Raw genomic sequence first — 56,690 nt, forward strand, 5'->3', positions numbered from 1 at the left:
CAGGCGCCGAATTCAAGCGGGCAGAGAACCGGTTGGCGGAAATCGGGACAGCTTTGGCTGGTTGGTTGCCTGATCAGCTGTCCCGGGTGTCGGGAAAATAATTCGCCGTCAGGCGATCTGGTCGCAGATCGCCAGCACCCGATCCTTGACCAGCGGCGTGGAGAATTCCCGGAAATCGGCCATGAAATCGGCCGCCTTGTGTTCCTCGAACGCCGCCATATCGGTGTAGGTTTCCCAGAGCTGGAAAGCCCCCGGGTTTTCCTGGTCGCGGGCGACCAGAAAGCCCTTGCAGCCTTCCTGGGTCAGGCTGTTGGCGGCGTGCTGCTTCAGACGCGCTTCAAAAACTGCGGCGTCACTCTCGGCAACAACCAGTTTCACGGCGATCACAATCATTTCTGTTTCCTCCTCTGTAGATTTTCAGCCATGCGGCCATGACCGCCGGCTGTGTTCAGGGCTGTCGCCCGGCGCCTGGGCATTGGCAGCAATTGTCGGATTTTCACCGCCCGCCCTTTCGGCCGGGCATAGATCTGTTTCGTTGCCTCGATCAGTACCACGCCGGAGAACCGGTTGAACCAGCGCTCACCCAATTTTTCCACGGCGGAGGCGGAACGCAGCAGCAGTGGCGAATTCGAGGGCGGCATGTAGAGCGCATGCGCGGTCAGCGAGGGCGCGAACATATTGTCTTTCAGCAGCCGGGAGAGCTGCGAGGGGGAATAGGGATGGCCGTGCCCGAAAGGGGTGCGGTCGAGCCGAGCCCAGATGCCGCGCCGGTTCGGCACCACAACCAGCAGCCTGCCGTTCCCGGCCAGCACCCGCCAGATCTCCTGCAGCATGGGGCGGAGTTGCTCGGTGCATTCCAGCGCATGGACCAGCAGCACCCGGTCGACGGAAACGTCCTGCAGTGGCAGTTCGGCCTCGTCGGAAAGGCAGACCAGCCCCTTGCCCTCACGCGGCCAGTGCAGCACGCCCTGCTGGGAGGGCATGATCGCGATCACCCGCTCCGCCTCGTCCCGGAACGGACGCAGGAACGGCGTCGCGTAGCCGAGTCCGAGCACGGTTTCGCCCTTGGTACTCGGCCATAGCTCGCGGACACGGCGACGGATCATCCGCCGGGCGACTTGCCCGACGCGCGTGCCATAAAAATCCCAGAGATCGACTGCATCGTTGAACATGTTCCATACCGGCAGTTCACATGTCGCGGAGGGATCATAGTCGTCCGCTTGGCCGCGTCAAAAGGTTGATGCTACGGTCCCGCCTGCGTTTCCAAGATGCCCTCACCGATTCCAAGGAGCGAAGCAATGGCCCGTCTCGAAGTGGTGCTGGTCCCCGCCAGATCCGACAATTACGTCTATCTGCTGCATGACGCGGACAGTGGCGCGACCGCCGTGGTCGATCCCGGCGAAGCGGCCCCGGTGATCGCGGCGCTTGAGGCACGCGGCTGGAAGCCAAGTCACATCATCAACACCCACCATCATGGCGACCATATCGAGGGCAACGAGGCCGTGCGGGCCAAATACGGTTGCACCCTGGTCGGGCCGAAATCGGAGACCGCACGAATCTCTGGTATGGACGTCACCCTGGCCGAGGGCGACAGTTTCGAGTTTGCCGGGCACAAGGCGGAAATCTTCGAGACGCCAGGCCACACGCTGGGCCATATCGCCTTCTTCTTTCCGGATTCGGATATCCTGCTGTCCGGCGACACGCTCTTCGTGCTCGGCTGCGGCCGGGTCTTCGAAGGGACGATGGAGCAGATGTGGGACTCGCTGAAAAAACTGCGCGCCCTGCCGGCCTCGACCCGGATCTATTGCGGCCATGAATATACCCAGTCGAACGCCCGCTTCGCGGTCTCGATAGACGGCGGCAATGCCAAGCTGAAAGCCCAGGCCGCGGAGATCGACCGGCTACGGGCAGACGGCAAACCCACCGTGCCGTCCACACTTGGCGACGAGCTGGAGACGAACCCGTTCCTGCGCGCGGACGATCCGGCGCTAGCCGCCGCCATCGGCATGGCGGGTGCGGATCCGGTCGCGGTCTTCACAGAAGTGCGGCATCGCAAGGACACTTTTTAAGCCCATATTCAGGGCAACCGGCTCACCGAGCCGGGCATCCAAGGGAGCGAACATCAATGAAACTGTTTTATGCACCGGCATCCCCCTTCGTCCGGAAGGTCGTCGTCTTCATCAAGGAACTCGGGCTTGAGGACAAGGTTGAGCTGGTCAAGATCTCCACCACAGTGGTTGACCAGAACGCGGAACTCGCCGCCAGCAACCCAGTCACCAAGATCCCGACCCTGGTGATGGATAACGGCAAGGGCCTGTTCGATTCCCGTGTCATCACCGCCTATCTCGATTCTCTCGTCTCCTCGCAATCCTTCTATCCCGCCGAAGGCGAGGCACGCTGGGACGTGCTGTGCATGGAAGCCCTGGCGGACGGCCTGATGGATGCCGCCGTGAACAACCGCTACGAGCGCGGCATGCGCCCGGCCGACAAGCAGTGGGACGCCTGGAGCGACGGTCAGGTGAAGAAGGTCCATGGCGCCCTTAAGGCGCTAAACGACGCGGCCGGATCTTTTGGCGACAGGATCGATGCGGGCATCGTGGGCGCCGCCTGTTCCTGCGGCTATCTCGATTTCCGCTATCCGGATATCGGCTGGCGCGAAAGCTACCCGGCTCTGGCCGCCTGGTACGCCAAGTTCTCCGAGCGCAAGTCGATGCAGGAAACCCAGCCGCCATCCTGATCAGACATGAGCACATCCGACTGGAAAGCCATCGTCGCGAAGCTCGGGATGCAGCCGCATCCCGAGGGCGGCTATTACGCCGAAACCTGGCGCGATGCGCCGGGCGACGGCAGCCGGGGCACGGTGACCCAGATCTATTATCTGCTGCCGGCGGGGGAGGTCTCCGCCTGGCACCGGGTCACGGACGCCACCGAGATCTGGCACCATTACGCGGGCGCACCACTTGCGCTGACCCTCTCGCCGGACGGGCATGACGCGGAAGCGCATCATCTCGGCCCCGACGTTCTGGCCGGTCAGAAACCGCAGGTCGTTGTGCCGGAAGGCTGGTGGCAAGCGGCGGAAAGTCTCGGGGAATGGACGCTGGTCGGCTGCACCGTGGCGCCAGCCTTCGATTTTTCCGGCTTCGAAATGGCCCCGCCCGACTGGCGGCCAACGCCGCGCCGCAGCTAAACCCGCTCGACCACGCCCATCTTCAACAGCCAGGCCAGTGCCCGGAAGGTACGTGCCGCTTCGGAAACGGCGGCCTCGGGCAGATCTTCCTGCATTTCCATGACGCCCTGCTGACGCATGGCGGCAACCAGCGCCCTGCCGTCTTCGAGCGAGCGCCGGTCCATGGCGCTGATCGGGCTTTGCGCCAATTGATCGAGCAAGGCTTCGGCATCGCTGACAGGCTGAACCTTGAAAGCCCGGCCAATGGCCTCACTGGCGAAGCCCGCGAATGTGCGGAACGGATCCGTAATCTGCGGACTGGGCTTCGGCTCTTCTTCAAAATGGAAAGCCCGGCGCTCTTCCAGCTCCTGCCAGAGCGCCTCATAGGCGCGCACGATCACCGGCCAGTCATAGGTCTGAAGAGCACGGCTCCGGGCCGCCTCCCCCATGCGCCCCGCCACCTCCGGGTCGATCGCAAGAGCGGCAAGAGCCTCGACCGTCTTTGGAATATCCACCGCCACATGCTGGGCCACGACACCGACATGAACGTCGTAATCGTCCTGCTCGGCTGCCAGACGCCAAGCATATTCGTAGCCCGCACCGGACGGCGGCATCAGGGTCGGGATCAGGAAGCCGGTCTCGCCATGCACCACCGTATCGCGATAGCCGTCCCAGTCGCTGACCACCGTCGGCAGGCCCGCCGCCATCGCTTCGACCGGGGTCAGCCCAAAACTCTCCTGCACATTATCCACGAGCGAAACAAACACGTCAGACGCGGCCAGCACGGCGGCTTTCACTGCCGGGTCGCGGGCATCCGCCTTTATCACCTGCACATTCGGCGCGAAGCTTTTCGCCGCCGCATCGAAGGCCGCTTCGGTTTCCGGATTGTAGTACCAACCCGCCTCGATCAGCGTGACCGGTCGGCCGATCCTCGCCGCCAGCATTTCCAGCGCCCGATAGAAGGGTGTCGGATGCGCTTTCGTGTGATAGCTGAGCCGACCGAGGAACAGCACGACAAAACTGTCCTCGGCGATCCCCTGCACCATGCGAAAGGCTTTGCCTGCTGCTGGATCGATGGCGGAGAAGCTGCCAACATCGACCCCGAGCGGGATCACCGGCAATTGCGGCAGGAAAGTCGGCTTTCGCCCGACAATATCCCCAAGCGCGTCCGCATAGCCGTCAGCCAGCGAACGGACCAGCCCCCGGATCGGCTCCGACGCACAGATCAGCGCATCCCAGGACGCCATCGGCGCTACCAGCATTTCACGCACCGCGTCCTGCGCCCGTGCCGAGGCCATCGCGTGTGTTACACCGCTGAGCGAATAACGCCCACGCCCGATCAGGCGGCGATGCCAGGCACGCTTCGCCAGCGCCGGTCCCGGCATGAAAAGCCCACCTTGATCTGCCAGTTTCCTCGGCTGGTGAGCCGGGACATGGATCAGGGCACGGTCCGTCGGAAAATCCGCCTTGAAGCGTTCGAAATCGGCCGGCATCGCATGTATCGGGACCGCGCCTTCTTTGCCGTGGTCGAGATAGGCAGAGATAAAACCGGCATTGGCAACCTGGCGTCCGACAAGCCGGGATGGATCACCCGCCTCCGTGACAAAGTGAAGAGCGGTACGTCCGATCATTCTTCTTCCTTCGTGTTCGACTGCGGCGTCTTCCGCCGGAAGATCATGTCCTTCGAGGCGAGCACGGCACCGCCGACGATCAGCAGACAGGCCAGCGCGACCACTCCAGTAAAGGGAGCCAGTCCGACCGCGATAAGCAGGATTGTCGACAACAGCGGCGCCGCATAGGACGACGCGCCGAGCGCCTGGATATCGCCGCGCTTCACACCGTAATCCCAGGTGAAGAAAGCGCCGCCCACCGGCCCGAGCCCGAGCAGGGCGACCGCGCCCCATTCCAGCATGCCGTCCGGCCAGACCGTCTCTTCGAATGCCAGATGACAGATCATACCGAGCAGGGCCGCTACGGCGCAAAAGCCGCCGACAGCCTCGGTCGGAACGGAACCGAAACGGCGCGACAGCACCGAGTATCCGGACCAGGTAACGGCGCAGACGCATGCCGCGCCATAGCCGAAGCTGTAACGCGGATCGAGTTCCAGGCTCTGACCGCGCGTCACCAGCAGGGCCGCACCGCCCAGCCCGAGCAACGCACCCGCGACATGAAACCAGCGCAGCCGCTCTCCCGGCAGCAGGGCCGAGAAAATAACGATCAGCAGCGGCCAGAGATAGGCGATCAGGCTGGCCTCGACGGTCGGCGCGTTGTCGATCGCGACGAAATAGAAGAAATGATAGCCGAACAGGCCGCCAACCCCGAGCAGCCAGACCATCGGTTTCTGCCGCATATAGGTGAGCGGGTTTTGCCCCCGGATCAGCCAGAAGATACAGGCGATCAGGGTGGCGATCCCGAAACACATGGCGAGAAGCTGGAACGGCGGCACCTTGCCGGTGAGCGCGGTGAACAGCGCCAGCGCCGCCCACATGAGCACGGCTGTAAAGCCGATAGCGGTCGCCTTCAGGCGAACTGCACGCTGGTCCATATCCTAAAGAGCCCGGCGGGCCTTAAGGGCCTGGGTCAGGGTTCCGTCATCCAGGAAATCAAGCTCGCCACCGACCGGAACGCCGCGCGCCAGACGGGTGATGGAGAGATCGAGCCCGGCAAGCCGATCGGAGATGTAATGCGCGGTCGTTTGTCCGTCGACAGTCGCATCCATGGCCAGGATCACTTCCTTTACCTCAGGCGAACCGGAACGGGCGATCAGAGCATCGAGATTAAGATCGTCCGGCCCGACACCGTCGAGCGCCGAGAGCAGGCCGCCGAGCACATGATAGCGGCCCTTGAAGGCGCCGGCCCGTTCCAGCGCCCAGACATCGCCGACATCCTCGACAACGCAGATCACCGAGCCGTCGCGGCTCTCGTCCTTGCAGATGTGGCAGGGATCGCTGGCATCGAGATTGCCACAGACCGAACAGTCCCGCACCGCTTCCGCCGCCGCACCGAGCGCATCGGCCAGCGGACGCATAAGCGTTTCCCGCTTGCGCAGCAAATGCAGCACCGCCCGGCGGGCCGAGCGCGGGCCGAGGCCCGGCAGCTTCGCCAGATAGTGCATGACGCGATCGAGCTCATCCATAGCTTGGGCTGTCCTGCCGGCCGCTATCGGATCAGAACGGCAGTTTGAAGCCCGGCGGCAAAGGCAGCCCGCCGGTCAGCTTCTGCATTTCGTCCTGCATCTTTTCGTCCGCCTTCGCCTTGGCGTCGTTGGCGGCGGCGATGATCAGGTCTTCCAGCACTTCGGTATCGGCCGGGTCGACAATCGCGGGATCGATCTTGATCCCCTTCATCTCGCCCTTGCCGGTCATCTTCACGGTGACCATGCCGGCCCCGCTGGTGCCCTCGACCTCCAGCTCCTGCATCTGCGCCTGCATTTCCTGCATGCGCTCCTGCATCTGCTGAACCTGCTTCATCATGTTGCCGAGATTTTTCATCGGGTCATGCCTCGTTCGCTTGACTGTCTTCGTCACTGTAAGGGGCGGCCTCCGCGGCAGCCTCCTCGGGGATTTCCCTGACCAGCGGTCGAATGGCTTCTATCGTGCTTTCGGGGAAGGCTTCAAGCACCGCCGCGACCACCGGGTGTTCGGAGATCGATTTCCTCTTGGCCGCCTCGGCATTCGCCTTGCGCTCCGCCAGGGTGTGAATGTCCTCGTCGCCCGGCATTGCATCGTTCGACTCGACGGTCCACGGAATGCCCGTCCACAGCTTCAGCTTGGCTGCGACCTGACCCGGCAAACTGTCCGGCGCACCGGAATCGAGAACGATTTCCAGCCGGCCCGCCTCGGCGGAAATCGGCCGGACCGAGCGGCTGAGTTGTGCATGCAGCAATGCCTCTCGATGTTCCTCGAACAGCGCAACCACGGCCTCGAAGGTTTCCGGAATGGCCGGAGCTGCCGGCTCGTCCAGAACCGGCGGCGCGACTGGCGACGCGACAGACTCTGGGGCAGAGACCGGAGATGGCACTATCGCGACCGGTGCCGGCGTTCGTTCCGTCTGCGCTGCCGTCTGATTTTGCGCGGCCGCCGGTTGGCGCCCCGGAGCCGCGTCAGGCTTTCCCGCCTTGATAGCCTTTACCAGATCTCCCGGCGGCGGCAGATCCGCCGTGTAGGCCAGCCGGATCAGCACCATCTCGAGCGCGGCCAGCGTCGAGGGCGCACTCTGCACCTCGCCGAGGCCCTTCAGAAGCATCTGCCAGGTCCGCGCCAATACCGGCAGCGTCAACTGGTCCGCAAAAGTAACGCCGCGCGTCCGTTCCAGCTCGGAAGCACCTTCCAGTGCCGAGTCGCGGGCTGTTTTCAGCCGGGTGATCAGGTGTGTCAGATCCAGCAGATCCTGCAGCACGACCACCGGATCGGCGCCGGACGCATACATGGAACGAACATCGCCCAGTGCCTCGGCGATCTTGCCACCCATCACCTTCTCGAACAGATCGAAGACCAGCGCCCGGTCGGCCAGACCGAGCATCTCCTGCACCTGGGCCGCCGTGATCCGGCCATCCGCAAGTGCCATCGCCTGATCGAGAATCGAAAGACCGTCACGGGCCGAGCCGTCGGCGGCGCGGGAAATCAGCGCCAGCGCCTCTTCGTCCGCCTCGACGCCTTCCTTGCCGCAAATGGTGCCGAACAGCTCCATCAGCTCGGAGACGTCGAATCGGCGCAGATCGAATCGCTGGCAACGCGACAGCACGGTGATCGGCACCTTGCGGATCTCGGTGGTCGCGAAGATGAATTTCACATGCTCCGGCGGCTCTTCCAGCGTTTTCAGCAACGCGTTGAAGGCGTTGCGCGAGAGCATGTGCACTTCATCAATGATGTAGACTTTGTAACGGGCGGAAACCGGCTTGTAGCGCACCCCGTCGATGATCTCGCGGATATCGTCCACGCCGGTGCGCGAGGCCGCATCCATCTCCATCACGTCGACATGCCGGTCCTCGGTGATCGACCGGCAGGGATCGCACACACCGCAGGGCGTCACGGTCGGACCGCCTGTGCCGTCCGGACCGATGCAGTTGAGACCCTTGGCGATGATCCGCGCCGTCGTCGTCTTGCCGACCCCGCGTACGCCGGTCAGCACAAAGGCATGAGCAAGACGGCCTGACGCGAGCGCGTTGCGCAACGTGCGGACAAGCGCGTCTTGACCTTTCAGGTCATCAAGCGTCTGCGGCCGGTATTTCCGCGCGAGCACACGGTATTCGGCCTTCGGCGCAGCAACGTCGCCTGCGGGGCCATCAATGATCTCGGAAGGTGTCTGATCGTCCATGCGGGGGATCATAGGGGAGAGGTGGAAGACTGGGAAGCGACCCGAGCCAAATCTCGTTACGGCTGCTTCCTTCCGGACCTGACCGGATTGGCGAGGAGCTCGTCCGTCCCAGCCTTCCGAGGGTTCTATATCGGGGGAACGGTGCGGAATGCAAGAAGAGTCCATTCAGAGAGCGCGGCGCCTATTCCCCCGGGTTCCCGCTTTCGCGGAGACCCGGGGAGGACGGCGGACGGCCAAAGGCCATGGGTCACCCCTGTTTCGTCGGCTCCAGCGTCTCCCCGTTCCGCTCTTCCCAGTACTGGATGGCGGCGGAATGGTCGCTGCCCGGATGGGCTTCGTTGAACTCACGCCAGATGCCGGTCAGCAAATTCAGGATCGGCATGTCCTGACCCTGCGATTCCGCGAGACCTGCCGCGATGCCAACATCCTTGGTCATCAGGGCGGTGGCAAACCCGGCGTCGAACTTGCGGGTCAGCACCGAGGGCTTGAACTTGGTTTCACTGTTGTTGCTACGGCCCGTCGAGACATTGATGACGTCGATCATCACGCTCGGGTCGAGGCCGAACTTGGCGCCGACCAGAATGGCCTCGTTGGTGGCGCTGAGGGCAATGGCCGAAAGATAGTTGTTCAGGCACTTCATGGCATGACCGGAGCCAAGCGGGCCGGTGCGGATGACCACCCGGCTCATCGGCTCCATGATCGCTTCCGCCGCATCCAGTGCCGCTGCGTCCGCGCCGCCAAGCATGATAGCGAGCGAGCCTTCCTCGGCCCGCCAGGTGCCGCCGGAGACCGGTGCATCGCACAGCATGATGCCCTTTTCCTTCAACGCCGCGCCAAGTTCGACCGTACCGGTCGGCTCGGACGAGCTCATGTCGATGGCGACGGCGCCCTTCTTCATACCCTTGGACGCATTGTCCGCACCGTCAACCAATGCCATGCGGGCGGCCTTGCCGTCCGGCACCATGGTAACGACGATATCAGAGGTCGCGCCAAGCGCTTCCAGCGTGGGCGCGACCTCGCCGCCGATCTCACCCGCGAATCGCTGGGAAACCTCGGGTCTGAGATCGAACACACGCACGTCATAGCCCGCCTCGACCATGTGACGGGCCATCGGCCAGCCCATCATGCCGAGGCCGATCCAGCCGACGATTGGTTTAGTGTCGGAAGCCATGGCTCAGACTCCCTGTTCTTTGAAGACTTCGCGAGCGATCTTGAAAGCGCTGACGGCAGCCGGGAAACCGGCATAGGTCGCCGATTGCAGGAAGATTTCTGCAATCTCCGTCTTGGTGACGCCGTTGTTCAACGCTCCCAGCAGATGCAGGCGCAGTTCGTGCTCGCGGCCCATCGCGGACAGCATGGCGAGGTTCAGCATGGAGCGGGTTTTCAAATCGAGTCCATCCCGTCCCCAGCATGCTCCCCATGCGTGGGTGGTGACGAACTTCTGCAGGATCATCGAGAACTCGTCCGCATTATTGAAGCTGTTCTCGACATATTCGTCGCCAAGCACCTTCTTGCGGGTCGCCAAGCCCTGTTCGAAAAGCTGATCCAGATCCATTGGGGTCTCCTCCCTTGATGTTCGTAATTGTATACGAAGGTACCGAGACCGGCCGTGGCTGACCAGAGAGTGGTCGGGAACGAGCCGCAGCCTCAATCGGCAAGAAAGCGGGGTTTATTTCTTCCCGGCGGCGGCACGGATCAGTGCCTTGTAAAGGCGTTGTTGCGGCCGGTTGAAAACCAGAAACTCAGGATGCCACTGCACCCCGAAAAAAAGCTGGTCACCGGTACTCTCGATCCCCTGCACCATGCCCCGCCGATCATGTGCCGACACCCGGAGGCCCTCGCCTATTCTATCGACCGACTGATGGTGAATACTATTCACCTGGCACCAGCTCACCCCGAGCATTTCTCGCAGGCGCGATCCCTCGTCGATTTCGATCCGTTTAACCGGCAACGGCGTCCGCCGGGCCCGGGTGCCGGGATAAGCCACGGAGATTTCATTGTGCAGATCGCCGCCGAAAAACACGTTCAGGATCTGGGCACCGCGGCAGATACCAAGGACAGGGCGCTTTCCGTCCTTGAATTGCTCGAGCAGCGCGAGCTCGAAGTCGTCCCGCTCCGGGTCAATACCCTCCTCTATGGCCACCTCGCCGCCATAGAGCGTCGGTCCGAGATCGCTGCCGCCGCCGATGATCACCCCATCCAGCGCATCGGCATCAAGCGGCCGGCCCGGCCCGAGCCGCACACTCCGCCCGCCGGCACGCCAGATCGCAAGACGGTGAAAGGCTAGCGGGATAAGACCGGATTTGCTCGAGGTGGAGATCCCGATCAACGGGCGTGAGCTGTTACTCATTCCACACCGAACAAGCGGCGCAAACGCGTGGGAAATCCGACCTCTCTCGCCGCACGGAAACTGGCGATGGCCGCGCCAAGCCGCTCCGGGTCCGCCGCCAGTTCTTCCACCGCGACCCAGCGGTTCCATTCGGTCACCGCGGACCAGTCCGGATCGCCGAGATCGGCGTTCGGCAGACGGTAGTGATAGGTCGGGCGCGGTTTGATCAGGACATCCTTGATCTGGCTGTGCACCCGTTCCGGCGCCAGATGGGTGAAGAGCGGCAGCATGTCGAGTTCACGATTCCGGGTCGGATTCATATGGAGGTAATCGTCAATCATTGTCTCAAGGACCGCCGGATAGTCGGGAGAGAGAACCTTTCGCGCGTAGCTCTCCGGAAAAGCGGCGGTGTGCGGCAGAATGCGGCGGGTGATATCGACAGCCACCGCGTCTCTGAGGTGTTCGGACAGCAAAAGATAGGCCTGCAGGACATGCAGGATTTCCTCCGGCGCACCGGTTGCGACCTCCACATTGAGATGCAGCCCGAAGGCATAAAACGCGCTTTCCCGGGTGCCAAGGGCTCCATGCCGGCGCAGCAGCGCGAACACCTTGTCCAGCTCACCCAGCCTGGACCAGGGGATCGGGGGAAACACGATTTCCACCGGCACCAGCCCGGTCAGGGCATCGCCCAGCGGACCGCGCCAGTCGTCCGGTAGCTCGAAGTCCTTGAACAGAGAGTTGGACCCGTCCGCCCCGTCTTCCTCGCTGGAATTCCCATGCACATACTGGAGATCAAGTTCGACGGTGACCTCGCCCCATTCTTCATGGCGCAGGATGGTGCGATGCGCGTCAACTTTCTCCGCCTCACCGCCGAACGCATCCAGCATGAGATCCACCGTCTGTTCCACCGACAGGCCGGCAAACTCCAGCTCGACACCGACTTTGCGGTCTTCTCCTTCTGCAGTCTTTGCAACCGGAGGCGTTTTGGGAGAGACAGGCATCGGCGTTCCAACTATCTGGTTTCGTATGAAATTTCTATTACCTCGACCGACTGCGGACCGCGCGGGGTGCGCACCTCGACCACGTCTCCGACCTCCGCCCTCAACAGCGCCCGGGCAATCGGCGAGACCCAACTGACATCGCCCCGGTCCAGATCCGCCTCGTCGATACCGACAATGCGGAAAGTCCGCTCTTTATCCTCTTCGTCCACATAGGTAACCGTGGCGCCGAAAAACACCCGGTCCTTGTTCGGCTGTTCAGCCGGATCGACGATTTCAGCGGCTTCCATACGCTTCAGCAGAAAGCGCATGCGGCGATCAATCTCGCGCAGGCGTTTCTTGCCGTAGATGTAATCCCCGTTCTCCGACCGGTCTCCGTTCCCGGCTGCCCAGGAGACAATTTCGACGATCTTCGGGCGCTCGACCCGGCGCAGCTGCTTCAACTCATCCTGCAACGCCTTGAAGCCCGGGGGCGTGATGTAATTCTTCACGCCTTTCGGAGAGGGATCGGGGATCTCGTCCTCTTCTTCGAAGTCACTGTCATTTTCTTTGACGAAGGCTTTGCTCATCTCTGCTTTCTGACCGTCAGTCCACACGTGGGCCGATCCCCAGAGTGCAGACATCGCTGCCCCTGTTCAAGCAGACCTGTTGCCTGGCCCGCCATCGTCATGCGCTACTGATCGGGAAATAGCGCAGAAGCGGAAAAGTTCCATGAGAAGCATGAAACAGGTGCATGTGGTCGGCTGCCACGCCGCGGGCGAAGTCGGCGATGTCATTGTCGGCGGCGTGGCACCACCACCAGGCGACACGATCTGGGAACAGGCCCGCTGGATCGCCGCGGACGGCACGCTCCGGGATTTCATGCTGAATGAGCCGCGCGGCGGCGTCTTCCGGCATGTGAACCTGCTGGTACCGCCGACGGATCCTCGCGCGGCCATGGGCTGGATTATCATGGAGCCGGTGCACACCCCGCCCATGTCCGGCTCGAACTCCATCTGCGTTTCCACCGTCCTGCTGGAGACCGGCATCGTGCCAATGGAAGAGCCCGTGACCCGCTTCATGCTGGAGGCGCCCGGCGGTCTGGTGGCAATCGAGGCGCACTGCCGGGACGGCAAGGCCGAAAGCATCACGGTGTGCAACCATCCATCCTTCGCCGCCGCTATCGACGCGCCGTTGGAAGTCGAAGGACACGGCACCCTGACGGTATCGACAGCCTATGGCGGGGACAGTTTCGTTATCGTCGACGCGGATGCCCTCGGCTTCACCATCCAGCCGGACGAAGGCCGCGCTCTCGCGGATCTGGGAGCCCGGATTACCCGAGCGGCGACCGAGCAGCTCGGCTTCAGCCATCCAACGAACCCGGACTGGCGGCACGTCTCCTTTTGCCTCTTCGCAGGCGGCCTGACAGAGGGCAAAGAGGGGCTGGAGACGCGGCATGCCGTCGCCATTGAGCCCGGCAAGATCGATCGTTCCCCAACCGGAACGGCTCTTTCCGCCCGCATGGCTTTGCTTCGCACCACCGGTCGCATGAAGGTCGGAGACCGGCTCACTGCCCGGTCGATCATCGACTCGATCTTTACCGGCCGGATCGAGGAAGAGACCAAGATCGGCGGTCTTGCCGCGATCATCCCCTCGATCACAGGCAGTGCATGGATTACCGGGAATTTCCAGTATCTGCTCGACCCGACTGACCCCTGGCCCGGCGGCTACCGGGTCGGCGATACCTGGCCTGGCGGCACAACCTGAAGACATGCTGCTGTGTGGTAAAACTCAGCGCGACCGGGCTTTGTCGCGACTTATTCTCCACTCTCTCTGGTTGCGCATTTGGGAAACTGTGTTGAACATATGAGAAATGTAAGAAGCGAAACTGCATCACGTGCCGGACGCAGTGCGCCCATAATCCCAAGCAAAGGAAAAGACATGAGGAAACTCAGTGCATTCGCCGGCATGGCAGCGCTGCTTGCCGTTTCCGGCGTAAACGGCCCGGCCAATGCGGCTGATATCTGCACAGGCTACGGCCCGCAGACACCACGCGATATCTCTCAGCAGGACGGAACCAACGCACGGCTCTTCTCCCTCGCGCCTGCCTCGGACAAGCTCAATCTCTGCAACATCCACACGCATACGAATGCCGAGCATAAGGGGCCGGGCTTTTCGGTCTTTGCCGGTGGCGGCGACTATGGCGGATACAAGTGCAACAATTCCGGCGCTCTCTCGGCTGCGGAGCTTGCCGAACCCGCTGGCGGTTCCGGCGCCTTTGGCCATGTCAAACCGGGTGACACGATTGAAGTCCACTGGGTCTTCAGCTCCTGTGCTGTTGCACCCGGCCCGGGGCTGGGCTCCTGCCTCAGCGAGGCCTGCGCCAATCCGGAACTGCGTGTCGAAGCTCAGGCATTCCTGGTGGTGAACGACCCGAACGCCATCGACTTCACCACGCTGTCCTATGACGGACACATGGCGAACGGCCTGCATCAGCCCAAGGCGCTGCCGACCGGCACAGGCAATCCGGTCGTGTTTGCCGGCTCGACGACAGGACCCAGCTACACCGAAGCGAAATGCTCTCCGCTTCAGGTCACCTGGAGCGTCCGGCCGAACTGCGCGAGGGTCGATATCAACTCTCTCAATCGCTGGGCCGAAGCGGGCAATGTCTTCAAAGAGAAAAAGTCACACGGCGTGCGCCAGCTGGTGACCGCACCGGAACTGCTGTCGAAAATCAAATGATGTCATGATCCGGGAGGGGGCCAGCCTCTCCCGGTCAGCCCTCTGCCGGTCAGCCTTCCGTGGCCGGTTTCGTTGCCGACTCCATGCTGTGGCGGAGCCTCTGCAGACGGCTGTCCGACAGGCGATAGGCCCAGCGCGAGAGCCTCTCCGCATTGGCGGCGGCAAAGGACTTGGCTTCTTCCGTCGCGTCGGGGGCGACATTCACCGAGAAATGCGTCCAGGTTTCAACAACGCCGTCCGTGCCCGGAACTTCCGCGAAATCGACGATCACGGTGAGGCCGCCCCGGGTCTGATAGATCGCGTTGCCGAGGGACGGCTCGAAGGTCATGCCGTTCATCGACCGGACATCCTCGAAGGTCAGTTTCGTCAGCCCATCGGTGATTTCGTTCAGCGTGTAGAATGTCGCGAATTTCCGGTCTTCCGGCATATTCATCAACGCGAACGGCGTCTCGCCCTCGCCCGTGCGGCGCACTTCCAGCACCTTGCCGTTCGGGGCCGTCAGATGGATCTCCTGGATCCGGTCGGCGCCGATATCGACCACCGCCTCATCCGTCCACGAGGCGATGCGTTGCACATCATCGACCTGTCCGTGCGCAAGCCAGGACCGGGCATCGCCGCTCTGCCGCAAATAGAGCATCGCACCGCCGGTACCGCTGGTCCGGTCGATTCCGATCAGGGCATCAACGAGCGCGCCGCCGTCCCGGCCGAGCAACCGTACCCGTGTCGCCTCCGAGCTGGCCTCCGCCACATCAGAGACACCAAGCCGGGCATAGCGCGCCGGATCGGCTGTTTTCGCCTCGACCAGCTTCAGCTCAGACAACGAGAGAATAAAACCCCGGACCTTTCCGGTGTCCGCCGGATATCCGTTCTGTTCCGCAATGCGCCAGGTTCCGTCCTCGCGGACGACACTCACCTGCTCAACCGCACCATCTTTATTCCAGGACATCTCGATCCGGGCGATATCGGGGATCTGCTCTTCCAGTCCCGGAAAGGCCGGCACGTTGTCCACCACGGAGATCGTCGTGTCATGACGCCAGAGGACGGCAAGCACCGCCGCCAGGAGCATCGCTCCGGTCACGGCGGCCAGAATTCCAAGCGAACGCAAAGTCAGCATCGGTCTCTCCCTAGCCAGCGGCCGCGGACGCGTGACGGCGTCGACGGCGCAGGCTGCGCCAGAAGGCAAGGATGAGCGCCAGGACCGTGATCAGGATCGGCACCAGGGCGATATTGTAGAACCAGAGCGACGTCTCCAGCCGGTCGACATCCTCGCGGACAGAGCGCTGCACGGCACGAAGCTCACTGCGTATCTTCAGGATCTCCTGCCGGTACGCCTCGATCTCGGCCTGTTCTTTCTCCGTCACGATAGCCGCCGATCCGTCCGGCATCCTGCGCCGCAGCTCGTCAAACCGCTGTTGCGTTTCCGCAAGGGTCTTTTGCAGCTGCTCTTCGCGGGCCGCGTACTGTTTCTCCGCCTCGCGCTCGATCTGCTCCAGCACCTCGAACGGACGGGCAGTAGAGCCACGGCCGCGCAAGCCGAGAAGCGTGCTGCTGCCGGACAGGGCATCGAGGCTGTTCAACACGAAATCGCCATTGCCAGAGACCGGCACCGGCACACGGCGTCCGAAGAACTGCTGCACCCGGACCCAGAACCGGTCCGCCAGCACATCGCTGTCGGTGACGACGATCACATCGAGCGGCGCCGTGGATTCCGTCAAAACCTGCGGGAACTTCGCCTTGTAAGCGGCTTCCTCTTCCGCGCCCGGCGCCTCATCGCCTTCCTTCAGCACCTTCTCCGGCGGGCCGTCGGGGAAGGCGGTGGTCATCTTGTCTGCGGTCAGACGCGCGGCAATAACCAGCGGCGTCGGACCCGGCTCGTAGCTCCGCAACAGGGCTTCCGGCGAGCGCATTCCTTTAACCTGCTCGACATTTAGCTCTGCCGAGCCGAGTGAGGTCGAGACCAGAGGCGTCATCGTCACCGCCGCATCGTCAGCCAGCGCGATATGACCGGCGCTGGCAACAGCCAACGTGCCGACATTCGTGGTGATCGGCGAGGATTGGTCGATATTGCCGCCCTTGAGTTCCAGCCAGACCACGTAATCCACCGGCCGCCGGCCCTCGCCGGGCTGCACCTTGCGCGCGGTCAGCCGGTCGGCCGCGATCTTGGTCGGATCGTAGAGCACGCCCCAATGGTCGAACAGAGTCGCGAGATTGCTGCGTTCCGGCGCCAGCTGCCCGAAGAACTGCGCCTGACCGCCTTCGGTCTCTGAATAGGGGTCGATGACTACCAGCGCTTTTCCGCCACCAAGCAGGAACTGGTCAATCGCGAACTGGGCGCGCGGGCCAAGCTCGGCCGTATGGGCCAGCATCAACACGGTGACATCGTCGGGGATCTTGTCGAATTCCGCATCGAGATAGCGGGTCTCGTAGGTCGCACCGATCTGGTCCGCGATGATGTAGGGCGCCACCGGGGTCTGCTGCCCCATGGCGTTCATCCGCACCGTGCCTTGCATCGGCAGGCTGGTGACGATCCCGAGGACGGTTCGTTTCGGTTTCGCAAGAGAATAGATCAGGCGCGAGATATCGTATTCGAGGAAGGTTTCCCGCTCCGGCTGCAGGAACGGAATGACCTCGAGATCGTCGGTCAGGTTGGTCCCGGAGATGCCGAAGAACACCTGCTCTCCACCCTCCTGCAGCGGTATCTGCTGCAGACCGTCCGCGACGGCGCGATCCTCAAGCTCGGTAAAGGGTTCCGGATCGTAGACCTCGACACGGACCTTGCCGTCCGAGCGGGCCGCGTATTCGTCGAGCAGATCCCGCACCCGGCCGGCATAGATGCCGTAAAACGGAACCTCCCGGCCCAGTGCCTCTGAATAGTAGAACTTCAGAGTGACCGGCTCCTCGATGCTCTCGAGCAGCGCTTCGGTCCCGTCCGAGAGCGAAAAGAGCCCTTCCTCGGTCAGGTCGAGTCTGGTCGAGGTGAACAGAGCCGTGGACAGCACGTTCAGCGCCAGGAAAAGCGTCAGCAGCAGGAACAGGGCTGCGACAGCCAGGCGGCCTTGCGTGAAGAAACTGCTGCGGGCGCGGGCCGAAGCAACGGGGAGAGGCGCAGAGGGAGTGCTCATCCTATTCCGCCTTCTTCCAGTCGATGACATAGGCATTCGCGGTCAACGCAATGACAATCGCGGAGCCGAAGAAGATCAGGTCGCGCAAATCGATCACACCGCGCTGGATAGCCTGAAAGTGCGTCATGAAGCCAAAGCTGGCGATGGTCTGGACCAGCTCGCCCGGCGCCCAGTTCTCGAAATAGCTCAGCAGGATCGGCGAGCCCGCCACGGTGAAGAGGAAGCAGACCGCCGCTGCCACGACAAAGGCGATCACCTGATTCTTGGTCATCGCCGAGATCAGCGAGCCGATGGCCATATAGGCGCCCGCCATCAGGTAGCTGCCGAGATAGGAGGCGACAATGACGCCATTATCCGGATTTCCGAGATAATTGACACTGATCCAGAGCGGAAAAGTCAGGGCCAGCGCGACACCCGTAAAGGCCCAGGCCGCCAGGAACTTGCCGATCACGGCCTCGACCATGGTGATCGGCAGGGTCAGCAAAAGCTCGATGGTGCCGAGCCTGCGATCCTCGGCCCAGAGCCGCATGGAAAGGGCCGGCACCAGGAACAGATAGAGCCACGGGTGAAAGCCGAAGAAGGGCTGCAGGTCGGCCTGGTCGCGGGCGAGGAACCCACCGACGAAAAACGTCATGGTTCCGGCCATGACCAGGAAGATGACAATGAAGATGTACGCCAGCGGCGTGGCGAAATAGGCGGCGAACTCGCGCCGGAAGATCAGCCCGATGTTACGCATGACCGGTGACCTCGCGGAAATAATCATCAAGGCTTGCAGCGCCGGACCGGGCTTTCAGGTCGGCGGGTATGCCGTCCGCCAGCACGCGGCCCCGGGCGATGATCATGGCCCGGGTACAGACCGCATCAACCTCTTCCAGAATGTGGGTGGAGACGACGATGCATTTCTCCGCGGCCATGCTCTGGATCAGGCCGCGTACTTCGTGCTTCTGGTTCGGATCGAGACCGTCCGTCGGCTCGTCCAGGATCAGAACTTCCGGATCGTGAACCAGCGCCTGCGCCAGACCGACCCGGCGCTTGAAGCCCTTGGACAGGGTCTCGATCGGCTGCATCACCACATCGGACAGACGGGTCTGCGCGATCACCCGCTCAACGGCGTCCGCCACATCTTTTTCGGCGATGCCGCGAATGCGCGCGACGAAGCGCAGAAAGGACAGCGGGGTCATGTCCGGATAGGCCGGAGCGCCCTCGGGCAGGTAGCCGATAGCCGCCTTCACGGCCTGCGGCGCCCGCCGCACATCATGCCCGGCGACAATCGCGGTTCCGGCTGTCGGCGCCAGGAAACCGGAGATCATTTTCATGGTGGTGGATTTGCCGGCCCCGTTCGGACCGAGGAAGCCGAGCACTTCGCCGCGCCCGACCTCGAACTCCAGACCGTCGACGGCTGTAATCGCGCCGAAACGCTTTGTCAGCTTCTGAATAGATAGTAGCGCACTCATGATCTTGCGAACCCGGCCCCTATCGGCATCTGCTGTGTGCCTTCCCGCTCGTGTACCCGATCTCACAGAAAATTCAAAGGATTGGGTTTTTACCAGGATCGATTATCTAATATCCTTTTGACCAAATTAAACAGACGCGGATAGCCGGAGCAAAATGCTTGTCTGACGATTTAGCGAAACCGCGTGGCCTGAACAGCCCGCTTTGGCGGCGGCTGAACACTCTCTCCGGTTTGGTTCTCTTTACCTATGTCGCCTCCCATCTGCTGAACCATGCCGTCGGCATCTTCTCCATTGACGCCCTGGTGACGAGCGGCAAGTGGTTCTTGAGTTTCTGGCACCAGGCGCTCCCGACCGCAGCCCTCTATTCCGCCCTGACCGTCCACCTGGTAATCGCGCTTGTCGCCATCTATCGGCGAGACTCCCTTCGGGACACGAGCCGGGCGGAGCTCGCCCAACTCACGCTCGGCCTTTCCATCCCGGTGTTCCTGATTGCCCACCTCATGGGAACGCGCGTTCTGGATGAGTTTTTCGATACCGACCCATCCTATCTCTATGTCCAACTGGTGGTCTGGAAGTTCGCGCCGCATTACATCGCCAACCAGACCGTACTGCTGCTGGCATCATGGATTCACGGCTGTATCGGCCTGCATCTCTGGCTTCGGTTCAAGCTCGGATATCGCCGCCTGCAGCCGCTCTGGCTCACACTCGCCGTCATGATCCCGACGCTTTCCCTCGCGGGGTTTGTCGCCTCCGGGATGGAAGTGCTGCGCATGGCGGAAGACAGCGCGTGGCTCGGCTTTGTCCTGGAGTCTTTCAAGTTACCGCGCGGTGAGGAGCAGCAGACGTTTCAGGCCTGGGTGCAAAACGTCGAATACAGCTATTACGGCCTGGTACTTCTGGCTTTTGCCGCCCGGTCCGTGCGCCTGCATCTGCTGAAGCAAGCCGTGCCGGATGTCACCTTGACCTACCATACCGGCCAGCAGGTCGGACTGCGTCCCGGCGCCACCATCCTTGAGACCAGCCGGAGCGCCGGCATTCCTCATGCCTCCGTCTGCGGCGGCCGCGGACGCTGCTCCACCTGCCGGGTGCGGATCGGCATCGGACTGAATGCCCTGCCGCCACCGTCCGAGCTCGAGGCCAAGGTCCTCAGCCGGGTCGGTGCGCCGGACAATGTGCGGCTCGCCTGCCAGACCGTCCCCACTGTCGACATAGAAGTGACCCCCCTGCTGCCGCCGGCGCAGGCAAGTGTCGAGGATACGGGGGCGCGGCCGGACTATCTCGCCGGCCAAGAGCGCGACATCGTCGTGCTGTTTGCCGATATCAGGGGCTTCACCAAGCTGACCGAACAGCGTCTTCCCTACGATACGGTGTTCATCCTGAACCGTTACTTTTCCGAAATGGGCCACGCCATCGAAAGCGCGGGCGGCCGTATCGACAAGTTCATCGGGGACGGCATCATGGCCCTGTTCGGCATTGACCGGGGCATCGAGGTTGGCGCCCGCAACGCCATCACGGCGGCCTGTCTCATGGGCGAAAACCTTGAACGGCTGAACGAGTCACTGGCCGCGGACCTCGACGAGCCGCTGCGCATCGGCATCGGCATCCATGGCGGGCCGGCCATTGTCGGAGAGCTCGGCTATCGGGAAACGAGGGGCCTGACGGCAGTCGGCGACACGGTGAACATCGCCAGCCGCCTGGAAGCCCTGACCAAGGATCACGGCGTCCAGCTCATCCTCTCGGAATCCGTGATCTCGGCGGCGGGCATGTCGTTGGAGATTGGCGAGCGGGCGGAAGTTACCGCCCGCGGGCGGGAGCAGAGCATCAGCGTCCGTCTTGTCGAAGACGCTACTGCTCTGCCGTCCGCAGTTACCGGGAGCGGCGGTCTTCCTTGACCGGAATCGACCTCTCCCGCCGTTCAACCTCGGGAGTCGCCGTGCGGACAACCCGGATGACGGTATTCTTGAGCTGTTCGACTTCATCGCCGAGCTGCTTCGTGGCGGTGGAAACTTCACCTGACAACGAACCCACGCCCTGAGCGTCACGGGAAACGACCGTGATCCGCTCCGTGACCTCACGCGCGCCTGCGGCCGCTTCCGTCACGTTGCTGGCGATTTCACGGGTCGCCTGATCCTGGCTTTCGACCGCGGCCGTGATTTCCTCGCTCTTCTCGTTGATGCTGGCAATCGTGTCGATAATGTTGGTGATTGCCTTGACCGCGTCTGACGTCACCTCCTGCATCCGGTTGACTTCACCGGAGATCGAGGCAGTCGAATTCTGCGTCTGGGTCGCCAGATTCTTGACTTCCGATGCGACCACCGCGAAGCCCTTGCCGGCCTCTCCGGCCCGGGCTGCCTCGATCGTCGCATTCAGTGCCAGCAGGTTTGTCTGCTCGGCAATATCGTTGATGAGACCAACAACCTCGCCAACTTTCCCGGCAGCTTCGGACAGGCTCTCCACAACACTGCGGGACTGTTCCGCCTGGGCTGCTGCCGACTGTGCGATGTCACCGCTCTGGGCAACATGGTTCGAGATCTCTGCGATGGACGCCGCAAGTTCCTCTGCGGCGGACGCAACCGCTTCCGCATTGACGAGAGATTCTTCCGACGCGGCGCTCACGGCCGTGGCGTTCTCACCCAGGTTGTGGGCTGACCCGGCCATCTGGTCTGCAATGCCGTTAAGGTGCTCGGACTCTTTCTGGACACGAGTCCATACGGTATTCGTTTCCGCCTCGACAGTGTTTGCCATTTCGTTCAGCGACCGCTTCCGCTCCTCGGCCGCCGACTTCTCAGCTGCTTCCTGGGCAGCGCGCGCGCTGGCGACTTCCGCAATAGAGTCACGCAACTTCGCGACCGCATCCATCAGGCTGCCCATTTCCGCACGGTATCCATCCGGGACGGAGACGTCCGTGTTCCCGCCGATAACAGTGCCGATAAGCTCAACCACCTTTTTCATCGGATTCAGGATGGAATTGGCGATCAGGATGCTGATGAGAGCGCTGAAGATAACCGCTACTGCTGTGACGTAGATCAGCATCGTCTCGACGGCATGCTCATGCTCTTCGGCACGCATCGCAGTCGCTTCGGTGAACGCGATCACCTTGGTTGTGGTCGCCTCCAGGTCCTTGATGAAAGCTTCCTCTTCCCTCTCGATCGCCGCGATCATCGCGAAGACCCCGTCCTTGTCGCCGGACCGGAGTTTCTCCATGAGCTCCACGACATGCTTGTCATAAGTTTTATGAGCTTTGAGGATCTCAACAATACTCTTATCGACGCTGTCGTAATGCGCGAGCGCCTCGGCATTCAGCGCGCGCTCCACCGCAATGTCATGCATGGCATGGACCGCTTCGGCTTCCTCGACCACGAGTTTGGAGTACTTGTGGAACGCCTTGATCTCTTTCTCGAAAAGCTTGGTTGCCTTCGCGCGCACGTCGGCAGGTACACTGGGATAATTCATCTCTTCCCCGTACCGGACTGCGCGCTCGTAATGGATAGCCTGTTCGAGCTGGTGGGTCGTGACTTGCGTCAACAGCGCGGAAATCGGAACGTCCAGCTCCGCAATCTCTTCGATCTCATCCCCGATAGACCGGAGCTGTGCACTCGTAAAAATCGCGAGGCCAACAAGAAAGGCGATATTGATGGCGAGCAGCGCGAACATCCGCGTGCGGATCGAAAAGGCATTCAGCATTTCAAGAAACCCCAAAAAAAATCGGCAAACACGGCAGACCATGATGTAAATCAATTAAAATTTCGTTTAAATTTTGATTTCCGTCAGTTAGCAGGATGCGATGCGATCCTGTAATGCCTCGGCGACAGGCCAAACATCCTGGTAAAGGCCGCGGAAAACGCGCTCGGACTCCGATAGCCGGCATCAAGGGCAATTGCAGTGATGGACGTGCCCGCAGAGAGCATTTCGAGCGCCGCGAAGAGCCTGCAGCGCTGCCGCCATTCCGAAAAGGATAACCCCGTCTCGGCAATAAAATACCGAGTCAGAGTGCGACCGCTGGCACCAGCCTCACGGCCCCAGGCGGCAAGGTCCCGGTCATCGGACGGATCCTCGATCATCGCCAACGCAACCCGGGCCGCTCGCCTGTCCGACGGGATCGGAAGATGCAGATCGGCGGTGACCGGCTCTGTCAGCTCATCGGCAATGACGGCGGCCAACCGGTTCTGGCGGTCCCCCTCCGGTCCTGCGGAAAGCTCTTTCAGATGGACGATCAAATGTTTGAGCAAGGGGGATACGGTGACGACACCGCAGCGGGACGGGACCGGGATATCCGGCTCGCCGCCACGCGGAGCACGGATATAGAGCGAAACAAAATCGGCATCGCTGATCGCCCTGACCCGGTGCGGCACCTGGGCCGGGACCCAGACAGCCATGCCCGGCGGCACCGACCATTGCCCCTCCTCGGTCCAGACCTGAAGCAGACCGCGCTCGGCGTGAACAAACTGAGCCCGGTCATGGTGATGTATGCCGGTATCGTGTCCCTGCGCGAAGAAAGCGCCGAACGCCGTGATCTGCGGCGCGGTATCGGAAAGTGCCGCGACCGCGTCCCTGATCGGCGAACTTTGTCCGTTGGACGATATTTTTTGACTTTTCATCGTGAGACAGACGATACGGCGCATGCCATCCTGTGGCCAGAACTTCAGGAGGGTTTCCATGAATCCGCGCCGTCTGCTGCTGCTCAATCTGGGCCACGCGCTCGATCATCTCTTCATGCTGCTGTTTCCGGCCGTGGCCGCCCTTGCCGCCGCCGACATCGCGGACAGCTATGGCTCGGTTCTGGTGCTTGCCACCGGCAGCTTCATCGCCTTCGGCGTTTGCTCGCTGCCCGCGGGCTGGCTCGGGGACCGCTGGGGCCGGGAGCGGATGATGCTGATTTTCTTCACGGGGATCGGTGGCGCCAGCATCCTGACCGGGTTCGCCACCTCGTACTGGCATCTGGCCGCCAGCCTCACACTGATCGGCGTGTTCGCTGCGATCTATCATCCTGTCGGCATCGCAATGGTCGCCAAAGGCGGCGGCAATCTGGGACGCCGGCTCGGCGTCAATGGGGTCTGGGGCAATATGGGCGTCGCGGCATCCGCGCTGGCCATCGGCGCCTTTGTCGATTTCGCCGGCTGGCGTGCCGCCTTTTTCCTGCTTGGCGGACTTTCCATTCTGGCCGGGTTCTTCTGGACGCGGCTGCAACCCGATGCTCCCACGGAGACCGTGCAGTCACGTGGCGCCGATCATGGCGCTCCGGTAATAGGCTGGCAGCGGGTCCTGCTGGTCATCGGCATCTCGGCAGCAATCGGCGGATTCATCTTCAATTCCATGACCGTTGCGCTACCGAAAGTACTGGATGACCGGCTCGCCTCCTTGTCCTATTCGGCAACCGAGGTCGGCGCCATCGCAAGCGCGGTTTACGCACTTGCCGCCTTCTCCCAGATCGTCGTCGGCCGCGCTATCGACAAACATGCGATCAAACCGATCTTCCTCGCCGTCACCGCCGGTCAGGCCGTCGCGCTGTTCGTTGCAGTCAATCTCGATGGCTGGGCCATGGTCGCCGCATCCGTTGCCGTCATGGTGCTGGTCTTCGGCCAGATCCCGATCAACGACACGCTGGTGGCGCGCTATACCCCGGACCGCTGGCGCGGCCGGGTCTATGCGGTGAAATATGTGCTGACCTTCACGGTCTCCGCCGCTGTGGTGCCGGGCCTCTCCTGGCTCTATGACACGGGTGGAGGGTTCCCTACCATGTTCCTCGGTGCGGCCATTGCGGCAGCAATCATCACCGCGGCGGTGCTGCTGCTGCCCCGCCCCCCATCCGCCGCCATCGCGGCGGCGGAATAAGGGAACGGTAAGCGGGTTAAACCTGGCGCATTTCGGCCAGGAACCGCTGCACCACCTGGCTCAGGTCTCCGGATTTCGCGGAGACCTGCTCCGAAGCACTCAACACCTCGCCCGAGATCGTCGTGGTCTCCCGCGTCGCGTCGCTGACCCCGCTGATATTTTCATTCGCGGAACCGGTACTGGCTGCGGCATCGCTCACATTGCGGGCGATCTCCTGAGTTGCAGCGCTTTGCTCCTCGACGGCGGTCGCCACCCCGGCCGAGATCCGGTTGATCTCCTCGATCCGTTCGGCGATGTGCTGGATGGACGAGACGGTATGCTTTGTATCGTCCTGGATGGTCTGGATCTGGGTCGAGATTTCCTCTGTCGCCTGGGCCGTCTGTGTGGCCAGATTTTTCACTTCGGAAGCGACCACGGCAAACCCTTTGCCTGCCTCGCCCGCGCGCGCCGCCTCGATGGTGGCGTTGAGGGCAAGAAGGTTCGTCTGCTCGGCAATATCGGTGATGAGTTTCACCACTTCACCGATCTTGGCTGAGTTGTCGGCGAGGCGGTGAACCAGTACGCGGCTCTGTTCCGCATCCTCCACCGCCTGATCGGCCACCTGGGTCGACCGCGAGACCTGCTGGGAAATCTCCGTGATCGACGCGGAAAGCTCTTCGGCGGCACTGGCCACGGTCTGCACATTCTCCGTCGCCTGGTTCGAGGCAGACGACGCCATTCCGGCCATGTTGCTGGACCGGTCCGCCGTCTGGGTCAGGCTGTTGGCCGAGCCACGCAGATTTTCAGCCGCTTCGGAGACGGACGTCAGCGTCTCCGTCGCCGTGCTGTCGAAGTTTTTGGTCAGCTCCTCGATCCGCCGGGTCCGCTTCTCGCGCCGCTCCTGATCTGCCCGCGAGGCTTCCTGAAGCTCTTCGGCCTTCAGCATGCTCTCACGGAACACCAGAACCGCCTTGGCCATCTCTCCCATTTCGTCGCCGCGCTCGGTCATCGGCACTTCGGTGCTCGATTCACCGGCAGCAAGACGCGCCATTACCCCGGTCAACGCCTTGATGGGCCGCGAAATACCACGGGCAATCAGGAAGGCCGCTGCCAGACCGATCACGACACAGACCAGCGTCGCCACGACCGAGAGGATTTCCGTCTGCTCGGTTCTGTCCCGGGCTTCCGTTCCGATCGTGGTCTGCTCGTCACGGATGATCTCATAGGCACCGGCAGCATCGGCAAGAATGCCGGCAGCCGCAGGTTCCAGCTCTTCATCGAGAATGCCGTTGAGGGAAACGACGAGATCGCGGACCGACTGCAATCCTTGCTGATAAGCGGCGACACTGGTCTTGAGCGCCTCGGTCAGCTCATCGTCCTGGCCGAACTGGAGGTTCCCGACCAAATCGTCAAAGCTGGTTTCCAGCGGTGTCCGCTCGGCTTCGACCAGGGCATAGGTCTCCGCCTTTTGATCCAGCAGATAGCGGTTCAGTTCGGCGCGCTGAATCAGCAGGCTGCGCAGCACCTGACCGGCCTTGTACGCCAACTCGGCATCATAGGCTTCGTTTGCTTCCGCCATGACCGCCGTCAGCTTCTTCTCCAGATCGGAGCCCAGCTGATTGATTTCGGCAATCGCCACGTCACGTCTCTCGCGGCTCGCGACAACGGTCTCGAAAACCGCACCGTAGCCGGAAAGTTTATCCTGAATATTGGCAAGGCGAGCGCGCGCCTCATCCGTCGTCGCGCCATTCTCGGCAATCTCGAGATCCTCGCGCACGGCTGAAATGCCGGCTTGCGCCTTTGCAGCAGATTCGGCGCTGCCGTCGATCAGGAACTGCTGCACTTCGGCGGCGGCCTGCAGCAGATCCGATCGTGCCGCGGTCATCTGCGCAGCCTGGTTCGTCAGCTGCTGATAGCGAGTCAGCGCGCCGCCAGCCTGCAACAAGCCAAAAAATGAAGCTCCACTATTGATCACCAGCAGGACGAGAATCCCGCCAATCCCGATCAGCAGTTTAACCCCAAATTTCATATCGTTAAACTTCGAGAACATTTGCTCTCGTCCTCCTTTTGTTTCCCTTGCCCTGCGCCCGCCATCTTGTTGTGGCAGCGTCGCCAGACTTTTATTAAAGCTCAGCTCAAATTTTGCGCCAATTGTCTAAATCTATGATTTCACAACACAAAAGGGACTTGTTCCATATTTTTTCCCGGCTGGCAATGCTATGCCATAATAGGTTTGTTAAAATAATTCGGCTCAGAAACGAATTCCAGGGGAGGAACAATATGAGCGGCGAGCAGACTTATGAAGTGTACGCAGTGCGCTATGCCCATAACGCCAAGCGCATGCGAAACGAGAACTTTGTCTTTCCGGATGCCCATGACGTTCCGATGCCGCTCGATTATTTCGTCTGGGTCATCCGGAACGAGGAGCGTACTTTTGTCGTCGATACCGGCTTCGGCGAAGTTGCCTCCCTGAAACGGGGCTCACCGCTGTTGCGTTCAACGACCGAAGGACTGGCGCTGCTCGGGATTGACGCCGCCAAGGTCAAGGACGTGATTCTTACCCATATGCATTACGACCATGCAGGCGGGATCGGAGAGTTTCCGGAGGCCACGTTCCATATCCAGGATTCCGAGATGTCCTACGCCACCGGCCGGTGCATGTGCTTCGAGGCCATGCAACGCCCCTTCGAGGTCGAGGACGTGGTCGCCATGGTGCGCAAGGTCTATGGTGGACAGGCAAAGTTCCACGACGGCGATACGGAACTCGCGCCCGGCGTCAGCATTCACAAGATCGGCGGCCATTCTGCCGGATTGATGTGCGTACGGGTCAGGACCGCACGCGGCTGGATCGTGCTGGCCTCCGATTGCGCCCATTTCTATGAGAATATCCGCGATCGCAAACCGTTCGTGATCTGTTACGACCTCGGGGCCATGATGAACGGCTTCAACACGCTGGAACTGCTGGCGGACAGCCCGGATCACATCGTGCCCGGACATGACCCGCTGGTGATGGATTACTATCCGGCCCCGTCGCCGGATCTTGAAGGCGCCGTGGTACGGCTCGACGTGATGCCGAAAAAGACCTGAGACGTTTCTAGGCTCAGACCTCTTTCAGGAATTCGTCGACCTCGACCTGATAGCCCTCGATCAGCTTGTTGGTCTGGTTGAACATGCCGATCACGGCCATCAGCTCGCCGTACATTTCCTCGGTCATGCCGTGGCCACGGGCCTGCCGCGTGTGCGAACGGGTGCAGTATTCGCATCCGTTCGTCGCCGAGACAGCGACCGCGATCATTTCCTTCGTCCGGGCATCGAGGGCTCCGGGCGCCATGACCTCTTTCAGTCCATACCAGATCCGGGCCAGGGTCGGCGGATGGGACGCCAGGGTGCGCCACACATTCGGTATGAAATCGATGTTTCGGGACGACATGATGTCGTCATAGACCGCGCGGACTTCATCCGACGCGTCTTCGTAGGCAACCGGCGTGACCGTCGCGCTCATGAACGTCTCCCCTGTCTCGGCTGACGAAAGATGGATGCGGGCCGGGATCCGGCCCGCGCCCGATCAGTACATGTGCTGTCCGCCATTGATCGACATGGTCGATCCGGTAACGAAGCCGGCATCGTCGGCGCAGAGGAACACCACACCGCGGGCAATCTCGTCCGCATGGCCAAGACGGCCGACCGGGACCCGGGCGACAATCTTCTCCAGCACGTTTGCCGGCACGGCAGCGACCATATCGGTGTCGATATAACCCGGCGCGATGGCGTTCACCGTGATGTTGGAGCGGGCGCCTTCCTGGGCCAGCGCCTTGGTGAAGCCGTGGATGCCGGATTTGGCAGCGGCATAGTTCACCTGACCGTACTGCCCGGCCTGACCGTTGATCGAGCCGATATTCACAATCCGGCCGAACTTCCGCGCCCGCATGCCCTCGATCACATTCCGGCACATGTTGAAGCAACCGCCCAGGTTGGTATCGATCACGTCCTGCCACATTTTATGATCCATCTTGTGGATCGTGCCGTCCCGGGTGATGCCGGCGTTATTGACCACGATATCGACCGGTCCGAGATCGGCCTCGACCTGCTTCACACCCGCCGCGCAGGCTTCAAAATCAGAGACGTCCCATTTGTAGGAGGCAATCCCAGTGCGTTCCGTGAAGGCATTCGCCCGCTCCACGTTCCCCGCATAATTCGCTGCCACCGTGCAACCGGCGTCCCTGAGAGCGAGACTGATCGCCTCCCCGATGCCGCGGGTTCCACCCGTTACGATTGCGACACGTCCCATTTTGCCCTCCAGTTTTTTTGATTTAGCCGATACATATTGAGAGAAATCCGGAACCGGCCCCTCCGGTTCCGTCACCGGTTTTATTTACCGGATTCAGTCGCGCTCGACGCAGAGGGCGACACCCATGCCGCCGCCGATGCAGAGCGTTGCCAGCCCCTTCTTCGCATCCCGCTTCTGCATCTCGTGCAACAGCGTGATCAGGACACGGCAGCCGGATGCGCCGATCGGATGCCCGAGCGCAATGGCACCGCCATTGACGTTCACAATTTCGGGGTCCCAACCGAGATCCTTGTTCACGGCGCAAGCCTGCGCGGCGAAGGCTTCGTTGGCCTCCACAAGATCGAGATCGCTTGCGGCCCAGCCGGCTTTCTCGAGCGCCGCCCGGCTTGCCGGGATCGGCCCGGAGCCCATGATCGCCGGATCGACACCGCGCGTGGCGAAGGAGACGATCCGGGCCAGCGGCGTGATGCCCCGCTTCACCGCCTCATCGCCGGTCATCAGAATGGCGATCGCCGCACCGTCATTGATACCGGATGCATTACCGGCCGTGACGCTGCCTTCCTTGACGAAGGCCGGACGCAGCTTGCCGAGCGCCTCGATCGTGGTGCCATGACGCGGATGCTCGTCCGTGTCGACCACGGTGTCGCCCTTCCGGCCGGAAATCGTTACGGGAACGATCTCATCCTTGAACTTGCCGGCTTTCTGCGCTGCTTCAGCCTTGTTCTGGGAAGCCGCCGCAAAAGCGTCCTGCTGATCCCGGGAGATCTGCCACTTGGACGCAACATTCTCCGCCGTGTTGCCCATATGGTAGCCGTTGAAATGATCCCAGAGCCCGTCCCTGATCATGGTGTCGATGAGCTGCACATCGCCCATCTTGTAGCCATTGCGCAGGGTCTGGGCATGCGGCGCGTTGCTCATGCTTTCCTGACCGCCGCAGACCACGATCTTGCTGTCTCCGGCGCGGATCGCCTGGTCGCCGAGGGCGACGGCGCGCAGGCCGGAGCCGCAGACCTGATTGATCGTAATCGCTGTTCGTTCCTGCGGGATACCGGCGCCGATGGCCGCCTGACGGGCCGGGTTCATACCGGCTGCCGCAGTCAGCACCTGACCCAGAATGGCCTCGTCGACCTCGCCTGCATCGACCTTCGATCGACTCAGCGCTTCCTTGATGGCGATGACGCCCAGATCCGCTCCCGACAGGGAACTCAGGCCGCCGCCAAACGCTCCGATCGGGGTCCGTGCGGCCCCGGCAATTACCACATCGGTCATAGTCTCTTTCTCCCTCGGCGCCTCTCCCGGCGCCCCTAGTCAACCCAGAGGCCATCGTGTGACGATACCCCTTGTGAAGCACCGTCACACAATAGATCAGTACACGCAAATTGTGACCGGCGCATTGCGTCAGATCAAAACTATGACGGGTAAGCGCCGATCAACGGAAACGCACTGAACACATCCGGCCCGGCGACAGGAACCGCCGGGTGAACATGGCTCGCCCGCACATCGGAAAGACTGTTCTCACCGAGCAGGGCAACCGCTGTCCGCACCTCGTCCCGGAGCAGCGTCAGCATGCGCACCACCCCGGCATCGCCGGCCGCCGCAAGACCGCAGCAGAACAAACGCCCCATGCCGACAGCATTGGCACCGAGAGCAATGGCTTTCACCAGATCCGTGCCACGCTGGATCGAGCCGTCCACGACGATCTCGGCCCGCCCGGCGACCGCATCCACGACTTCCGGCAGAACATCGAGCGATCCGCGTCCATGGTCGAGCTGCCGGCCGCCATGGTTCGAGACATAGACCACGTCCACGCCACGCTCGACGGCCATGACCGCATCCTCGGCCGTGGCAATGCCTTTCAGGATCAGCGGAATGTCATACCGCTCCTTGAAGCGCTCCACGTCTTTCCAGTTAAGCGCCGCCTGCCAGTCCGCGCCCGCACCGGCGCGCCACGGCTTGACGAAGCGGGCAGCAATATCCCGCTCGCGCCGGCTGTAGTAGGCGCTGTCGACGGTCAGCGAGACCGCAAAGCACTTGGCGTCCTTCGCCCGCTGCACCTGCTCATCAAGCCAGCCATCGTCACCGCGCTTGTAAAGGGCCGAGATCAGCAATCCGTCGGCCTCGGCAGCGACGTCCTCAATCGGAATAGAGCCGACATTGCTCAGCATCAGGGCGTTGCCGAATTCGGCCGCCGCCCGCATCGCGGTTTTCCCGCCGCCGGGCTCGAAACTCTCCAGCGAGCCGACCGGCGCCAGCAGGACCGGCAGGGCCAGGTCCTTTCCGAGCAGACGCCCGCCAACCGCAACTTCGCGCATATCGTTCAGAACCCGGGGCCGGAATGCCACGCTGTCCAGCGCCTGGCGGTTCCGTTTCATCGTCGTCTCGGTTTCCGTCGCACCGCGCAAATAGTTCCAGATATTCTCGCTCAGCGCCTGCTCCGCCGCCTCGACGATCTCGTGCAGACACAAAAACCGTTCCGAGGGATCTGTATTGTCCGCCTCGTTCATGCCGGACACCACGCTACTCATTTGATTGTCTCCTCCATCCATGCCGCGAGCGGTTCCCAGACCGCTTTCTTGGCATTCGAACTTGCCATCATGCCTACATGGCCGAGCGGCACACGCAGAGTTTCGGCATGCGGCAAAGCCGCCGCCAGCGCTTCGGCCGAGGGCGGCGGGACGATCCTGTCCCGCGACGGAATGACAACGCAAGTCGGCAGACTGATATCGGCAGGATCGACCGTGCGTCCGGCAATTTTCCAGCACAGCCGCGCGGTCGAGTTCGCGCCGTACCAGTCAAGAAACGCCTCGGCCGCGACCGGTCCCATCAACGGCACCCCGTCATTCAGCCAGTCCTCAAGCGCGACGAAATCAATTGCTTCGGCACCATCGGCGTCCAGCGACCGGAAACGCAGAAACTTCTTAATGACAAGCATCGGATCCAGCATGTGGAACATCGCCTGCAGCAGATCGGTCCCGACCTGGTGCCCTCTGTCGGAAGTCATCGTCAGGAACGGCCTCAAAAGCGGCAGGAGCGCAGCAACGGGTGGTGCGCCGGCGCTAAAGTCCCATGGCGTGGCCAGCAGCCCAAGCGCCCTGATATCGGCCTGACGCCGGGTTGCCAGCGCAAGGGCGAGCAAACCTCCCATGCAATAGCCAAGAACGATTGGCGGCTTCCCGGTAATGGCCCGGACCGCATCAAGAGCCTGATCCAGCTGACCGGCGACATAGTCGGTCAGGGTGAACCGCGCCTCGCCCGGCCCGGGGGCGCCCCAGTCCACGACGAAGGGGCGGAAGCCACGGCTCTCCAGATAGCGAAGCAACGACCGTTCGGGTCTCAGATCGAGGATGTAATAGCGATTGATCAGCGATGGGACGACGAGCACCGGCTGGCCGTCGAGATTCCGCGTTCCATAGTCCAGAAGCGCAGTCCCTCCCGCCCGCCAGGCCACTGGCGCCGGTTCCGTTTCGCGAACGTAAGGATGCCGGCGATAGATCAGGACCGCGTCGAGAAGATCCTGACTGCGCTCCAGGATCGCCTGGTCGACGGCGGAGACAAAAGCGTCCCAGGTCGCTTTTTCCGGCTGCGCCTCATCGCCTTCAGGATCGCCGTTTCCGGCTGTCTCCGCGGCTCTGTCTTTCAACTGGCGTTCCAGATCCCGCTGCAGTGTCTCGAGGCCGGGATTCAAGGGAGGCAAGCCGCTCCTCAAGCTCTCTGACGCGAGCCGCGAGCCGCTCCAGTTCAGCATCGCGGTCGTCAGGTACAGCGGCAACGGGCGCGGCCCCAGTCTCGGCGGGCGGTCCGGATGTTTTGGCTTCGGGTCCGTCATCGACACCGCGTTTCTCTCCTATATCGCCCGGCCCGGCGCCTGCCGGCCGGTTCGCGCCCGGTTGACCCGCGCCATGCGCCCGGCCGGCACCACCCGCCCGGTAATCCGGGGCAAATCCGTCATGCTCCCTTCCGGCAGCACCGTCCGGCTCCGCCGGTGCTTGGGCAAACGGCATGAAAAGGGCCATCCACTGCTCGGCAAAGGTCCGCATTTCCGGATCATGGGCCATCCGGGTTGCCTGATCCTGCCAAAGATCAAGAAAGCTGTGGGCCAGCGCATCGTAGTCGACCTGCTTCGACATCGTTCCTTGAGCACCAATTTTCCGCCGGTTCCAGGGGCACCTTCGCCATCCGCCAAATCCTGAACGGGACAGGCGATTTCCGCAATCTCTGTGAGAAAATTTCAAAGACCGGAAAGATCATCGCAATATTTCGCATTGCAACGAAGGATTTTCCGAATACGCTTTTCACTGTGCGATGCAATATCGTCGAATACCGTGAATCCGGAACCGGACACGGTCACAAGGGTGGAAGCAAGGGGAAACCGGCATGGCAACTCAACGCAAGAAGACGGCCCAGAATAACCCGGGCACGGGTGCAGAAGGGGCTGCCGGGGCGACCGCCGGGGTCATCACGATCAAGAAGTACGCGAACCGGCGTCTCTACAACACGGCGACCAGCAGCTATGTGACGCTTGATCATCTGTGCCAGATGGTCAAGGACGGCCAGGACTTCGTCGTCTACGACGCCAAGACGGGCGAGGACATCACCCGCCCGGTCCTCACGCAGATCATCGTCGAGGAAGAGAGCAAAGGCCAAAACATGTTGCCTATCAGTTTCTTGCGCCAGCTCATCGGCTTCTACGGCGACAATCTGCAGATGGTGGTTCCGCGCTATCTCGAGTTCGCGATGTCGGCTTTCACAAAAGATCAGGATCGCACCCGCGATTACATGCAGGAGGCTCTCGGCGGCATGTTCCCGTTTTCCAATTTCGAGGAAATGGGCAAGCAGAACATGGCCATGCTCGAGAAGACCATGGGCATGTTCAACCCCTACCGGCCGCAGGATAGCGAAGACAACGGGGCAGCCGAGACCAAACCTGCCAGCGCGGCGGAAGATCCGTCCAGAGGCGCGGTCGATGCCCTGCAGTCACTGCAGGACCAGATTGTGCAGTTGCAGCAGCAATTGAGTGCCTTGGGCACGGCCAATGTGGCCGCGCAATCGTCGAAGAAGGATGATAAAGACGACACTTGAGCCGCTTCAGGCCCGAAAAACGAAGCTACTTCTGCAAGATGTTGGTGATTTCACGCAACTGCGTTCTGGCACGCAGCAGGTAGAAGCCCTGCACCGAGAGATGGCTCGGGAACATCAAGCCGTCCGGCGCCCCGTTCATGATCACCAGCGGGTCGAGCGCGGCGGCCGCACGCATGGACGCAAGCATCTGGTTCCAGGCCGATCCGAGGTCGCGATCCTGGATCACCCGGTCGAAATCGACCCCCAGCTCCCGCAACAACATGTAATAGCCATAAAGGCGGCCTTTCACGTTGTAGAAGATATCGTCCACCTTGGTATCCATGCCCCAGCCGCCCGCATGTGTCAGATGCTGGTCGATAATCGCCGAGGATGAGCCGAGATCGGCCGTCATCCTCTCCAGCGTGGCCTGCAGATTGTCGGAACGCTTCTCGAACGTGGCGTCACCGGCGACCAGCCGCTGATTATAGGCAATCAGTGCGCGGCGGGCGGCTGCATATTGCTTTTCCGCGGGAGTGGTCGGCGCCCAGGAGGTTTCGAAATCAAACAGCCAGATGGTGCCCGGGAACTTCAGCTTCCCAGCAGCATCTTCCAGATCCTTGTCGACTTCGCTGGAAGCGCGTGTCCGGCCAAGCTGATCCGACATTTCGATGGCGAAACGGCTGATCGCATAGATGATGCCCTGCTGGAAATTCGGCATGTTGTCGAGCATGTAGCCGGGCAGGAAAAACGGGTTGTTCGCGACCCAACTGTTCTGCTCGGTCTCCCGGTAGATCAGGTCCGCCGCCATCTGAACGGCGCGGCTGCCGCCCGGTGTTGTCTCGCTCAATGCCTGGTCGACATCGTCGGAGATCCGGTGCGTCAGAGCCATGCCGATAAGGTAGTAGGCCACGACGGCGACGATGATCAGTCCGAAACCGTATCCGCCAAGACGCGCTATCCAGGGCGCAATGGCGCGCCGCTGTGCCGGAGTATCGTCGTCCCAGTTCAGATCGTGCTTTTGCGCCATCACTCATTTCCGTCGGTCAGAAGTCCCGTCTAACATGGGAATGTTACGGAGAGAGCGCAATGGAATTGAGGAAGCGGAGCTTGGCGAGGCAGGACGGCGCTGAGCTGACCTAGCGGCGGCCAAGGAAACGTTTGGCGACAACGGGCACCAGAGCCAGCAGGCCAAGCCCGACCATAGCGAGGATAATTTCCGGAGTCATGATATCGCCGAGGCCGATTTCGCCTTGCTGGTCGAAGATGCTGCCGAGGCCCGCGCCGACGGTTGCGAACACGAAGCCGCCGGGAATAATGCCAATGACAGTTGCCAGAACATAGGTCCGGGTGGAAACGCCAAGGAAGGCAGGCACCAGATTCACGACAAAGAAAGGGAAAGCCGGCACCAGCCGCAGAAACAGCAGATAGTTGAAGGCGTCCTTGCGAAAACCTTCGCGCATCAGGCCGACCGCCTTGCCTGCCCGGGCACGCAGCGCGTCGCCAAAAGCCGTCCGCGCGGCCCAGAAAACCGCTGTCGCGCCTATCGTCGCGCCGATCACCGCATAAGCCGTGCCGCCAATGGCTCCGAAGAGGAAGCCCCCGCTCAGCGTCAACACAGCCGCCCCCGGCACGGAAAGCCCGGTGACAACGGCATAAAGAGCAATGAAGGCCAGCGCCGCCAGCAGATAATGGTCGGCGACATAACCGGTCAGTAATTCGCGATTATCCCGCAGCAGTTCGAGACTGACATAGCGATCAAGGCCAAGCCCGAAGAACAGCGCCATGGCGAGCACGAGACCGAGAACCGGCACCAGACGGGACGTCCAGCCGCGTTTACCCCCGCTGGCTTGCTCACCGTCGCCGTTCACCACACCGCTCACCCCAGCTTCCTCAACCACCTGATACCTCGCAGATTTGCCTGTCGGTCAGGTTGGAGGTAGTCCATGCAGCGCTAATCCGCACATGAAAGGATTTCACACCAGCGTGACCGGCCGGGGGTCCGATACAGGCCGCCTCTTCAGATCTGGCGCAACCGGCTCTCCGGGAACCGCAAGATCACAAGCGTTCCCTTACCGATTTCACTGTTGATGCTCAGGCTTCCGTCATGCAGATCCATCAGGCGTGAAACGATCGACAGGCCAAGGCCGGACCCTTCCTGCGCCACCAGACGGCCTCTGCCAACCTGCCCGAACGGCGTCAGCGCGACCTCGATATCCTCCGGTGCCATGCCGACCCCGTTATCTCCGACGCGGAATTCCAGATAGCCGTCGACGATTTCTCCACCCTCAACCCAGACCTTTCCGCCCTCGTCGGTGAACTTCACCGCATTGGACAGCAGGTTAAGCAGAATCTGGCGGAACATCCGCTGGTCAGCTTCGATCGCAAGCCGCTTCTGATTGATGGAAACCGCAATTTCAATCTGCTTCCGGGCAGCGCGCTCGCTCATGAAGCGGGCGCAGCGGCCGACCGCCGAGATGGCATCGAACATCTCGTCGGCGACAATGAACTCGTTCGCCTCGATCTTGGCCATATCGAGAATATCGTTGATCAGCTCGAGAAGATGCACCGCGCTGCTGTGGATATCGCCCGCATATTCCTTGTACCGGTCGTTGGAGAGGGCTCCGAACATCTCCGATTCGATCGTTTGAGAGAAGCCGAGGATCGCGTTCAGCGGGGTCCGGAGCTCATGGCTCATATTCGCGAGGAACTCGGACTTGGCCCGATTGGCAAGTTCGGCCTGCTCCTTGGCCGCGCGCAGCTCGTCTTCATGTTTCTTGCGCGCCGTGACCTCGGTGACCGAGCCGGCCATGCGGGCGACCCGGCCCGCCGCATTGCGGACCACCCGGAAATGATTGGAAACCCAGACGGGATCCCCGTCACGATCCTTGATCCGGTATTCCAGCGAGAAACTGTCCGCACCCTCACGCAGCTTCCGCATCATGGCGCGGCGTGCGGCCTTCCGGTGCTCCTGATGGATGTAGGAATCCGCGACCCGGCCCGGCATGGTGCGGGATTCCGTACCCCAACCGACCGTCTTGCACATCTGCGCCGAGGCAAAAAACTCGTTCCCGGCCAGGTTCCAGTCCCACAGCCCGTCGCGCGCACCTTCAACCGCAAGCTCATAACGCTCCTGTGCCGTTCGGAGCTGATCCTCGATTTCCTTGCGGTCGGTGATGTCCTCCACCGTCTGCAACACCCAGCCCCAGCTCCCCTCGAAGCCGGGCATGATGCTGGTGCTGGTCCGCAGATAGATCTGACGTCCGTCGAATGTCGTATCCCACCCCTCGACCACAACCTTGGTCTCGCCAGCGAAAAAACGCGCAAGCAATTCAACAAAGATGTCCGAGAGTCCGGTTTCGGGATTGTAGGAAGAAAGGTCCGGCGCCTGATTGAAATGGTCGATCAGAGTGCGCTTGTCCGGCGCATTGTAGGTTTTTACCGCCGCCTCGTTCAGGTCAACGATCCGCGCACCATCGGCAAGATCCAGCAAAATCCCCGGATTCGCTCTGACGTAGGCCGGAATATCAGTGTGACCGTCCCGCTTCAAACGTTCCAGCACCCGTCGTGCGCCGGTCCAGTCTTCATCCGTGGTACCGACCGGGTAATCGTCGAACCTGGAGCGTTCCAGCTCCAGGTTACGCAGAATCGCTTCTTCCCGGCGGGCCGCCGGAGCATTATCCGTCACCACGACGGAGATCCCGGAGACCGCTCCTTCCGTATCGCGGATCGGATAGGCATCGATACGAAGAAAGCGCTGGTTCTCTCCCGCATGCGCCCGGAGATTGCGGCTGCGCGTCTCCCCGCTGGCCAGAACCGACTTCAGCAGGGAAAGATAACCCGGATCGACCTCTTCGAGACCGTCGACCCCGAGATCCAGAAGCGCCGCCTCAAATCCGGGCGTGCGGTGCAGGATTCCGAGATCGGGTCCGCGATATTCCGACGGAATAGCCGCGGCAAACACGCCGCCTGGCATTGTCGTGACTGTTTTCCCCGCATCGCCGATGGGGCGGTTTTTGGTGTTCACTACCAAATCAAGCTGCCAGTCACAGGTCTCAGATTACATCATCGCAGAAAGCAGAGTGACCCATTCCCGGTTCGAAGGGAATCCGCGGATTGCCTTGTTTTTTCAATCCTACCTGAGGCTGTTATGCGCGTTACCGTGCACGGCGGCGAACAGCCCGCACACCAGAAACGTTAAATATTTGTAAAGACACTTCATTTTTTAAAAATAAATCTGTGAAAACCGTTTTCATACAGCCAATTTCAGCGCCCCCCTACGCAGACGCCGGGATCAAGGCCTTCGCGTATAGATAATCATCAAGACTTCCCGGCCAATCCGGCATCGGGCTCGAATCGCTGAAATGCTTCGATTTTTTTTGCTTCTGTCAGGAGTCCGAAATCCGGCCCAGCGTCCGCTCCGACAACTCTTCATAACTGTCCGCACGGGTCAGACGCTTCATCAGATCCGGCGATGCCAGAGGCGTTTTGATTTCGGACGGGTGACAGCCGTCCCGCAGAGCGCGCAGGGTTGCCTCAACAGCGGCAACTGCCGCCGCGATCGGCTGGTGCCCCTGAAGAGCGATGCGAACGCCGCGCGCAGAGAGATAATCCCAGTCATCCAGCTCCGGCGGCACCCCACCAATTATCAGCGGCCGGCTCACCGCCTCGGAGACCGCATCGAGATCCGCCCGGGTCTTGATGCCGATCAGAAAGATCACATCGACACCAACCTCTTCGTACGCCTTCGCCCGCTCGATGGCATCGGCAACGCCGTTGATGCTGGCAGCACTGGTGCGCCCGGCAATGACAAGATCGGGGTCCTGCCGGCCGGCAAGCGCGGCCCGCATCTTGCCAACGCCTTCCTCAAGGCTAAGCAACCGCGCCTTGCCGTCACTGCCGAATGGCTCGGGCAGATCCGTATCCTCGATCGAAAGACCTGCCGCGCCTGCTGTCTCCAGCTCTTCCACCGTGCGGCGGACATTCAGCGCATTGCCGAAACCGTGATCCGCATCGATCATCAGCGGCAGGTTGCCCGCCCGATTGATCCGCAGCACCAGCCCGGCAAGCTCTGACAGGGTAAGCACCATCACGTCCGGCGCACCGAGCACCGCGAGCGAGGCGACGGAGCCGCCAAGCATCCCGGCCTCGAAACCGAGATCCTCGGCAATCCGGGCGGACAGAGCGTCATGTACGGAACCCGGCCGAATGCAACGGTCCCCCTCGATGACGCCTCGAAACCGGCGGCGGCGATCTTTCCAGTCCATGTTCAGTCCTCCCTGTGCAATACGGCCCGTTGCAGCCCCGCCCGGCGGTTAACCCGCTCTAGCGGAAATCGAATCCGAGTTCCTTCAGCCGTTCGCGCAGATCGTCGCGAAGCGGCGGAGAGAATTTCTTGTCCATATCGTCGGACCAGGAAGCATCGGTGGTCTCCCGGCCCTGGGAGCGATAATGTTTCGCCAGCGCACCATCGTAGCTGTCCACGATTGCCGTTGCGTCGGCGCCACTCCGGCTTTTGCCGTACTGTTCGAAATGCACCAGACCGTCGTAATCCATCCGCGGCTTCTGCGCCGGAGCTTCCCCAGGCCAGCCGAGACACATGCCAAAAACGCAGAAGACCCGAGGCGGCAGACCGAGAATCCGGGCAACTTCGACCGGTTTGTTGCGGGCACCACCGATCATCACACCTTTGAGACCCAGGCTGTCCGCAACCAGATAGGCGGACATGCCGACCAACCCGGCATCGAGGGCGGACACCAGGCCGGTTTCCAGATTGTTGCTGTCGATATTGTGTCCGTTGCGGACCAGAGCATCCTCGATCCGGGTAAGGTCCGCACAGAAAGCAAGGAAGACCGGCGCAGTGCCGATATGCCGCTGATTGCCGCAGGCCGCCATCAGTGCGTCACGCCGTTCCTGATCACGGACAACGACAACGCTGTAGGTCTGGATATTCGAGGAAGTCGGGGCCCGGAAAGCGGTCTTGAGAATGGTGTCCAGCATCTCCTCGCTGACCGGTTGGTCGGTGTATTTGCGGACACTGACCCTGTTCAGAAGGGTTTCGATGACATCGTTCGAAGGGGTGTTCTGGCTGTCGGGCATTGGCGGTGTTTCTCCGGATCCGGTTGCGCAGCCTCGGCTGCGTCTGTTGGCGGCAACTCTACTCGGTCGCCGCCGGGCTGCAAGCGGCCCTGCCACAATGTGGGGTCGAACACCGGAATTCCACAGGTTCTCCATCGGCAAGAATAAGCGGCGTGCACCACGTTGCGGATTTGCTACCGTTGGCGAATGACCAAATCTCTCCTCATCGTCGCGCATGCTCCGTCCGAAAACACACGCACCCTTCTTGATGCGGTTCGCAGCGGTGCCGAGGAAGCCGGCGACGGCAGTGTGAACGTGACCTGCCTCTCTCCATTCGATACCGGCCCCGATGAGGTTCTTGCGGCGGACGCCATCATCCTCGGAACACCCGAAAACCTCGGCTACATGAGCGGCGCGCTGAAGGACTTCTTCGACCGGATCTATTATCCCTGCCTGGAGGAAACCCAGGGCCTGCCCTATGCGCTGTTTGTCCGCGCCGGCCAGGACGGCACCGGCACCTGCCGAGCTGTACAATCGATCACCACCGGCCTGCGCTGGCGCCCGGTTCAGGAGCCGCTGGTCTGCCGCGGCGCGTTTGAGCCGAAATTCATCGAGGAATGTCGCGATCTCGGTGCCGGCATGGCCGCGGGACTGGAAGCCGGAATTTTCTAGGAACGGCATTCATGTCGCCTCGAAGCATTCACAAAGGCGGCAAACTGCTAGCGTGATGTCTCCCGTCCTCTCTCCTCGGAGACGCCGATGACCCGAGATCCGCTTCTGCAGCCCTTCCAGCTCAAGCACCTCACCCTGCGCAACCGGCTGATGTCCACAGCGCACGAACCCGCCTATTCAGAAGACGGCCTGCCGACCGACCGCTACCGGCTCTATCATCTGGAAAAGGCCAAGGGCGGCATCGCCATGACCATGACGGCGGGCTCCGCAATCGTCTCCGAGGACAGCCCAGCCGCCTTCGGCAACCTGCATGCCTATCGCGACGAGATCGTTCCGCACCTGAAACGCATTGCGGACGACTGCCACGAATACGGCACCGCCGTGATGATCCAGATCACCCATCTCGGCCGCCGGACCAACTGGAACAAGGCGGACTGGCTGCCGGTCCTCGCCCCGTCTCCGGTTCGGGAGCCGGCGCACCGGGCCTTTCCGAAGGAAGCCGAGGACTGGGATCTCGACCGTATCGCGGAGGATTACGCTACTGCCGCCGAACGAATGCAGGCCGCGGGCCTCGACGGTATAGAGCTGGAAGCGTACGGCCACCTGCTCGACGGCTTCTGGTCACCGGCGACGAATTTCCGCGAGGACGAGCATAATGGCAGCCTCGACAACCGGTTGCGCTTCACCCGCCGGGTACTCGACAGCATCCGCGACCGGGTCGGCGCCGATTTCATCGTCGGCCTGCGGCTGGTCGCGGACGAGCAGTGGGACAAGGGGATCTCGAAGGATGAGGGAATAGAGATCTGCCGTCGGCTGGTCGGCACCGGCCAGGTCGACTTCCTCAATGTTATCCGGGGCCACATCGACAGCGATGCGGCATTGTCGAACGTCATCCCGGTCCAGGGCATGCCGGCATCCCCGCATCTCGATTTCGCCGGCGAGGTACGGGCAAAAACCAGATTTCCGGTGTTCCATGCGGCCCGGATCGCGGATGTCGCCACGGCCCGGCACGCCGTAGCCGAGGGCAAGCTGGATATGGTCGGCATGACCCGCGCCCATATCGCCGATCCGCATATCGCCCTGAAGCTGAGCCAGGGCCGCGAACACGATATCCGGCCCTGCGTCGGCGCCACCTATTGCCTTGACCGGATCTATGAAGGACACGAGGCGCTCTGCATCCACAATGCAGCGACCGGGCGCGAGCTGACCATGCCGCAGATCATTTCGACAACGGAAGGACCACGCAAGCGCATCACCGTGGTCGGCGCCGGTCCGGCAGGCCTGGAAGCCGCCCGGGTCGCGGCCGCGCGGGGGCATCATGTGCGTGTCTTCGAAGCGGCGCCAAACGCGGGCGGGCAGGTTCGTCTGGCGGCACAGAGCCGGCGCCGATCCGAGTTGATCGGCATTGTCGACTGGCGTCTGGCACAGCTTGAGGCAGCCGGGGTACAGATCAGCTTCAATACCTATGCCGAAGCGGTGGACGTTCTGGCGGAAGAGCCGGATTTCGTCTTTATCGCCACCGGCGGCCTGCCGAACACAGAGATCCTCGAAGAAGGCAACGCGCTGGTGCATTCGAGCTGGGACGTACTGTCTGGCGATCTTTCGGCAACCGGCCGGGTGCTGGTCTTTGATGATAATGGCGGTCATCCCGGCATGCAGGCGGCTGAAATGCTGATCGAGAAGGGCGCGGAGGTCGAAATCGTCACGCCGGAGCGCTTTTTTGCCCCGGAGATCGGCGGGCTGAACCATGTCGCCTATGCCAAGGCGCTGCACCAGTCAGCCAGCCGGATCACGATCAACACCCGACTGATTGGCGTCTCCCGCAACGGCAACGAGCTGCTCGTCACACTTGGCTCTGATTACGGAGAGCGAACGGAAACCCGAACGGTGGATCATGTTGTGGTCGAACACGGCACCCTGCCGATGGACGAGCTTTATTTCGATCTGAAACCGCAGTCCCGCAATCTCGGCGCCGTGGATTACAAGGCCCTGATCCGGGGCGAGGACGCCTTCCCGGCACGCAATCCCGACGCCGGTTTCACATTGGCCCGGATTGGGGATGCCGTGGCCTCCCGCAACATCCACGCATCGATCTATGACGGATTGCGCTTCGCCAAGGACCTCTAGTCGCGACGTACTGTACGCAGAGCCCGGGAGCGGAACTCACGGCGATGGAGAACCGCGACCACCCAGAGCGAGGCGGCGATGAAGGCGAAGGGATGCACGAACCAGGTGCAGACGGCGAGGCCGAAGTAATAGGAGTGCACGCCGCCATTGTAATGCCGGGCAGCCAGGCTCGCGAGCTCCGCCGCAACCCCGGCCCGCTCACGGCCGACCTCCCGCAGATCCTCAATTTCCGGCTGCGGGATCGCGCCCAGAACCACGGCCGCGTTGTTGTGCAGCCTGATCGACCAGGCAAGCCGGAAGAAGGCATTGGTAAAGATGAAGATCAGCAAGGCGATCTTCAGGCCGAACCGGTCCTGACTTGTTTCGGCGAGGAAACGAAATCGATTGAGCACAGCGACAGCCTGCTCTGACGCACCGAAGACGGCGGCCAGACCGCCAACCACGAAAATGCTGGTCGAGGCCATGAAGGCCGAGTTCCCGGCAAGCGACCGGAGAATCTGGATATCGATGATCCGGTTTTCCCGGGTAGCGGAGGCCTCGAACCAGTCGCGCCGCCAGGCCTGCATGGCCGCCGGCAGCCCGTGCCCACGCTTGATTCTGACCGCCACGAATGTCTCGTACCCGAACCAGCAGGTTATGAAGATCGCCAGCGCGACCAGATCGTCGCGCCGCAGCATGTCCAAGAGTGATTCCATTGCGGCCTCCTCGCCCCGGCACAAACTTATCCTGCCAGTATCGGGACACCTAGCAGCCTGGGTCAGATTCCAGAGGTCGCTCAGGTGACCCGGTTAAGCACCCGGGCACGGATTGTGCCCTCAAGCGAGCGCACGGCACGGATCACCTTGTCCGCCTCGGGAACATGCCCCTCAGCGTCGAGCACGACATACCCTATCTCACCGTCCGTCTGGTAATGCTGGGCCGCGATATTGATATTGTGGGCCGCAAACACGTCGTTCAGGCGCCCGAGCTCACCCGGCAAGTTTCGCTGCACCTGGATGAAACGGGTGCCGGCCGGACGCGGGTGAAGCTGCACTTCGGGAAAATTCACCGCCCCGGCAGTCGACCCGACATCGGAATATTCGATCATCTTGCGGATGACTTCCTCGCCGATACGCTCCTGCGCTTCCTCGGTCGAGCCGCCGACATGTGGCGTCAGGATCACGTTGTCGAGCCCCTGCAGCGGAGACTGGAACGGGTCCGCGTTCGATTTCGGCTCTGTCGGGAATACGTCCACCGCCGCACCGGCGAGATGCCCGCTTTTCAATGCGGCTGCCAGCGCGTCCACATCCAGAATGGTGCCACGGGCATTGTTGATGAGATAAGCGCCCGGCTTCATCTTGGCGATTTCGCGGGCACCGATCATGTCCTTCGTTTCCGGGGTTTCCGGCAGGTGCAGGGAAACCACATCGGAGGCTTCCAGGAGTTCATCGAGTGTTGCCGCCGGTTCCACATTGCCGTGACTGAGCTTGTCGGAGCGATCGAAATAGATCACCCGCATGCCCATTCCCTCGGCCAGGTTCGCCAGCTGTGTGCCGATATTGCCATACCCGACGATCCCGAGCGTCTTGCCGCGAATTTCCCGGCTGCCCGCTGCCGATTTCTCCCACCGGCTCTCATGTGCCCCGACAGACCGCGGAAAGACTCGCCGAAACAACATGACGATCTCGGCAATGGTCAATTCAGCCACGCTGCGCGTATTCGAGAACGGCGCATTGAAGACTGGAATGCCCTTGCGCTTCGCCGCCTCCAGATCGACCTGATTGGTACCGACCGAAAAACAACCGAGCGCGATCAGCTTATCGGTCGAGGCGATGACGCTTTCCGTCACCTTGGTGCGCGAGCGAATACCGAGAAGCCGAACATCGGCCAGCGCGGCTTTCAGCGCATCCTCCTCCAGTGCTTTCGCCTGCCGCTCTATGCAGGGATACCCAGCGATCTCAAGCTGCCGAATTGCTGTTTCGGAAATGCCCTCAAGCAGCAGGAATTTGATTTTTTCCTTGGGCAGGGAGGGGTTCTTAATCTTGCTCATTCTGGCTCGGGTCCGGAAGGGTTTCGATCGGCAATGATGCGTATAACGCTTTCACTCGACACGTTGGTGCCGCAGCGGCCGTACAGTTATAGAGACATCAGCCGATTCGCAAGACGACGCCGCGTCGCATAGTCATAAAGACCGACATCGAGGCGGAAGCCTGCGACTCCGGTCAAAGAATAGACTCACCCAGAGCGGGCACCCAGAACGGGGAGTTTACTTTTTGGAAAGTCTGCCTGTGCAAACTGGGTCTGCGTAGGGGGCTGTCGGGGGATGGCGATGCGCTTGATATGAGGGAATATTGCATGTCGCGTTGGACCACGCGCCGACCGGAGTGTTTTGGGAGTATTGCGGAAGCCCTGCCCAATTTCACGACGCGGAGCTGCAAGTTGCTTGCGACCGGATATGCCAGCCTGATCGAACGCGGCGATGGGGGCATCCCGCCGAAAAACGGTTTGGACATCACGGATTTCGCCCCGGCCATGGCGAATGTCGCGCTTACGGCTGTGACGCTCGGCTCGACCTGCGTTTTCCGAATTGCCGGCGAAGCACTCCTCCAACGCTTCGGACGGAATCTGACCGGCGTCGACTATTACGAACTGGTCGATCCGGTGCGGCGAGACCATGCCATGCGATCGATGGAATTGGTTGTCAGCACTCCCTGCGGCTTTCGCACCGAACTTCTTCAACGATACGACAATGGAGAGGAATACGCGGCCGAGGCCTGTGCTTTTCCGCTGCGATCCGACGAGCCCGGTATCGACGGATTCATTTTCTTGGCAGACGAACAACTGGATCAACCGCAGGTCAGCTCGGCGATCCGATCTCGCATGATCGAATCAGTCGTGACACGGCGCGATTTTATCGATCTCGGCTTCGGAACCGATACCAGCTACGAAGATCTTGTCCCTCGAGACGCACTGGCCTAGCAGACCAGTACGGGCGATGCATCCTGGCGCGATATCTCCGCCGCGATCCCGGCGGGGCCGCTTTCAATCTCGACCATATGCCGGACGCCCAGCTGGGAGAGCGTTCTATCCAGCCATGCCGGGTCCGGGTGGCGAAGCAGGATTCTGGAGATTCCGAGACCAAGCTCAGGCATCCGCATCGCCGGATGCGGACCCTCGGGCCATTGAATGAAAACCGGCAAGGTCCCGCCCTCCGGCAAATCTCCATCATCGCGAACGGCAATCCGCCAGGTCAGATCTCCCCGGCTGACCTGAACCGGCCTACCCAGATCGAGACCAAGATCCCGGGCCGCGCCAAGCACGGCGTCCAGGTCGTCCGTCGCCACAATCCAGGAAAGCGGCCGCGGCGCCGTTTTCGTCATTTCGCGAACCGCCGGATCGTCCATCCGGTACCAGCGCACCCTGCCCGGAGCGGCTTGTTCCGGATCAATGGCGATGATCTCGAGAAAATTATCCGGCCCGGTCCGGGTCAACCTGTTGTGCGTGCCCATTTTCGGATGTGCGCCACCGACCGCCATATCGACGCCGAGCCGCTCTTTGGCCCAATCGACCCCGGCTTCAAGGTCGGCGGCGACAAGGGCGAGATGATCGAAAACAAGGCGCATGAGAGTCACTCCGGCAAAAGGATTGTCTCCAACTATAGCGGGCGCTTCTTCGCCGAAGCCATGGAGAATTCCGACCGGTACTCTCGCGACTTTCGTGATCGTTTTGGGAATGGAACAATTGACAGACTGGCTGAGGCGAAAGATCGCGTAAGGCTGCAGCATTCTGTTCACCTCATTAGTTCCACGCCCGGATCTCCCTATATTCGATATGACAATTTGAATTTTCCCGCGATCTGACGCATCCTTAACCATAACCGGACCGTGTAATTCAGAGATTGCGGGATTCGGATCGGTTGACCGCAGCGGTCCACACCATCGTCTTCTTCAGTAAATGTGGGGGCGGACCGATGTTGTTTGCGAATCTCCTGTCCCGGATGATCAAGACCGGAACGATCACGATTATCGGACCTGGCGGCAAACGCCGGAGTGTTGGATCGGGCGCACCGTCCGTCACGATCCGCGTGCATGACCGGGTAACCGACTTGCAGCTTGCGCTGTATCCTCAGCTCACACTCGGCGAAGCCTACATGGACGGCCGGCTAAGCATCGAAGAAGGTCGGCTCTACGATCTGATCGAGATCGGCATGGTGAATTACCAGCGCCTTGAACATCAGCCTCTGCAGCGAATGCTCGGCGCTATAAGCTGGGCGGTACGGGGGCTGCAGCAATACAATCCAATCAGCCGCTCGCGCGAGAACGTGGCCCACCACTACGATCTCTCCAGCGCCCTCTATGACAGCTTCCTCGATCCGCAACGGCAGTATTCCTGCGCTTACTTCTCCCAACCCGGCATGGGACTCGACGCTGCGCAGGAGGCAAAAATTCGGCATATCGCGGCGAAGCTTCTGTTGAAGCCGGGACAACGGGTGCTCGATATCGGCTGCGGCTGGGGCGGGCTTGCCATTGCTCTGGCCCGGATGGCGGATGTCGAGGTGCTCGGGGTCACCCTCTCGGAAGAGCAGCACAAGAGCGCCGTCGCCAGGGCACAGGCATCCGGCCTGTCGGACCAGGTCCGGTTCGAGCTGATGGATTACCGCCTGATCGAGGAGAAGTTCGACCGCATCGTCTCGGTCGGCATGTTCGAGCATGTCGGCGCCGGCCATTATCCGGACTTCTTTGGGAAGATCCGGAGCACCCTGAAAGAAGACGGGGTCGCATTACTGCATTCCATCGGCCGCATGGACGGTCCGGGCGTCACCAATCCCTGGATCAGACGCTATATTTTCCCCGGCGGCTATTCGCCGGCCCTTTCCGAAGTGCTGCCGGAAATCGAACGGCAAGCGCTCTGGGTGGCCGATGTCGAGATCCTCCGCCTGCATTATGCCGAGACCCTGCGACACTGGCGCGAGCGGTTCATGGCCAAGCGGGACGCCATGGCTAAGCTCTATGACGAACGTTTCTGCCGGATGTGGGAGTTCTACCTGATCAGCTCCGAACTCTCTTTCCGGCGCTTCGGTCACATGGTGTTTCAGGTGCAGATGGCGCTCGACCAGGAAGCCGTTCCGCTGACCCGCGACTATATCACCGACTATGACCGCGACATGCCGACGGCACTGCGCGCGGTCCGGGAACGGGCGTCGCAGTAAAGTTCACTTCTTGCGCAGAGCTGCCGTGGCCGTTTCGTCGAACGCTGCCGCAAGGGTGGCTCCCGGATCGTCAGGATCGCCGCGCAGAACGACTCCGTACTGCTCCCGCGCGGCCTCCGACGAAACAAGGCCGTCGCGCCAGTCTCGCCAGACGGCTTCCACCGGCCGGGTCAATGGGTCGCCCCAGCCGCCGCCACCGGGAGAGCTTGCCGTCAGGCGCGCCGCCGCCATGCGTTTCAGGCCGAACTTTGGGGCCAGCTCCGGCGCTCCGCCATGTTCCTGTACGTGCATTTCCCCGGCCGCGCCCCAGTGACCGCCCTTGATGCCGAACCCGGTCCGGTAGCGCAGCCCCTCGCCACGGAATGAGTAAAGTGCCGGCGTTTTGATTTCGACATCGTAATGGGCGCCGGTCCCGCCACGCCAGAGCCCGGCGCCGCCGGAGTCACACCGGAATTCCTGACGCTCGAAATGCACCGGATAGAGCCGCTCGTAAGTCTCCGCGTTGGAAATCGTCAGCCCGCCAAGGGTGCAGAGGTGACCGATCTGGTTGAAACCGTCACGGCCCTCGACGGCGCCGGCACCCGCCGCGGCCAGCCCGTGATAGAAGACATAAGGGCGGCCTTCCGTCCCGTCCCCGGCGACCTCACGGCCTGACGTCACGCCGAATATGTTCTTCGCCCAGCCGGCGGCAGCCCGTCCCGGTGCCGCGCGGTTCAATGCCTTCCAGACGGCATGGATGATCTCATGTGCCACGAACACGGTGTCCATGGTCGTTGCCGCGCCTTCGCGCGCGTTCACCAGGCTGCCTTCCGGGGCCACGATATCGATAACCGAAAAAGTACCCTCGTTACGCGGTATCGCCGGATCGAAAAAGGCGGCAAAGGCGGTATAGACCGCCGAATGAGTGTTCGCGACGGTCGAGTTCTTGAAGCCACGGATCTGCGGGTCGGTACCTGTGAAATCCACCTTCGCCCGACCGGCCTCAATCGTCACTTTGACCCGGACCCAGATGTCGCGCTGCTCGAAGCAATCGTTATCGCTGCGCTCCTCGCCCTCATAGACGCCAGCAGGCAATTCGGCGAGCGCGGCCCCCATGCGGCCCGCGGCATGAGAGAGGATGCCGTCGAAATAACCGAGCGCCTCGTCGACGCCGAGCTCCGCCACCAGGCTCGCCACCTGTTCGGAGCCGATCCTGGTCGAGCCGAGCATGGCGCCGAGATCGCCTTCCAGGAGGTCCGGTGTCCGGGTATTCAGCAGCAGCAGTTTCCAGAGATCCCGCCTGACCGTACCGGCCTCGACAAGCTTCAGCACCGGCAGCCGCACACCCTCCTGCCAGACCTCGGTCGCCTCCGGGTTGTACGTGCCCGCCGCACCGCCACCGATGTCGGACTGGTGCGCCCGGTTGCAGACCAGGGAAACCAGACGGCCCTCGACGAAGACCGGACGGGCGATCACCCAGTCCGGCAGATGGTTGCCGCCGGCTGCCCAGGGATCGTTCAGCAGGAAGACATCGCCGTCCGCGATATCGCCCGCGAAGTCACGCAGGATCGCACGCGCCGCGAAGCCGCCACCGCCACTATGGATCGGAATGCCATCCGCCTGCGCCGTCACCCGGCCGTCCGGACCGGCAATGAAACAGGTGAAGTCGTGCGCCTGACTGAAGATCGGGCTGCGGGCCGTGCGCACCATCACATGCCCCATCTGCTGCGAGATGTGATCGAGCCGGTTCTGCGTCAGGGCAAGAAGAACCGGGTCGACGGCTTTCGTCCGGGGCATGCTCATGCCGCGTCCTCCCTGTCCTCGAAGGTAACGAGATAATTTCCTGCCGCATCCACCGTCACCCGGTCGCCCGGACCGGCGAAGATTGTCGTCGTCTCCTCCTCGATCAGCAGCGGTCCCGCCATCGTGTGCCCCGGCAGAAGATCCACGCCGCGATAGATGTCCGCACGCATCGTGCCATGTTGCTCGTCGATGAAAACCGGGCGGTGCTCGACCGGTTCCGCCACCCCTGCCGCCTTGGGCAGGCGCGCCTCGGCAAGCGGCGGTAGAAGCCCCTTGCCGACAACGCGCAGCGCGGTAATCAATATCCGGCCGCCCGGCACGAGATGGCCGAAGCGTTGCGCGTATTCCTGCTCGAAAGCGGCCCGGATCTCCTCCGCGCTATCCTGAGGTGCAACCGGGATGCGAAGGTCCCATTGCTGGCCGTCATAACGCAGGTCAAGCTCCCGCTCGGTCCGCATCTCCGCGGCGGCAAAGCCTTCGTCCGAAAGCAGGCTCCGCGCCCTGTCCTCCAGGGCTGCGTAACGCGCCTCGACCGGTTGTTCCGGGATCGTATCGAGATCCTGGAAATGCACGTCCATGAAATCCTGCCGGACGTCGGAATGCAGCATGCCGAGGGCGCAGAAGGCACCGGCCTGACGCGGCACATAGACGGCCGCGCAGCCGAGACGGCGGCCGACCGGCGCCCCGTGCATCGGCCCGGCCCCGCCACAGGCAACCAGCCGGAAGCGGCGCGGATTCTGCCCGCGCTGCACCGAGATCCGCTCCACTGCATGCAACAGGTTCTGTTCCACCAGCCGGATGATCCCGGCAGCCCCGTCCTCGACCGAAAGTCCGAGCGGCTCCGCCACCCGCGTCCGCACGGCGGCGCGGGCTTTCTCACGGTCGAGAGTGACGGACCCGCCGGCATAGGCACCGGGCTTCAACCGGCCGAGCACGAGATTGGCGTCGGTCACCGTCGGCTCCGTCCCGCCATGCCCGTAGCAGGCCGGGCCCGGACGGGCGCCCGCGCCTTCCGGTCCGGCGAACAGCATGCCCGCGCCGTCGACCCCGGCAATGGTGCCGCCCCCGGCGCCGACCGTGTGGATATCGACCGACGGTATGACAAGGTCGTAATCGGCGACCGAAAGCTCGTCGGTGATGGCGATCCGGCCCGCGCCCATCAGCATGACGTCACAGCTGGTGCCGCCGATCTCCATGGAGAGAAGATCGTCATGCCCCGACACCTCCGCCAGATGCCGCATGGAGCCAACACCGGCGGCCGGGCCGGAAAGGATCAGGTTCACCGGGCGTTCGGCAATTTGTCCGACTGAGACCGCGCCGCCGTTCGACTGCAGCATGAAAAGCTTGTGGCGAAGACCGCTATCCGCCAGCGTCGCCTCCAGCTCCTGCAGATAGCCGACCACGCGCGGCGCCACATAGGCGCTGACCACCGTGGTCGAGCTGCGCTCGTATTCTCCGATGATCGGGGCGACGGCGCTGGACCGGGCGATCCAGTCTCCGCCCCAGCTTCCTGCCAGCACCTCGGCCGCAGCCTCCTCGTGCGCCGGGTTGGCAAAGGCATTCAGCAGGCATATCGCTACCGCCTCCACCCCCTCCGCCCGGAACCGTTCGCCGACGGCCCGGACCTGGTCGAGGTCGAGCGGCGCCAGCTCCTTCCCGTGCGTGTCCAGCCGGCCGGCGACCGGTCGGCGCAGATAGCGCGGCACCAGCACCTCCGGATAAGGCGTCCGGTGATCCCAGGGGTTGGTCCGTATACCCCGTCTGATCTCCAGCGAATCCCGGAAGCCCTCGGTGGTCAGCAGCCCGACCCGCACCCCCTTGCGCTCCAGCAACGTATTGGTCGCCACCGTCGACCCGTGCGCGAAAAAGGCGCATTGGCCAAGGAACTCGGCCTCCGACAGCCCCAGATCCGCCGCCGCCTTCGCCACGGCGTTCATCACGCCACGGGCCGGGTCCGACGGCACCGACGGCACCTTGAAGACATGCAGGGCGCCATCCGCTCCCGCTATCACCATATCCGTAAAGGTGCCCCCGACATCGACGCCGATCCGCCAGGGGGCTTTCAGAGAAATCATCAGAAAGGACTTTCGGGGCTGGTCAGAAAAACGGGCACCAGTCTGACCGCGTGACAATGGATAGTGCAACGGCTGCGTTCGCGGTCCGTCAGCACCTATTTGCCGAGCAAACTCCCGTATCCCTCGACTTCCGTCCGAACACCCGCCAACCGCAGACAATGCCAGAGGCTGGCCTGGTTGGCCGTGATCACCGGTCGCTGCAGATCCTCCTCCAGCGCTTCGATGATCCCGACGCAGCGGAAGCCCGTGCCAAGGATGAGCACGCCGTCGGCCTCAACCGGGCAGGCGGCCCTGATCTGGCTGTAGAGTGGTTCGATCTGCTGCTCGAACCCGAGACCCATCGGGTACATGTCGCCGGTCGGCACGTCACGCCAGCCCGGTCCCGGATCGTAGCGCAGCATGCCGGCGGGCTCGATGCCGTGGTCGCGGAAATAACCGAGGCCGACGGCGAGCGTGGCGTCGTTGAACCAGGGCGGCAGGACCAAAAACGGGTTTTTGATTTCAGACGCTTTCAGAGCGGCAAAACAGTCGAGAGCGTTGGTCGTGACCGGGATGTCCGGGCCGATGATCTCCGCGAGCCCCGCCACCACGGCCTCGTCCCAGCCCTTGCCGCCAACCAGGCTGCTGGAACTGTGGCCGAGCACCACCGCCGACAGGCGCATCGAGGCAAACTGCCGCGCCCCGTGCGCCAGATCTTCCGACAAGGCAACACGGGACCGGTCTGCATCCCAGGCAGCCCAAGGCGAGGGCGCGGTGACGCGGGCGGCATGAACAGAGACATGGGGCGGCAGCATTGCCCACCATTCCGCCTCCGGAACGGCCTCGCTGCTGACAATGAACATGCCGATACGGGCTTTCCAGCCCCAATTGTCGCGTGCTGTCATGCGCCGCTCCCCCCTCTGATTTTTTACCCGGCGAACACTGCCTTTGAGGCCGCCAGCGCGCCGTCTTTGTCCGCCTTGGCGCCAAGATCACTCAACGCAGCAGCGATTTGTTCAAGGTCGGTCAGGATATCCGCCTCATCGACCCAGCCCATAGTGCCGATACGGACCAGACGGTCCTTCAGATCCTCGAAGCGGGTCCCGGCGATCATGCAATTATACCGCTCCGCCAGATGATCGATCAGCGCCGGGGCGGAAACGCCGTCCGGCGTTTTCACCACGACCAGTGTCGGGCTTGGCGTTCCTGTCGGGAAGACCGAGAAGCCGAGCGCTTCAAGCCCGGCGGTGAGCGCACGGTTAAGCCGCAGATGCCGTGCCAGTGTCGCGTCCAGCCCCTCCTCGCCGATCATGGTCAGGGCCTCGTCGAGGGCATTGAGCATGGCAACCGGCGCCGTATAGGTCGGCTCGCCCTTCTCCGCCATCGGCCGGAAGCGGCGATAGTCGAAATAACCGCGCGGGCCGCGATCGTCGCGCTCGATGATGCCCCAGGCCTTCTCGCTGATGCTGGCAATGCCGAGGCCCGGCGGGCACATCAGGCATTTCTGCGAGGCGGAGAGAACGACATCGACACCCCATTCATCCGCCCGCATCTCGGCCCCGCCGAGACCGCTGACACTGTCGCAGACCAGAACAGATTCCGTTTCCGCAACGATTCCGCCGAGGGATTTCAGATCGGTCAGCGCGCCGGTCGAGCTTTCGCTATGCACCGTCACGACGGCGGCATAGCTCTTCTCCCCGAGCGCCCGGCGCACACCATCGAGATCGATCGGGTCGCCAACCGCCGTGACCACCTCGTCCACCTCGGCGCCAATGCCTTCAGACAGCCGCCGGAACACAGGCCCCCACTGGCCATTGGTCGCGATCAGCACCCGCTGACCGGGTCCAGCGACGTTGATGATGCCAGATTCCATGGCGCCAATGCCGGTCGAGGAGAAGATAAAGGGCGGAACGCCGGAACGGCCCAGGATCGGTTGCAGCCTGTTCTGGATCGCCTTGAAGCGGGCCAGGAATTCGGGCCCGCGATGGGCGATCATCGGCTGTGCGGCGGCTTGAAGGACGCGGCTGGGAACGGCTGTGGGGCCAGGCAGACGAAGGCGGTAGGGCAGCGAAGCCCCGGTGCTGGAGGCGGACATGGTTTTGCTCATGAAATGGATCGTGGAACGAAGCGACCCGAGCATGGAACCAGCGCCGGCACGTCAGCGCAAGGGGACAGTCCGGAAAGAGAATCCAGCGATGACGGCATGGACCGCAGTCACACGGCCAAAGTCGCACTGGCCGCGATCAAAGCATCAGGAAGTCGTCGGCGCTCTGGATCAGGGGTTGGCTCGCCGCATCAAACCGGACGGGCTCAGCGTCAGCAGGAACGGCCTCAGTCTCCCGGTCCGTTTCCCGGCGGAGCAGACCGATCTCGCCCAAGCTGTCTTCGGCAGCAACCGGGGTCGCGTCCATGCCGCGTATGGCGGCGTGCATGGGAGAGCCCTCAAGTCCGGCACGCCGGGCAGCAGCGGCGACCGTATCAACCAGTTCTATGCCGTAGAGATCCGCACCATAGAGATCCGCGCGGGCCGGCTGGACCAGCGCATCCGCGTCGATCGCACCCCGGTCGTCTTCCCCTCCATAGGCCGCAACCAGCCGTCCTATCGCAGCGGCGGTGCCATCCGCGTCCAGCCCGGCAACAACACTTCCTGTCTCAACCACGATCTCGTCCGGCTGCGCATCTCTTGCCTCGGGCAAAAGCGAGCCTGTATCCCGCAGATGTGACGGGTCGGAGGCCCGCCGGTATCCTTTGAAGTCCTCGCCGTCCAGATTCCGCGCAATGACCCCGCGCGACCAGTCGCCCGGTGCAACTCCTTGCTGCCAGAATCCGAAACTGTGCATCTGAAAACCGCCGGCGCCCGAAGGCGCGGAGATCCCGGACATGTCCGGTAAGCCGGAGTCCAAATTTTCGGCAAATGCCATCGGCAACTGCTTCCGTCCCTGAAATCAACCTGTGCCATACGGCAAAGTGGACAGAAGCAAAATCCAGACCAATAAAAACCAACCCAAGGTAAGCCGGCACCTCAGGCGGCCGGAAAACCGGTCAAAATCTGGGGTTCGCGAAGATTGCGTCGAGCCGCCCTTTCAGCTTCTTCAGGGTCAGTGGCTTGATGATAAACGCATCGACACCCGCCGCGACGGCCTCCTGGACCGTTTCCGATTCATTGTGAGAGGTCAGGAATACGATCGGAATTTCCCGCACGGCGGCAGATTTCGTCCGGCGCAATGCCTTCAGGAAGGCCATGCCGTCCATCGGCTGCATCTCAATATCGCAGAGGATCAGACCCGGCAACTTCGCGACACACGCCTTGAGACCTTCTTCCCCGTCTCCGGCCTCACGGATCACCGGAAAGCCGAGAACCTGGAGCGCCTGGACAATCAGAGAACGCTGGAACTCGTCATCCTCGACGACGAGGACATCAATCTCTTCGTATTGATTTTCACCGCGGCTGGTCACGTTTCCGCCTTTCCTTCATTCGTCCGATAGGCTGCAAGCGCTTTGCGCAATGTCTGCGCCTCCTGCTGCAGGGAGGCAAAATCTTCAGGGTCAGGGGTACCTCCATTACGGCGAAAGAGGGTTTCAAGCTCCCCCGCAGCAGCTGCCAACCGGACAGCCCCTACCGCAGCGGCAGCGCCTTTCAGCTTGTGGGCTTCACCGGCAATATCGGCCGGTTTTGCCCCGACCTGCAGTAGCTTCAGAGACTCTTCCAGCCGGACGGCAAAGCGGGAGAGAGCCTGCTCAAGCATGGACTGATCTCCGCCGCACATTTCTGCCAGATCTCTTGTGTCGAGCACGGCCGGATCAGGCAAGGCGGCTTCACGGTCTGGCAGCTCTCCCGAACCAAACACATCGCCACCGGAACCGGGAGCCAGCGCGCGGGCCAGCACGCGAAGAGAAACCGGCTTGATCAGAACCTCATCTGCACCGGCGTCACGGGCCAGCGCGACATCTTCGGGAAGTCCCGCCGCCGTCATGATCAGCAGCCGTGCCTCGGCCCGTGCCGCCAACGCCTCGGCACGCAAGGCCCGCAACAGGCCAAGACCGTCCAGTTCAGGCATATGCCAATCCGTAATAAGCACATCCCATTTTCCCGGATTCTGCCGCCAGCGCTCCAGGGCCTCAGCACCATTTTCCACAATGGTCGCGGAACAGCCAAACTGCTCCAGTTGCCGTCCCATGACCCAGCGGTTGGTCTCGTCATCGTCCGCCACCAGAACAGACAACGACAGTTGCGGCGTTTCGAAGATGTCCTGCGCGGCGGATGCAGCCGCCTCCGAACTCTCCGGCAGCGGCAGGACGAGCCGGAACGCGCTGCCACGGCCGGGTGTACTCGTCACGGAAATATGACCGCCCATAAGGTCGGCCAGCTGTCGTGTGATGGCGAGCCCGAGACCAGTGCCACCGAACCGTCTTGTGGTCGAGGAATCCGCCTGCTCGAATGGCTTGAACAGGCGGTCCAGATCGGCCCTCTCCATGCCGAGTCCGGTATCCGTCACCGAAATGGATATACCGTCCTTCACCGCCTTATC

Annotated in this window: 53 protein-coding genes and 1 other RNA gene (1 of these 54 running past the window's edge); 13 read left to right on the forward strand and 41 right to left on the reverse strand. The window is 62.2% G+C overall.

Annotated features, from left to right (window positions below):
* Positions 1-108: 108 nt before the first annotated feature.
* Together VOI22_RS17190 and VOI22_RS17195 are read right to left on the reverse strand one after the other, a co-directional pair.
* Complete coding sequence (locus tag VOI22_RS17190; protein ID WP_323797682.1) at positions 109-393, reverse strand: putative quinol monooxygenase; 285 nt, start codon at positions 391-393, stop codon at positions 109-111.
* Positions 390-1,172 (reverse strand): class I SAM-dependent methyltransferase, encoded by a 783-nt coding sequence (locus VOI22_RS17195; protein ID WP_323797683.1) that lies wholly within the window; start codon positions 1,170-1,172, stop codon positions 390-392. The genes VOI22_RS17190 and VOI22_RS17195 overlap by 4 nt, the downstream gene beginning before the upstream one ends.
* Positions 1,173-1,298: 126 nt before the next feature.
* Between VOI22_RS17195 and gloB the strand changes: the two genes are divergently transcribed.
* Genes gloB through VOI22_RS17210 form a run of 3 tightly spaced genes read left to right on the forward strand, consistent with a single transcriptional unit; the run spans position 1,299 to position 3,187 of the window.
* On the forward strand, positions 1,299-2,069 hold the full coding sequence (gene gloB, locus VOI22_RS17200) for a hydroxyacylglutathione hydrolase (protein WP_323797684.1): 771 nt from the start codon (positions 1,299-1,301) through the stop codon (positions 2,067-2,069).
* A gap of 56 nt (positions 2,070-2,125) precedes the next feature.
* Positions 2,126-2,737 (forward strand): glutathione S-transferase, encoded by a 612-nt coding sequence (locus VOI22_RS17205; RefSeq protein ID WP_323797685.1) that lies wholly within the window; start codon positions 2,126-2,128, stop codon positions 2,735-2,737.
* Between the two features lie 6 nt (positions 2,738-2,743).
* Positions 2,744-3,187, forward strand: coding sequence for a cupin domain-containing protein (locus tag VOI22_RS17210; RefSeq protein ID WP_323797686.1), 444 nt, complete (start codon positions 2,744-2,746; stop codon positions 3,185-3,187).
* On the opposite strand, the gene VOI22_RS17215 is transcribed toward VOI22_RS17210, so the two are convergent.
* From VOI22_RS17215 to greB, 11 genes are all read right to left on the reverse strand, one after another.
* Complete coding sequence (locus tag VOI22_RS17215; RefSeq protein WP_323797687.1) at positions 3,184-4,797, reverse strand: glycosyltransferase family 4 protein; 1,614 nt, start codon at positions 4,795-4,797, stop codon at positions 3,184-3,186. The genes VOI22_RS17210 and VOI22_RS17215 overlap by 4 nt on opposite strands.
* Positions 4,794-5,711, reverse strand: a complete 918-nt coding sequence (locus VOI22_RS17220; protein ID WP_323797688.1) for a DMT family transporter — start codon at positions 5,709-5,711, stop codon at positions 4,794-4,796. Before VOI22_RS17220 ends, VOI22_RS17215 begins: the two co-directional genes overlap by 4 nt.
* 3 nt (positions 5,712-5,714) lie before the next feature.
* The gene (gene recR, locus VOI22_RS17225; RefSeq protein ID WP_323797689.1) at positions 5,715-6,302 is read right to left on the reverse strand and encodes a recombination mediator RecR; all 588 of its coding nucleotides are present in this window, start codon (positions 6,300-6,302) and stop codon (positions 5,715-5,717) included.
* 31 nt (positions 6,303-6,333) lie between these two features.
* Positions 6,334-6,657 carry a YbaB/EbfC family nucleoid-associated protein gene (locus tag VOI22_RS17230; protein ID WP_323797690.1) on the reverse strand — a complete coding sequence of 108 codons (324 nt, stop codon included), beginning with the start codon at positions 6,655-6,657 and terminating at the stop codon, positions 6,334-6,336.
* Positions 6,658-6,661: 4 nt separating this feature from the next.
* A complete protein-coding gene (locus tag VOI22_RS17235) occupies positions 6,662-8,482 on the reverse strand; it encodes a DNA polymerase III subunit gamma/tau (RefSeq protein WP_323797691.1) in 1,821 nt (606 codons plus the stop codon).
* 20 nt (positions 8,483-8,502) lie between these two features.
* An RNA gene (ffs, locus tag VOI22_RS17240) (signal recognition particle sRNA small type) lies at positions 8,503-8,600 on the reverse strand.
* 129 nt (positions 8,601-8,729) lie between these two features.
* Positions 8,730-9,653: an NAD(P)-dependent oxidoreductase gene (locus tag VOI22_RS17245; RefSeq protein WP_323797692.1), complete on the reverse strand. Its 924-nt coding sequence runs from the start codon at positions 9,651-9,653 to the stop codon at positions 8,730-8,732.
* Between the two features lie 3 nt (positions 9,654-9,656).
* Positions 9,657-10,037: a carboxymuconolactone decarboxylase family protein gene (locus VOI22_RS17250; RefSeq protein WP_323797693.1), complete on the reverse strand. Its 381-nt coding sequence runs from the start codon at positions 10,035-10,037 to the stop codon at positions 9,657-9,659.
* Positions 10,038-10,151: 114 nt separating this feature from the next.
* On the reverse strand, positions 10,152-10,832 hold the full coding sequence (locus tag VOI22_RS17255; RefSeq protein ID WP_323797694.1) for a gamma-glutamyl-gamma-aminobutyrate hydrolase family protein: 681 nt from the start codon (positions 10,830-10,832) through the stop codon (positions 10,152-10,154).
* Positions 10,829-11,812, reverse strand: a complete 984-nt coding sequence (locus tag VOI22_RS17260; RefSeq protein WP_323797695.1) for an amidoligase family protein — start codon at positions 11,810-11,812, stop codon at positions 10,829-10,831. The genes VOI22_RS17255 and VOI22_RS17260 overlap by 4 nt, the downstream gene beginning before the upstream one ends.
* 11 nt (positions 11,813-11,823) lie before the next feature.
* Positions 11,824-12,378, reverse strand: a complete 555-nt coding sequence (gene greB / locus VOI22_RS17265) for a transcription elongation factor GreB (RefSeq protein ID WP_323797696.1) — start codon at positions 12,376-12,378, stop codon at positions 11,824-11,826.
* A gap of 142 nt (positions 12,379-12,520) precedes the next feature.
* Between greB and VOI22_RS17270 the strand changes: the two genes are divergently transcribed.
* Both VOI22_RS17270 and VOI22_RS17275 read left to right on the forward strand, forming a co-directional pair.
* Positions 12,521-13,555 (forward strand): trans-3-hydroxy-L-proline dehydratase, encoded by a 1,035-nt coding sequence (locus tag VOI22_RS17270; RefSeq protein ID WP_323797697.1) that lies wholly within the window; start codon positions 12,521-12,523, stop codon positions 13,553-13,555.
* Between the two features lie 174 nt (positions 13,556-13,729).
* Positions 13,730-14,530 (forward strand): delta-class carbonic anhydrase, encoded by an 801-nt coding sequence (locus VOI22_RS17275; RefSeq protein ID WP_323797698.1) that lies wholly within the window; start codon positions 13,730-13,732, stop codon positions 14,528-14,530.
* A gap of 49 nt (positions 14,531-14,579) precedes the next feature.
* Here VOI22_RS17275 and VOI22_RS17280 read toward each other — a convergent pair whose 3' ends face one another.
* The 4 genes from VOI22_RS17280 to VOI22_RS17295 are packed head-to-tail and all read right to left on the reverse strand — an operon-like array spanning position 14,580 to position 19,106.
* A complete protein-coding gene (locus VOI22_RS17280) occupies positions 14,580-15,644 on the reverse strand; it encodes a DUF4340 domain-containing protein (protein ID WP_323797699.1) in 1,065 nt (354 codons plus the stop codon).
* A 10-nt stretch (positions 15,645-15,654) separates the two neighbouring features.
* The gene (locus VOI22_RS17285) at positions 15,655-17,652 is read right to left on the reverse strand and encodes a GldG family protein (RefSeq protein ID WP_323797700.1); all 1,998 of its coding nucleotides are present in this window, start codon (positions 17,650-17,652) and stop codon (positions 15,655-15,657) included.
* A 1-nt stretch (position 17,653) separates the two neighbouring features.
* Positions 17,654-18,388, reverse strand: a complete 735-nt coding sequence (locus VOI22_RS17290) for an ABC transporter permease subunit (RefSeq protein ID WP_323797701.1) — start codon at positions 18,386-18,388, stop codon at positions 17,654-17,656.
* Positions 18,381-19,106, reverse strand: coding sequence for an ABC transporter ATP-binding protein (locus tag VOI22_RS17295; protein ID WP_323797702.1), 726 nt, complete (start codon positions 19,104-19,106; stop codon positions 18,381-18,383). Before VOI22_RS17295 ends, VOI22_RS17290 begins: the two co-directional genes overlap by 8 nt.
* Positions 19,107-19,264: 158 nt before the next feature.
* Between VOI22_RS17295 and VOI22_RS17300 the strand changes: the two genes are divergently transcribed.
* The gene (locus tag VOI22_RS17300) at positions 19,265-20,998 is read left to right on the forward strand and encodes an adenylate/guanylate cyclase domain-containing protein (protein WP_323797703.1); all 1,734 of its coding nucleotides are present in this window, start codon (positions 19,265-19,267) and stop codon (positions 20,996-20,998) included.
* On the opposite strand, the gene VOI22_RS17305 is transcribed toward VOI22_RS17300, so the two are convergent.
* Positions 20,973-22,790 (reverse strand): methyl-accepting chemotaxis protein, encoded by a 1,818-nt coding sequence (locus VOI22_RS17305; protein WP_323797704.1) that lies wholly within the window; start codon positions 22,788-22,790, stop codon positions 20,973-20,975. The genes VOI22_RS17300 and VOI22_RS17305 overlap by 26 nt on opposite strands.
* Before the next feature lie 83 nt (positions 22,791-22,873).
* Positions 22,874-23,764, reverse strand: coding sequence for a helix-turn-helix transcriptional regulator (locus VOI22_RS17310; protein WP_323797705.1), 891 nt, complete (start codon positions 23,762-23,764; stop codon positions 22,874-22,876).
* On the opposite strand from VOI22_RS17310, the gene VOI22_RS17315 reads away from it, so the two are divergent.
* Positions 23,763-24,938 carry an MFS transporter gene (locus tag VOI22_RS17315; protein ID WP_323797706.1) on the forward strand — a complete coding sequence of 392 codons (1,176 nt, stop codon included), beginning with the start codon at positions 23,763-23,765 and terminating at the stop codon, positions 24,936-24,938. The genes VOI22_RS17310 and VOI22_RS17315 overlap by 2 nt on opposite strands.
* Before the next feature lie 16 nt (positions 24,939-24,954).
* On the opposite strand, the gene VOI22_RS17320 is transcribed toward VOI22_RS17315, so the two are convergent.
* Complete coding sequence (locus tag VOI22_RS17320; protein ID WP_323797707.1) at positions 24,955-26,967, reverse strand: HAMP domain-containing methyl-accepting chemotaxis protein; 2,013 nt, start codon at positions 26,965-26,967, stop codon at positions 24,955-24,957.
* A 230-nt stretch (positions 26,968-27,197) separates the two neighbouring features.
* Between VOI22_RS17320 and VOI22_RS17325 the strand changes: the two genes are divergently transcribed.
* Positions 27,198-28,004, forward strand: coding sequence for an N-acyl homoserine lactonase family protein (locus tag VOI22_RS17325; RefSeq protein WP_323797708.1), 807 nt, complete (start codon positions 27,198-27,200; stop codon positions 28,002-28,004).
* Positions 28,005-28,017: 13 nt separating this feature from the next.
* Here the strand turns inward: VOI22_RS17325 and VOI22_RS17330 are convergent, their stop codons facing one another.
* From VOI22_RS17330 to VOI22_RS17355, 6 genes are all read right to left on the reverse strand, one after another.
* Positions 28,018-28,419, reverse strand: a complete 402-nt coding sequence (locus VOI22_RS17330) for a carboxymuconolactone decarboxylase family protein (RefSeq protein ID WP_323797709.1) — start codon at positions 28,417-28,419, stop codon at positions 28,018-28,020.
* Positions 28,420-28,482: 63 nt separating this feature from the next.
* Positions 28,483-29,205, reverse strand: a complete 723-nt coding sequence (phbB, locus tag VOI22_RS17335) for an acetoacetyl-CoA reductase (RefSeq protein ID WP_323797710.1) — start codon at positions 29,203-29,205, stop codon at positions 28,483-28,485.
* Positions 29,206-29,298: 93 nt separating this feature from the next.
* Positions 29,299-30,474, reverse strand: a complete 1,176-nt coding sequence (locus VOI22_RS17340; protein ID WP_323797711.1) for an acetyl-CoA C-acetyltransferase — start codon at positions 30,472-30,474, stop codon at positions 29,299-29,301.
* A gap of 140 nt (positions 30,475-30,614) precedes the next feature.
* Complete coding sequence (locus tag VOI22_RS17345) at positions 30,615-31,730, reverse strand: alpha-hydroxy acid oxidase (RefSeq protein WP_323797712.1); 1,116 nt, start codon at positions 31,728-31,730, stop codon at positions 30,615-30,617.
* Positions 31,727-32,845 carry an alpha/beta fold hydrolase gene (locus VOI22_RS17350; protein ID WP_323797713.1) on the reverse strand — a complete coding sequence of 373 codons (1,119 nt, stop codon included), beginning with the start codon at positions 32,843-32,845 and terminating at the stop codon, positions 31,727-31,729. Before VOI22_RS17350 ends, VOI22_RS17345 begins: the two co-directional genes overlap by 4 nt.
* Positions 32,802-33,332: a hypothetical protein gene (locus tag VOI22_RS17355; protein ID WP_323797714.1), complete on the reverse strand. Its 531-nt coding sequence runs from the start codon at positions 33,330-33,332 to the stop codon at positions 32,802-32,804. Before VOI22_RS17355 ends, VOI22_RS17350 begins: the two co-directional genes overlap by 44 nt.
* Before the next feature lie 247 nt (positions 33,333-33,579).
* Between VOI22_RS17355 and phaR the strand changes: the two genes are divergently transcribed.
* A complete protein-coding gene (phaR, locus tag VOI22_RS17360) occupies positions 33,580-34,284 on the forward strand; it encodes a polyhydroxyalkanoate synthesis repressor PhaR (RefSeq protein WP_323797715.1) in 705 nt (234 codons plus the stop codon).
* Between the two features lie 25 nt (positions 34,285-34,309).
* On the opposite strand, the gene VOI22_RS17365 is transcribed toward phaR, so the two are convergent.
* The 5 genes from VOI22_RS17365 to VOI22_RS17385 all read right to left on the reverse strand — a co-directional run bounded on the left by VOI22_RS17365 (position 34,310) and on the right by VOI22_RS17385 (position 40,359).
* A complete protein-coding gene (locus VOI22_RS17365; RefSeq protein WP_323797716.1) occupies positions 34,310-35,290 on the reverse strand; it encodes a DUF2333 family protein in 981 nt (326 codons plus the stop codon).
* Positions 35,291-35,399: 109 nt separating this feature from the next.
* Entirely contained in the window at positions 35,400-36,161 is a 762-nt protein-coding gene (locus tag VOI22_RS17370) for a TVP38/TMEM64 family protein (RefSeq protein ID WP_323797717.1), read from the reverse strand.
* 119 nt (positions 36,162-36,280) lie between these two features.
* Positions 36,281-38,287 carry a PAS domain-containing sensor histidine kinase gene (locus tag VOI22_RS17375; RefSeq protein ID WP_323797718.1) on the reverse strand — a complete coding sequence of 669 codons (2,007 nt, stop codon included), beginning with the start codon at positions 38,285-38,287 and terminating at the stop codon, positions 36,281-36,283.
* A 361-nt stretch (positions 38,288-38,648) separates the two neighbouring features.
* Positions 38,649-39,527 (reverse strand): isocitrate lyase/PEP mutase family protein, encoded by an 879-nt coding sequence (locus VOI22_RS17380; RefSeq protein ID WP_323797719.1) that lies wholly within the window; start codon positions 39,525-39,527, stop codon positions 38,649-38,651.
* Positions 39,528-39,585: 58 nt separating this feature from the next.
* Positions 39,586-40,359, reverse strand: a complete 774-nt coding sequence (locus VOI22_RS17385) for an NADPH-dependent oxidoreductase (protein ID WP_323797720.1) — start codon at positions 40,357-40,359, stop codon at positions 39,586-39,588.
* Positions 40,360-40,545: 186 nt separating this feature from the next.
* Between VOI22_RS17385 and VOI22_RS17390 the strand changes: the two genes are divergently transcribed.
* Both VOI22_RS17390 and VOI22_RS17395 read left to right on the forward strand, forming a co-directional pair.
* The gene (locus tag VOI22_RS17390; protein WP_323797721.1) at positions 40,546-41,010 is read left to right on the forward strand and encodes a flavodoxin family protein; all 465 of its coding nucleotides are present in this window, start codon (positions 40,546-40,548) and stop codon (positions 41,008-41,010) included.
* Between the two features lie 87 nt (positions 41,011-41,097).
* The gene (locus tag VOI22_RS17395) at positions 41,098-43,137 is read left to right on the forward strand and encodes an NADH:flavin oxidoreductase (protein WP_323797722.1); all 2,040 of its coding nucleotides are present in this window, start codon (positions 41,098-41,100) and stop codon (positions 43,135-43,137) included.
* Here the strand turns inward: VOI22_RS17395 and VOI22_RS17400 are convergent.
* Entirely contained in the window at positions 43,134-43,832 is a 699-nt protein-coding gene (locus VOI22_RS17400) for a DUF599 domain-containing protein (protein WP_323797723.1), read from the reverse strand. The two genes, VOI22_RS17395 and VOI22_RS17400, sit on opposite strands and share 4 nt — an antisense overlap.
* Before the next feature lie 80 nt (positions 43,833-43,912).
* Entirely contained in the window at positions 43,913-45,166 is a 1,254-nt protein-coding gene (gene serA, locus VOI22_RS17405; RefSeq protein ID WP_323797724.1) for a phosphoglycerate dehydrogenase, read from the reverse strand.
* A 305-nt stretch (positions 45,167-45,471) separates the two neighbouring features.
* Here serA and VOI22_RS17410 point away from each other — a divergent pair, with 305 nt between their 5' ends.
* Positions 45,472-46,095 (forward strand): hypothetical protein, encoded by a 624-nt coding sequence (locus tag VOI22_RS17410; protein WP_323797725.1) that lies wholly within the window; start codon positions 45,472-45,474, stop codon positions 46,093-46,095.
* Here VOI22_RS17410 and VOI22_RS17415 read toward each other — a convergent pair.
* Positions 46,092-46,739, reverse strand: a complete 648-nt coding sequence (locus VOI22_RS17415; RefSeq protein ID WP_323797726.1) for a VOC family protein — start codon at positions 46,737-46,739, stop codon at positions 46,092-46,094. The two genes, VOI22_RS17410 and VOI22_RS17415, sit on opposite strands and share 4 nt — an antisense overlap.
* Before the next feature lie 347 nt (positions 46,740-47,086).
* On the opposite strand from VOI22_RS17415, the gene VOI22_RS17420 reads away from it, so the two are divergent.
* A complete protein-coding gene (locus VOI22_RS17420) occupies positions 47,087-48,325 on the forward strand; it encodes a cyclopropane-fatty-acyl-phospholipid synthase family protein (RefSeq protein WP_323797727.1) in 1,239 nt (412 codons plus the stop codon).
* Between the two features lie 3 nt (positions 48,326-48,328).
* On the opposite strand, the gene VOI22_RS17425 is transcribed toward VOI22_RS17420, so the two are convergent.
* From VOI22_RS17425 to VOI22_RS17455, 7 genes are all read right to left on the reverse strand, one after another.
* Positions 48,329-50,107 (reverse strand): hydantoinase B/oxoprolinase family protein, encoded by a 1,779-nt coding sequence (locus VOI22_RS17425; RefSeq protein WP_323797728.1) that lies wholly within the window; start codon positions 50,105-50,107, stop codon positions 48,329-48,331.
* A complete protein-coding gene (locus VOI22_RS17430) occupies positions 50,104-52,182 on the reverse strand; it encodes a hydantoinase/oxoprolinase family protein (RefSeq protein ID WP_323797729.1) in 2,079 nt (692 codons plus the stop codon). Before VOI22_RS17430 ends, VOI22_RS17425 begins: the two co-directional genes overlap by 4 nt.
* 95 nt (positions 52,183-52,277) lie before the next feature.
* The gene (locus VOI22_RS17435; RefSeq protein WP_323797730.1) at positions 52,278-53,066 is read right to left on the reverse strand and encodes a hypothetical protein; all 789 of its coding nucleotides are present in this window, start codon (positions 53,064-53,066) and stop codon (positions 52,278-52,280) included.
* 23 nt (positions 53,067-53,089) lie between these two features.
* Positions 53,090-54,268 (reverse strand): alanine--glyoxylate aminotransferase family protein, encoded by a 1,179-nt coding sequence (locus VOI22_RS17440; protein ID WP_323797731.1) that lies wholly within the window; start codon positions 54,266-54,268, stop codon positions 53,090-53,092.
* Between the two features lie 136 nt (positions 54,269-54,404).
* The gene (locus VOI22_RS17445; RefSeq protein ID WP_323797732.1) at positions 54,405-55,001 is read right to left on the reverse strand and encodes a hypothetical protein; all 597 of its coding nucleotides are present in this window, start codon (positions 54,999-55,001) and stop codon (positions 54,405-54,407) included.
* Between the two features lie 202 nt (positions 55,002-55,203).
* Positions 55,204-55,617: a response regulator gene (locus VOI22_RS17450; protein ID WP_323797733.1), complete on the reverse strand. Its 414-nt coding sequence runs from the start codon at positions 55,615-55,617 to the stop codon at positions 55,204-55,206.
* A protein-coding gene (locus VOI22_RS17455; RefSeq protein WP_323797734.1) for a hybrid sensor histidine kinase/response regulator crosses the window boundary here: on the reverse strand, positions 55,614-56,690 show its 3' end. 1,185 nt of this gene lie beyond the right edge of the window; the window shows 1,077 of its 2,262 coding nt (coding positions 1,186-2,262); the start codon falls outside the window, past its right edge; it ends in the stop codon at positions 55,614-55,616. The genes VOI22_RS17450 and VOI22_RS17455 overlap by 4 nt, the downstream gene beginning before the upstream one ends.

It is taken from the genome of Nisaea sp. (assembly GCF_034670185.1).
Lineage (GTDB): Bacteria > Pseudomonadota > Alphaproteobacteria > Thalassobaculales > Thalassobaculaceae > Nisaea.

Excerpts from the sequence above, each read along its gene's own strand:
- VOI22_RS17190 (WP_323797682.1), bottom strand. The coding sequence starts at position 393 with ATGATTGTGATCGCCGTGAAACTGGTTGTTGCCGAGAGTGACGCCGCA.
- VOI22_RS17195 (WP_323797683.1), bottom strand. The coding sequence starts at position 1,172 with ATGTTCAACGATGCAGTCGATCTCTGGGATTTTTATGGCACGCGCGTC.
- gloB (WP_323797684.1), top strand. The coding sequence starts at position 1,299 with ATGGCCCGTCTCGAAGTGGTGCTGGTCCCCGCCAGATCCGACAATTAC.
- VOI22_RS17205 (WP_323797685.1), top strand. The coding sequence starts at position 2,126 with ATGAAACTGTTTTATGCACCGGCATCCCCCTTCGTCCGGAAGGTCGTC.
- VOI22_RS17210 (WP_323797686.1), top strand. The coding sequence starts at position 2,744 with ATGAGCACATCCGACTGGAAAGCCATCGTCGCGAAGCTCGGGATGCAG.
- VOI22_RS17215 (WP_323797687.1), bottom strand. The coding sequence starts at position 4,797 with ATGATCGGACGTACCGCTCTTCACTTTGTCACGGAGGCGGGTGATCCA.
- VOI22_RS17220 (WP_323797688.1), bottom strand. The coding sequence starts at position 5,711 with ATGGACCAGCGTGCAGTTCGCCTGAAGGCGACCGCTATCGGCTTTACA.
- recR (WP_323797689.1), bottom strand. The coding sequence starts at position 6,302 with ATGGATGAGCTCGATCGCGTCATGCACTATCTGGCGAAGCTGCCGGGC.
- VOI22_RS17230 (WP_323797690.1), bottom strand. The coding sequence starts at position 6,657 with ATGAAAAATCTCGGCAACATGATGAAGCAGGTTCAGCAGATGCAGGAG.
- VOI22_RS17235 (WP_323797691.1), bottom strand. The coding sequence starts at position 8,482 with ATGGACGATCAGACACCTTCCGAGATCATTGATGGCCCCGCAGGCGAC.
- VOI22_RS17245 (WP_323797692.1), bottom strand. The coding sequence starts at position 9,653 with ATGGCTTCCGACACTAAACCAATCGTCGGCTGGATCGGCCTCGGCATG.
- VOI22_RS17250 (WP_323797693.1), bottom strand. The coding sequence starts at position 10,037 with ATGGATCTGGATCAGCTTTTCGAACAGGGCTTGGCGACCCGCAAGAAG.
- VOI22_RS17255 (WP_323797694.1), bottom strand. The coding sequence starts at position 10,832 with ATGAGTAACAGCTCACGCCCGTTGATCGGGATCTCCACCTCGAGCAAA.
- VOI22_RS17260 (WP_323797695.1), bottom strand. The coding sequence starts at position 11,812 with ATGCCTGTCTCTCCCAAAACGCCTCCGGTTGCAAAGACTGCAGAAGGA.
- greB (WP_323797696.1), bottom strand. The coding sequence starts at position 12,378 with ATGAGCAAAGCCTTCGTCAAAGAAAATGACAGTGACTTCGAAGAAGAG.
- VOI22_RS17270 (WP_323797697.1), top strand. The coding sequence starts at position 12,521 with ATGAGAAGCATGAAACAGGTGCATGTGGTCGGCTGCCACGCCGCGGGC.
- VOI22_RS17275 (WP_323797698.1), top strand. The coding sequence starts at position 13,730 with ATGAGGAAACTCAGTGCATTCGCCGGCATGGCAGCGCTGCTTGCCGTT.
- VOI22_RS17280 (WP_323797699.1), bottom strand. The coding sequence starts at position 15,644 with ATGCTGACTTTGCGTTCGCTTGGAATTCTGGCCGCCGTGACCGGAGCG.
- VOI22_RS17285 (WP_323797700.1), bottom strand. The coding sequence starts at position 17,652 with ATGAGCACTCCCTCTGCGCCTCTCCCCGTTGCTTCGGCCCGCGCCCGC.
- VOI22_RS17290 (WP_323797701.1), bottom strand. The coding sequence starts at position 18,388 with ATGCGTAACATCGGGCTGATCTTCCGGCGCGAGTTCGCCGCCTATTTC.
- VOI22_RS17295 (WP_323797702.1), bottom strand. The coding sequence starts at position 19,106 with ATGAGTGCGCTACTATCTATTCAGAAGCTGACAAAGCGTTTCGGCGCG.
- VOI22_RS17305 (WP_323797704.1), bottom strand. The coding sequence starts at position 22,790 with ATGCTGAATGCCTTTTCGATCCGCACGCGGATGTTCGCGCTGCTCGCC.
- VOI22_RS17315 (WP_323797706.1), top strand. The coding sequence starts at position 23,763 with ATGAATCCGCGCCGTCTGCTGCTGCTCAATCTGGGCCACGCGCTCGAT.
- VOI22_RS17310 (WP_323797705.1), bottom strand. The coding sequence starts at position 23,764 with ATGGAAACCCTCCTGAAGTTCTGGCCACAGGATGGCATGCGCCGTATC.
- VOI22_RS17320 (WP_323797707.1), bottom strand. The coding sequence starts at position 26,967 with ATGTTCTCGAAGTTTAACGATATGAAATTTGGGGTTAAACTGCTGATC.
- VOI22_RS17325 (WP_323797708.1), top strand. The coding sequence starts at position 27,198 with ATGAGCGGCGAGCAGACTTATGAAGTGTACGCAGTGCGCTATGCCCAT.
- VOI22_RS17330 (WP_323797709.1), bottom strand. The coding sequence starts at position 28,419 with ATGAGCGCGACGGTCACGCCGGTTGCCTACGAAGACGCGTCGGATGAA.
- phbB (WP_323797710.1), bottom strand. The coding sequence starts at position 29,205 with ATGGGACGTGTCGCAATCGTAACGGGTGGAACCCGCGGCATCGGGGAG.
- VOI22_RS17340 (WP_323797711.1), bottom strand. The coding sequence starts at position 30,474 with ATGACCGATGTGGTAATTGCCGGGGCCGCACGGACCCCGATCGGAGCG.
- VOI22_RS17345 (WP_323797712.1), bottom strand. The coding sequence starts at position 31,730 with ATGAGTAGCGTGGTGTCCGGCATGAACGAGGCGGACAATACAGATCCC.
- VOI22_RS17355 (WP_323797714.1), bottom strand. The coding sequence starts at position 33,332 with ATGTCGAAGCAGGTCGACTACGATGCGCTGGCCCACAGCTTTCTTGAT.
- phaR (WP_323797715.1), top strand. The coding sequence starts at position 33,580 with ATGGCAACTCAACGCAAGAAGACGGCCCAGAATAACCCGGGCACGGGT.
- VOI22_RS17365 (WP_323797716.1), bottom strand. The coding sequence starts at position 35,290 with ATGGCGCAAAAGCACGATCTGAACTGGGACGACGATACTCCGGCACAG.
- VOI22_RS17380 (WP_323797719.1), bottom strand. The coding sequence starts at position 39,527 with ATGGACTGGAAAGATCGCCGCCGCCGGTTTCGAGGCGTCATCGAGGGG.
- VOI22_RS17385 (WP_323797720.1), bottom strand. The coding sequence starts at position 40,359 with ATGCCCGACAGCCAGAACACCCCTTCGAACGATGTCATCGAAACCCTT.
- VOI22_RS17390 (WP_323797721.1), top strand. The coding sequence starts at position 40,546 with ATGACCAAATCTCTCCTCATCGTCGCGCATGCTCCGTCCGAAAACACA.
- VOI22_RS17395 (WP_323797722.1), top strand. The coding sequence starts at position 41,098 with ATGACCCGAGATCCGCTTCTGCAGCCCTTCCAGCTCAAGCACCTCACC.
- VOI22_RS17400 (WP_323797723.1), bottom strand. The coding sequence starts at position 43,832 with ATGGAATCACTCTTGGACATGCTGCGGCGCGACGATCTGGTCGCGCTG.
- serA (WP_323797724.1), bottom strand. The coding sequence starts at position 45,166 with ATGAGCAAGATTAAGAACCCCTCCCTGCCCAAGGAAAAAATCAAATTC.
- VOI22_RS17410 (WP_323797725.1), top strand. The coding sequence starts at position 45,472 with ATGTCGCGTTGGACCACGCGCCGACCGGAGTGTTTTGGGAGTATTGCG.
- VOI22_RS17415 (WP_323797726.1), bottom strand. The coding sequence starts at position 46,739 with ATGCGCCTTGTTTTCGATCATCTCGCCCTTGTCGCCGCCGACCTTGAA.
- VOI22_RS17420 (WP_323797727.1), top strand. The coding sequence starts at position 47,087 with ATGTTGTTTGCGAATCTCCTGTCCCGGATGATCAAGACCGGAACGATC.
- VOI22_RS17425 (WP_323797728.1), bottom strand. The coding sequence starts at position 50,107 with ATGAGCATGCCCCGGACGAAAGCCGTCGACCCGGTTCTTCTTGCCCTG.
- VOI22_RS17430 (WP_323797729.1), bottom strand. The coding sequence starts at position 52,182 with ATGATTTCTCTGAAAGCCCCCTGGCGGATCGGCGTCGATGTCGGGGGC.
- VOI22_RS17435 (WP_323797730.1), bottom strand. The coding sequence starts at position 53,066 with ATGACAGCACGCGACAATTGGGGCTGGAAAGCCCGTATCGGCATGTTC.
- VOI22_RS17440 (WP_323797731.1), bottom strand. The coding sequence starts at position 54,268 with ATGAGCAAAACCATGTCCGCCTCCAGCACCGGGGCTTCGCTGCCCTAC.
- VOI22_RS17445 (WP_323797732.1), bottom strand. The coding sequence starts at position 55,001 with ATGCACAGTTTCGGATTCTGGCAGCAAGGAGTTGCACCGGGCGACTGG.